General features: G+C 44.8%; 45 protein-coding genes and 1 pseudogene (2 of these 46 only partly in view). 12 read left to right on the forward strand and 34 right to left on the reverse strand.

The features are described 5' to 3' along the window. On the reverse strand, positions 1-836 hold the 5' portion of the coding sequence (locus BN3795_RS04100) for an FAD-dependent monooxygenase (RefSeq protein WP_068783469.1). It extends 793 nt beyond the left edge of the window; 836 of the gene's 1,629 nt are visible here — the first part of the coding sequence; it begins with the start codon at positions 834-836; the stop codon falls past the left edge of the window. Between the two features lie 442 nt (positions 837-1,278). Continuing rightward, positions 1,279-1,890 carry a TetR/AcrR family transcriptional regulator gene (locus BN3795_RS04105; RefSeq protein ID WP_068783470.1) on the reverse strand — a complete coding sequence of 204 codons (612 nt, stop codon included), beginning with the start codon at positions 1,888-1,890 and terminating at the stop codon, positions 1,279-1,281. Positions 1,891-2,041: 151 nt separating this feature from the next. Here BN3795_RS04105 and BN3795_RS04110 point away from each other — a divergent pair, with 151 nt between their 5' ends. Then, positions 2,042-3,334 carry an FAD-dependent oxidoreductase gene (locus BN3795_RS04110; protein ID WP_068783471.1) on the forward strand — a complete coding sequence of 431 codons (1,293 nt, stop codon included), beginning with the start codon at positions 2,042-2,044 and terminating at the stop codon, positions 3,332-3,334. Between the two features lie 71 nt (positions 3,335-3,405). Here the strand turns inward: BN3795_RS04110 and BN3795_RS04115 are convergent, their stop codons facing one another. Beyond that, complete coding sequence (locus tag BN3795_RS04115; RefSeq protein ID WP_232729849.1) at positions 3,406-4,362, reverse strand: AraC family transcriptional regulator; 957 nt, start codon at positions 4,360-4,362, stop codon at positions 3,406-3,408. Between the two features lie 285 nt (positions 4,363-4,647). On the opposite strand from BN3795_RS04115, the gene BN3795_RS04120 reads away from it, so the two are divergent. Continuing rightward, entirely contained in the window at positions 4,648-5,829 is a 1,182-nt protein-coding gene (locus tag BN3795_RS04120; protein ID WP_068783472.1) for an MFS transporter, read from the forward strand. On the opposite strand, the gene BN3795_RS04125 is transcribed toward BN3795_RS04120, so the two are convergent. After that, on the reverse strand, positions 5,818-6,696 hold the full coding sequence (locus tag BN3795_RS04125; protein ID WP_068783473.1) for a helix-turn-helix transcriptional regulator: 879 nt from the start codon (positions 6,694-6,696) through the stop codon (positions 5,818-5,820). The two genes, BN3795_RS04120 and BN3795_RS04125, sit on opposite strands and share 12 nt — an antisense overlap. Positions 6,697-6,842: 146 nt before the next feature. On the opposite strand from BN3795_RS04125, the gene BN3795_RS04130 reads away from it, so the two are divergent. Together BN3795_RS04130 and BN3795_RS04135 are read left to right on the forward strand one after the other, a co-directional pair. Beyond that, positions 6,843-7,412 carry an NADPH-dependent FMN reductase gene (locus tag BN3795_RS04130; RefSeq protein WP_068783474.1) on the forward strand — a complete coding sequence of 190 codons (570 nt, stop codon included), beginning with the start codon at positions 6,843-6,845 and terminating at the stop codon, positions 7,410-7,412. A 23-nt stretch (positions 7,413-7,435) separates the two neighbouring features. Beyond that, positions 7,436-7,741 (forward strand): Dabb family protein, encoded by a 306-nt coding sequence (locus BN3795_RS04135; protein WP_068783475.1) that lies wholly within the window; start codon positions 7,436-7,438, stop codon positions 7,739-7,741. An 87-nt stretch (positions 7,742-7,828) separates the two neighbouring features. On the opposite strand, the gene BN3795_RS04140 is transcribed toward BN3795_RS04135, so the two are convergent. The 9 genes and pseudogenes from BN3795_RS04140 to BN3795_RS04180 form a co-directional block, all read right to left on the reverse strand. Then, positions 7,829-8,752: an alpha/beta hydrolase gene (locus BN3795_RS04140; protein ID WP_068783476.1), complete on the reverse strand. Its 924-nt coding sequence runs from the start codon at positions 8,750-8,752 to the stop codon at positions 7,829-7,831. 32 nt (positions 8,753-8,784) lie between these two features. Beyond that, the gene (locus BN3795_RS04145; protein WP_068783477.1) at positions 8,785-10,008 is read right to left on the reverse strand and encodes a CynX/NimT family MFS transporter; all 1,224 of its coding nucleotides are present in this window, start codon (positions 10,006-10,008) and stop codon (positions 8,785-8,787) included. Between the two features lie 72 nt (positions 10,009-10,080). After that, positions 10,081-10,320 (reverse strand): NifU family protein, encoded by a 240-nt coding sequence (locus tag BN3795_RS04150; RefSeq protein ID WP_068783478.1) that lies wholly within the window; start codon positions 10,318-10,320, stop codon positions 10,081-10,083. A gap of 48 nt (positions 10,321-10,368) precedes the next feature. Continuing rightward, positions 10,369-10,584, reverse strand: a complete 216-nt coding sequence (locus tag BN3795_RS04155; protein WP_068783649.1) for a hypothetical protein — start codon at positions 10,582-10,584, stop codon at positions 10,369-10,371. Between the two features lie 57 nt (positions 10,585-10,641). Further along, entirely contained in the window at positions 10,642-12,039 is a 1,398-nt protein-coding gene (gene sufB / locus BN3795_RS04160) for a Fe-S cluster assembly protein SufB (protein WP_068783479.1), read from the reverse strand. A gap of 41 nt (positions 12,040-12,080) precedes the next feature. Further along, the gene (sufD, locus tag BN3795_RS04165; protein ID WP_068783480.1) at positions 12,081-13,388 is read right to left on the reverse strand and encodes a Fe-S cluster assembly protein SufD; all 1,308 of its coding nucleotides are present in this window, start codon (positions 13,386-13,388) and stop codon (positions 12,081-12,083) included. Positions 13,389-13,409: 21 nt separating this feature from the next. Beyond that, the gene (gene sufC, locus BN3795_RS04170; RefSeq protein WP_036620541.1) at positions 13,410-14,189 is read right to left on the reverse strand and encodes a Fe-S cluster assembly ATPase SufC; all 780 of its coding nucleotides are present in this window, start codon (positions 14,187-14,189) and stop codon (positions 13,410-13,412) included. Then, complete coding sequence (locus tag BN3795_RS04175; protein ID WP_068783481.1) at positions 14,170-14,691, reverse strand: MarR family transcriptional regulator; 522 nt, start codon at positions 14,689-14,691, stop codon at positions 14,170-14,172. Before BN3795_RS04175 ends, sufC begins: the two co-directional genes overlap by 20 nt. Before the next feature lie 309 nt (positions 14,692-15,000). Then, positions 15,001-15,360: pseudogene (locus tag BN3795_RS04180) on the reverse strand (MerR family transcriptional regulator); the annotation flags it as partial. A gap of 196 nt (positions 15,361-15,556) precedes the next feature. Here BN3795_RS04180 and BN3795_RS04185 point away from each other — a divergent pair. After that, positions 15,557-16,489 carry an alpha/beta hydrolase family protein gene (locus BN3795_RS04185; RefSeq protein ID WP_068783483.1) on the forward strand — a complete coding sequence of 311 codons (933 nt, stop codon included), beginning with the start codon at positions 15,557-15,559 and terminating at the stop codon, positions 16,487-16,489. Between the two features lie 83 nt (positions 16,490-16,572). On the opposite strand, the gene BN3795_RS04190 is transcribed toward BN3795_RS04185, so the two are convergent. Next, positions 16,573-17,049 (reverse strand): MarR family transcriptional regulator, encoded by a 477-nt coding sequence (locus tag BN3795_RS04190; RefSeq protein ID WP_068783484.1) that lies wholly within the window; start codon positions 17,047-17,049, stop codon positions 16,573-16,575. A gap of 236 nt (positions 17,050-17,285) precedes the next feature. Here BN3795_RS04190 and BN3795_RS04195 point away from each other — a divergent pair, with 236 nt between their 5' ends. From BN3795_RS04195 to BN3795_RS04205, 3 genes are all read left to right on the forward strand, one after another. Continuing rightward, positions 17,286-17,741 carry a RidA family protein gene (locus tag BN3795_RS04195; RefSeq protein WP_232729850.1) on the forward strand — a complete coding sequence of 152 codons (456 nt, stop codon included), beginning with the start codon at positions 17,286-17,288 and terminating at the stop codon, positions 17,739-17,741. A 24-nt stretch (positions 17,742-17,765) separates the two neighbouring features. Next, the gene (locus BN3795_RS04200; RefSeq protein ID WP_068783485.1) at positions 17,766-19,265 is read left to right on the forward strand and encodes a monooxygenase; all 1,500 of its coding nucleotides are present in this window, start codon (positions 17,766-17,768) and stop codon (positions 19,263-19,265) included. A 265-nt stretch (positions 19,266-19,530) separates the two neighbouring features. Next, entirely contained in the window at positions 19,531-20,076 is a 546-nt protein-coding gene (locus tag BN3795_RS04205) for a delta-aminolevulinic acid dehydratase (RefSeq protein WP_068783651.1), read from the forward strand. A gap of 314 nt (positions 20,077-20,390) precedes the next feature. Here the strand turns inward: BN3795_RS04205 and gtfA are convergent, their stop codons facing one another. From gtfA to BN3795_RS26235, 8 genes are all read right to left on the reverse strand, one after another. Beyond that, positions 20,391-21,860 (reverse strand): sucrose phosphorylase, encoded by a 1,470-nt coding sequence (gtfA, locus tag BN3795_RS04210; protein ID WP_068783486.1) that lies wholly within the window; start codon positions 21,858-21,860, stop codon positions 20,391-20,393. 14 nt (positions 21,861-21,874) lie between these two features. Beyond that, positions 21,875-22,831, reverse strand: coding sequence for a carbohydrate kinase family protein (locus BN3795_RS04215; protein WP_068783487.1), 957 nt, complete (start codon positions 22,829-22,831; stop codon positions 21,875-21,877). Next, the gene (locus BN3795_RS04220) at positions 22,832-24,532 is read right to left on the reverse strand and encodes a glycoside hydrolase family 13 protein (RefSeq protein ID WP_068783488.1); all 1,701 of its coding nucleotides are present in this window, start codon (positions 24,530-24,532) and stop codon (positions 22,832-22,834) included. A gap of 36 nt (positions 24,533-24,568) precedes the next feature. Next, positions 24,569-25,417, reverse strand: a complete 849-nt coding sequence (locus BN3795_RS04225) for a carbohydrate ABC transporter permease (protein ID WP_068783489.1) — start codon at positions 25,415-25,417, stop codon at positions 24,569-24,571. A 7-nt stretch (positions 25,418-25,424) separates the two neighbouring features. After that, positions 25,425-26,345 carry a carbohydrate ABC transporter permease gene (locus BN3795_RS04230; RefSeq protein ID WP_068783490.1) on the reverse strand — a complete coding sequence of 307 codons (921 nt, stop codon included), beginning with the start codon at positions 26,343-26,345 and terminating at the stop codon, positions 25,425-25,427. 82 nt (positions 26,346-26,427) lie between these two features. After that, positions 26,428-27,906: an ABC transporter substrate-binding protein gene (locus BN3795_RS04235; RefSeq protein ID WP_068783491.1), complete on the reverse strand. Its 1,479-nt coding sequence runs from the start codon at positions 27,904-27,906 to the stop codon at positions 26,428-26,430. A 233-nt stretch (positions 27,907-28,139) separates the two neighbouring features. Continuing rightward, a complete protein-coding gene (locus BN3795_RS04240; RefSeq protein ID WP_068783492.1) occupies positions 28,140-29,180 on the reverse strand; it encodes a LacI family DNA-binding transcriptional regulator in 1,041 nt (346 codons plus the stop codon). Between the two features lie 388 nt (positions 29,181-29,568). After that, positions 29,569-29,838, reverse strand: coding sequence for a carbohydrate-binding protein (locus BN3795_RS26235; RefSeq protein ID WP_408635003.1), 270 nt, complete (start codon positions 29,836-29,838; stop codon positions 29,569-29,571). 417 nt (positions 29,839-30,255) lie between these two features. On the opposite strand from BN3795_RS26235, the gene BN3795_RS04245 reads away from it, so the two are divergent. Further along, positions 30,256-31,176, forward strand: a complete 921-nt coding sequence (locus tag BN3795_RS04245; protein ID WP_068783493.1) for a hypothetical protein — start codon at positions 30,256-30,258, stop codon at positions 31,174-31,176. 1 nt (position 31,177) lies between these two features. Further along, positions 31,178-31,669, forward strand: a complete 492-nt coding sequence (locus BN3795_RS04250) for a hypothetical protein (protein ID WP_068783494.1) — start codon at positions 31,178-31,180, stop codon at positions 31,667-31,669. Between the two features lie 80 nt (positions 31,670-31,749). Here the strand turns inward: BN3795_RS04250 and BN3795_RS04255 are convergent, their stop codons facing one another. The 7 genes from BN3795_RS04255 to BN3795_RS04285 all read right to left on the reverse strand — a co-directional run bounded on the left by BN3795_RS04255 (position 31,750) and on the right by BN3795_RS04285 (position 41,721). Next, complete coding sequence (locus BN3795_RS04255) at positions 31,750-33,708, reverse strand: carbohydrate-binding protein (protein WP_110945004.1); 1,959 nt, start codon at positions 33,706-33,708, stop codon at positions 31,750-31,752. A gap of 81 nt (positions 33,709-33,789) precedes the next feature. Continuing rightward, positions 33,790-34,800, reverse strand: coding sequence for a glycoside hydrolase family 130 protein (locus tag BN3795_RS04260; protein ID WP_068783495.1), 1,011 nt, complete (start codon positions 34,798-34,800; stop codon positions 33,790-33,792). 56 nt (positions 34,801-34,856) lie between these two features. After that, on the reverse strand, positions 34,857-35,693 hold the full coding sequence (locus tag BN3795_RS04265; RefSeq protein WP_068783496.1) for a carbohydrate ABC transporter permease: 837 nt from the start codon (positions 35,691-35,693) through the stop codon (positions 34,857-34,859). 14 nt (positions 35,694-35,707) lie between these two features. Beyond that, the gene (locus BN3795_RS04270) at positions 35,708-36,610 is read right to left on the reverse strand and encodes a carbohydrate ABC transporter permease (RefSeq protein ID WP_068783497.1); all 903 of its coding nucleotides are present in this window, start codon (positions 36,608-36,610) and stop codon (positions 35,708-35,710) included. A 106-nt stretch (positions 36,611-36,716) separates the two neighbouring features. Then, entirely contained in the window at positions 36,717-38,105 is a 1,389-nt protein-coding gene (locus BN3795_RS04275; RefSeq protein WP_068783498.1) for an ABC transporter substrate-binding protein, read from the reverse strand. Positions 38,106-38,277: 172 nt separating this feature from the next. Further along, positions 38,278-39,909 carry a response regulator gene (locus tag BN3795_RS04280; RefSeq protein ID WP_068783499.1) on the reverse strand — a complete coding sequence of 544 codons (1,632 nt, stop codon included), beginning with the start codon at positions 39,907-39,909 and terminating at the stop codon, positions 38,278-38,280. Between the two features lie 3 nt (positions 39,910-39,912). Continuing rightward, positions 39,913-41,721: a cache domain-containing sensor histidine kinase gene (locus tag BN3795_RS04285; protein WP_068783500.1), complete on the reverse strand. Its 1,809-nt coding sequence runs from the start codon at positions 41,719-41,721 to the stop codon at positions 39,913-39,915. Positions 41,722-41,921: 200 nt separating this feature from the next. Between BN3795_RS04285 and BN3795_RS25450 the strand changes: the two genes are divergently transcribed. After that, a complete protein-coding gene (locus tag BN3795_RS25450) occupies positions 41,922-42,077 on the forward strand; it encodes a hypothetical protein (RefSeq protein ID WP_198524645.1) in 156 nt (51 codons plus the stop codon). A gap of 138 nt (positions 42,078-42,215) precedes the next feature. On the opposite strand, the gene BN3795_RS04290 is transcribed toward BN3795_RS25450, so the two are convergent. From BN3795_RS04290 to BN3795_RS04310, 5 genes are all read right to left on the reverse strand, one after another. Beyond that, positions 42,216-43,637: a family 1 glycosylhydrolase gene (locus tag BN3795_RS04290; protein ID WP_068783501.1), complete on the reverse strand. Its 1,422-nt coding sequence runs from the start codon at positions 43,635-43,637 to the stop codon at positions 42,216-42,218. 12 nt (positions 43,638-43,649) lie between these two features. After that, positions 43,650-43,955, reverse strand: coding sequence for a PTS lactose/cellobiose transporter subunit IIA (locus tag BN3795_RS04295; protein WP_068783502.1), 306 nt, complete (start codon positions 43,953-43,955; stop codon positions 43,650-43,652). After that, a complete protein-coding gene (locus tag BN3795_RS04300; protein ID WP_198524646.1) occupies positions 43,956-45,581 on the reverse strand; it encodes a PTS transporter subunit EIIC in 1,626 nt (541 codons plus the stop codon). A 109-nt stretch (positions 45,582-45,690) separates the two neighbouring features. Beyond that, positions 45,691-46,044 (reverse strand): PTS lactose/cellobiose transporter subunit IIA, encoded by a 354-nt coding sequence (locus BN3795_RS04305; protein WP_068783503.1) that lies wholly within the window; start codon positions 46,042-46,044, stop codon positions 45,691-45,693. Positions 46,045-46,102: 58 nt separating this feature from the next. Then, positions 46,103-46,420, reverse strand: a complete 318-nt coding sequence (locus BN3795_RS04310) for a PTS sugar transporter subunit IIB (RefSeq protein WP_068783504.1) — start codon at positions 46,418-46,420, stop codon at positions 46,103-46,105. Positions 46,421-46,589: 169 nt separating this feature from the next. On the opposite strand from BN3795_RS04310, the gene BN3795_RS04315 reads away from it, so the two are divergent. Further along, on the forward strand, positions 46,590-48,412 hold the 5' portion of the coding sequence (locus BN3795_RS04315) for a BglG family transcription antiterminator (RefSeq protein ID WP_068783505.1). It continues 106 nt past the right edge of the window; only the first 1,823 of its 1,929 coding nucleotides appear in the window; it begins with the start codon at positions 46,590-46,592; its stop codon lies beyond the right edge, outside the window.

Genomic DNA, 48,412 nt, shown 5'->3' on the forward strand with positions numbered 1-48,412 from the left:
GGAATTCCGATAGCTGCCCTAACTAATGCAATACATCGCTCTTCCGGGTAATCGTCAATCGTTTCTTCCTCCGGATCATAGATCACATCCAATCGGTATACATGAGGCCGCCTGTTTGTGCCGGGATACAAGACAAGACTTCCGCTTGCGTCTTCATTAGCGAAGAAACACATATGTGCATTCTGGTTCTTGAAGAGATCATGGATGTCCGCGTCGAAAATGACGCTGATCAGATGACAAAGTGTCCCCTCTCCATGCTGCCCGATTCCTAAAGTTGCACGGATACCACTTTTGCCTCCGTCGGCTCCAACCATATACTCGGATCGAATCTGGCGCATTTCGCCGTTGGTGCGATCCCGAATGGTGGCCAAAACGCCGTGCTCATCCGCTTCGAATCCGATCAATTCCGTGTTGTATCGAAGATCGGCACCTGCTTGTTCAGCCTTCGTCCGAAGCACAGGCTCAAGTAAATCTTGTGCAATGCCGTTTCCTTCAACAGGACTGGCATCCGTAAAATATGCGCTCATATCTTCCATCAGATTCTCGAATACTTCCCCGGCCAGACTCTCAACAAACATGATACCGAATTCCCTTGGGAAGGGGGGTTCTTCATGGCGTATCTCCTCTTCAACTCCGGCAGAGCGAAAGATTTCCATCGTGCGGGCAGTCAAGCTTGAGACGCGCGGATGGATGGCCGTGCCCGGATGGCGTTCGACGACGATTGACTTTATCCCTTGTTTAGCCAGAAACAGGGAAAGGGATAGACCTACGAGACTCCCCCCCACAATAAGCACAGTTACCGTTTCGTCAATCGTTGTGGAATTTAACGGATTCATTATGACCATGTCCTTTCGTTATTCAATTTCTCTTTCATTTAAACGGTCATCGATTGACTCATTTCTCTTGCGCAGCTCCTCCAATACTTGCTCGATGGCGAACGTTAATGACCTCGTCCTTCTCCCTTTCTTTAATTAACTGTTGCATACGATAAGGATGCATAGGCTCCTCAATAAGGAAACAAAGGATGGCTAAAGCGACAAGTGATTTTTGATATTGGTAATCATAGTAATAATATAACTAGTAATAATATGACGTGTCAACAAAAAATATCTTTTTGATTCATTTGTCATTCCTAATTGCTGTTCCATTGGGGAGCCTCCTTAGTTAAAATAAAATCCCCTCTCCTCCTAAGCAAGCTGACAGCAGCCAGCTCATACAGGACGAAAGGGGAGTTCTTGTACCCGTTAAGTTTAACCTCTTCATGCTCCAAATGAGAACTCATGGTTTCGAAAAATATAAAATAGCCGGCAGCACCACATGATCAACAATCTCTTCCAATTTCTGATGCGACACCCCTTCATATTCAAGCATAAACGTATAACGAATTTGCTCAAAAAGAATGAGTTTGGTCGCTTTAGGTGGGAGCTTTGTGATTTCTCCCCGTTGTACGGCCTGTTGAAGAACGTAATCCATAATCTTAATATTGGAAGCTGTGGCTTCGGCCAACATCTGGCTTGTCCGTTCTCGCTCCTGCTGGCTAATCATCTCGGAAAACAGCATTTTAAATAATCCAAACGGTCCATTGTCGGACTCCAAAATAAATTGCTGACCCACATAGACTAAATGATCACGGAGACTGCCCCTGTTGAAATCCAGACTCTTGAAGATCCCTTCCGATTGCTGCATCCGTTGTTGGACAGCTGCAAACACTAAATCAAACGGAGTATCCCAATAACGATAAACCACCGAACGACTGGTATTCGCCTCACGAGCAATACGCGCAAAATTAATCGCACTGTACCCTTCCGTCTCCAGCAGACGATACGTTGCTGCATAAATATCATTTTGTAATTGGTCGCCGCGGCGGCGGCTTTTATTTGATTCCGTCATCCCTTTTTCTCTCCTTGTATGCTCATTATACAGGAAACTGTATCTTAAATAAATAAGATCCATTCATGTATCTAAATTGACTCATTAAGATGCATTGATGTATCCTAATTATATAATAAGATACAGTCATGTATCCAAAGGAGAGATCATCATGAAGGTTATTGTTTTAGGAGGCTCGCACGGGGGGATTGAAGCGGTTGAAGCGTTACGGTTGATGTGTCCGAATGCGAACGTTCAATGGTATGACAAAGGGGACTTCTCCTCCACTTCGGCCAAGGATCTTGAAGCCATTCAACAACAAGGAGTATCCATCTTCAGCAACACTGAAATAACCAAAGTAGAACCTGGCAAACACCAAGTAGAAATAAAAGATCTTATGACAGGGGAAACGCGAAAGGAGGGTTATGACAAAATCATTTTAAGTCCGGGTGCAAAGCCGTTTATTCCTCTTGTCCCTGGACAGCATTTAACAAACATCGGTACGATGAGCAGTCGACAAGATCTATTCACTATGAGAAAACATGCTGCAGATCCAGGTATTAAACACGTTGTAATTGTTGGCGCAGGATACATTGGGACGGGAGCCGCTTCATTATTTGCCGAATCAGGGAAAAAGGTTACGTTAATGGACATCAACAATCGTCCTTTAAGCTCCTATTTAGATCAGGAATTTACGGATGTACTTGAAGAAGAAATGAAAGATCGGGAAGTGGAATTGGCACTAGGCAACTCGATCCTCGAATTTGTCGGTGATGAAAATGATCGAGTCGTCGAGGTTGTCACTACAAAAGGCACCTATTCAGCAGACCTGGTCATCTTGTCTGCCGGCAATCGTCCCAACACGGAATGGTTGCAAGGCGCAGTGGAATTATTGCCGGATGGCAGAATTAAAACAGATGAATACATGCGTACAAGTGATCCCGATATTTTCGCCATTGGGGATGCAACAACGGTTTGGTACAATCCCGGTAAAATGCGGATGAATGTTTCATTAGGAACCAACGCGCGTCGTCAAGCCCATTGCGCAGTAAAAAACTTGTACGAAGCCATTCATCCGCTTCCCGGTGTACAAGGCTCTTCAGGTGCGCATAATTTTGATTATTATTTCGCTACAACTGGTTTGAATGATAAAACGGCAAAAAAGCTGGGCATTGAAATCAAATCCGTCTACTTGGAACAAGGGGCTGCCCTGTTCTCTCCGGAGAAGACCGTTATGTTCAAACTGGTTTACGATCCAACCACTTTAGAGATTTTAGGGGGACAAATCATGTCTAAAGTCGATATAACTGCTCATATCAATACGGTCTCCCTTGCGATTCAAACCGGATGCACCTTAGAACAATTGGCCTATGCCGACTTCTTCTTTCAGCCCGAATTAAACACACCATGGAATGTAATAAATGCGGCAGGATTAAAAGCATTACAACAAGAGAAAGTACGGTAACAGACTTTCACTTCGCATCAACGAGGATGGCATTCGCATGTGAGGAGTGTCACCATCGATCAGAAAGTCGCCTAATAGTGCGCCTCCCCCGCCTGCAAAGCGTCGCGAAACCGCTGGATGTCCCTAATCGGGGGGGCGCCATACATACGCGCGTATTCTCGGTTGAAATAGGAGGGACTCTCGTAGCCAACCTGAAAAGCCGCTTCAGCCGCTTCCATCGTTGAGGATAGGAGAAGGCGGCGCGCTTCTTGCAGCCTAAGTTGCTTTTGGTACTGGATCGGGCTCATTGCCGTTACTTCTTTAAAATAATGATACAAGGACGATGCGCTCATTTCAGCCTCCTCGGCTAATTCGTCAACGCGCAAAGGCAATGCAAAATCTCGGTTTACCCTTTCGATCACCTTCGCAACCCGTTGTGCATGGCTGCCGATTAATGCGAATTGCTTGAGAGTATCGCCCTGCTCGTCCTGAAGTATCCGGTAAATGATTTCACGAACCGCATACTGCGCAAGTACCGGAATGTCGCGGGGCGAGTCCAACAAATGCACAAGGCGCATTACGGAATCGTGTAAAGAATCGCTCATCCGATTTATGACCAAACCGCGTCCATATTGGCGTTTTGAACTCTCGACTTGATCAGAGGCTTGGAGCACATCAAGGATTTGATCCATCGTAAATTGCAGCCGAAGGGAAAAATACGGCGCTTCGGAAGACGCCTCAACGACTTGCCCGGATATCGGCAACTTTACGGAAGCGGTCAGATAATGATCTGAATCGTACTGATAGATCTCTTGCCCCAACATGACAACCTTCGAGCCCTGCGCTACCACGCACAGAGATGGTTTATAAACCGAATGTACCGGTTCGGATATTTGGGACGCCCGAAAAAAGCACAAACCGGGAATCAACGTCTCATGCGTGCCATCTGTCATCGTAAAGCGCTCGATAACCTGTGCTAATTCTCCCCTCTGCATCGCGACCTTCCCCTCCATCTCTTCATAACCCTTTAACCCCATGTTCTTAGCCATCATATTATACCCTTTTGGAGGATTAGGCAATTGCATGAAATGATCCGGCTACCGCCTTACCTTCGAGTGGGAACATAATAATGATGCAGGAAGAGTAGCAATCAAGATCATTTATAACCCGATCTGGAAGGAGAGAGCAAGAATGAAGACAGACCAAGCACATCCCCATCCCTATGTCGAGAAGGGGTGCTCTACCACGCAGGTATGATCCTCTATCGAACGTGACCGAAGGAAAGAAAAGAAAACGAAGAACTGCATCAATTTCATTTGCGTAAGGAGTTTGGAATGGATAAACGAATATGGATTTTAGCAATTGCCTCATTTGTAGTAGGCACTGTCGAGCTCGTCATTGCCGGAATAATCGATATGATCGCACAAGATCTGAACGTTTCAGTAGGTACCGCAGGCCAACTGATTACGGTCTATTCATTAGTCTTTGCTTTTGGTTCCCCTATACTAATTTCCCTTACCGCTAAAGTAGAGCGCAGAAAATTATTGACTGCTGCAATGTTTGTCTTTTTCGTAGGAAACATGATTTCTATCGTTAGCCCTACCTTTGCGGTTCTTCTTGTTTCGCGGATTATACTTGCAGCAAGTTGCTCGATTGTGGTTGTTCTATCTGTTGTTATGGCTTCAAGTATAGTTGCGCCCGAATTAAGAGGTCGTGCAATCGGTATTATTTTTATGGGGATAAGCGCATCTCTTGTCATCGGTGTCCCTCTTGGCACATTCATTGGCGAAATGTGGGGATGGCGCTCAACATTTGCTTTGGTCGGGGCCCTTACCTTAATCGTGGCATGGGCAGTCAGACGCTATCTTCCACAGGTAGCTCCGCGGCCGGGAGTCCAGTTGCGAGAACAGCTTCGAACGCTAAAGGACTCCAAAATTTTATCCGCTCATTTAATCTCAATATTACAGATGACTGGCCAATTCACAATCTACACCTACATCACACCTTTTTTACATGAGATGATGGGGCTGTCAACGAACATGATCAGTTTTGTTCTGTTTGTATATGGATTAGCAGGTATAGCAGGAGGATGGATTGGAGGATGGTCCTCAGATAAACTTGGGAACAGCAAAACGATACTCATCACTCTCCTGTTGCATGCGCTCGCTATATTCTTGTTGCCTTATTCTACAGGTTCTATCTTTCTATTACTCATCGTAACCGTAGTCTGGTGTGCATGTAATATGGCTCCAAGTCCTGCCATTCAAAGCTATCTGGTACAAACAGCTCCGGAATCTTCGGATATCCAATTAAGCTTCAATACATCATCTTTACACATAGGAGTTGCAGCAGGTTCAATACTTGGGGGACTGATTGTCAACCATTATTCCGTCACAACGAATGCTTGGGTTGGCGGACTGATTGTTATTCTAGCCATCATTTCAGCCCTCTTCTCCTTAAATAAACAAAAAGCATCGACATTTCCATCACAGGTGAATGGTAAATTAAACTCTTGAAGAAGATTCGAGCTGCTCTGAATGCTGGCTCCGATAATCGATTAGCAGTTGCTGCATCTTATCCACCGTGCCATCCGGATGAGGAACATGAATGGAGACGGTCAAGTTAGAATCGTTCAAGGAATGAAACGAAACCAGATCAAAATTCAAGATCCCGAGATTCGGACAATGCAGCGTCTTAGGGGCATCCATCGCATCGAGAATCTCATGGGAATCCCAAAATTCTCGAAACTCCCTGCTAGCCTGTGAAAGCAACTCGAACTGTTTGGACCACCAGGGATCGTCGACGTGACGCGCATACCCGGCATGGAAACGAGCAACGATTCGTCTGGCATGCAGTTCCCATTGGTCTCCCTTTAGATAGCGAAAACGGGGAGAGGTAAACGTCATCCAAACCAGATTCCGCTCCCTCTCCGACATCACCGTGAGATTCCCATTTAATGCGCAGTAGGCTTCATTCCAGGCAATAATGTTCATGCGCGCATCCATGACATTCGCAGGGGAGAGGTTCTGGCTATCCAAGAAACGTTGAAGCTCCGGCGTTACCTTAGACGGTTGCTTCATACCGGTCAAGGGAAATTGCTTACGGGCAAGATGGAACAGATGCCTGCGTTCCGACTCATTTAAGCGAAGCACCTTCGCGATTCGATCAAGGACCTCGGCGGATACGTTGATATGACGTCCTTGCTCCAAATAGGTGTACCAATCCAGCCCCACGTCGGCCAGCAAAGCTACCTCGCTGCGGCGAAGTCCGGGGGTTCGTCTGCGTCCGGAATCCGGCACGCCTGCTTGTTCTGGGCTTATACGTTCACGGCGTGAACGCAAAAAACGGGATAATTCCTCATAACGGTCCAATCTGTTCGCCATAATCTATACATGCCTCCTATCTATACATGAACGTAGGATTCCCAATCCTACGATAACTAGATCTCTTCCTAGCCTCTTCGGGTCCTTATAGACTAGTTTATGACCTCCTTAGGAGGAATAGCAAGAATGGATATGAGGTGTTGAAAATGAAAGTAGCCGCCATAGTCGGAAGCATTCGCAAAGATTCATACAACCTGAAGCTAGCTCGTTATATTCAAAACCGTTATCAGCATCTTTTTCAGTTGGATGTGCTGAACATTCGGGATCTCCCCTTTTACGATCAGGATATCGAGTCTGTTCCGCCGCAGCCGGTGATCGATTTTAAGGCGAAAGTCGCCGCTGCCGACGCGGTGTTGTGGATCACTCCGGAATATAATTCGACCATTCCCGGCGTCATGGCGAACGCGATTGACTGGTTATCCCGCGTGGATCGAGTCATGATCGGGAAGCCCTCATGGATCGTCGGATCTTCCATGGGATTATTGGGATCGGTCAAAGCGCAGGGCCATCTTCGTGACATTCTGTTCGCATCCGGTATTTCCTCGCCGCTGTTGCCTGGAAATGAAGTGTACATTGGTCTTGTTCATGAGAAGTTTAACGAGAAGGGCGAGCTGACTGATGATCCTACTATTCAGTACCTTGATCTTGTAACCGACAATTTCGTGAAATGGATGAAGGAGCTCTCCCAATTGAAGCAGCTCCAAAGTCCAAATTAAACCGAAACCTAGGAGGGAGTAAGATGTTTGAGCATATCGTGCTATTGAAATTCAAACCCGATGTTTCGATTGAAGTAAAAGAAAGTGCTATAAAGCGCGCACATGACTTTAAAGGGAACATTCCGGGGATCGTGGAGCTTAGCGCCGGGATTAACGTTACGGAGGAAATAGAGCATATACAGGGGTTTACGCTCGGAATCAGAGTCACTTTCGAGAATCAACAGGCTTGCCGGGATTATATTCAGCACCCCCTGCATCAAGGATTATTGCAATCTATTGGCCCATTTGTGGAAGGAATTGTCGTTATGGATTACCCATTCGCTTCATGATCTTCCCTGACCCTGTATCATGTTGCCGCTCCGTTTCCCTGTCGGGAAACGAGCGGCTTTCTCTTGACCTTACAAAAGTGATTTACTTTAATTAAATTCCTTCTTAACAAAGTCTATAAGCTTGGACTTCAAGGCATCACCGTGCTCTCCCCTATGATACATATCTGTTCCGTGATAACCACTCTCATCCACAATCAGCTCTTTATCCGTTGCTCCAGATGCTTGATATAATTTGCGCACTTCTTGTTCAATGGAACCTCCATAATCGCCAGGTGAAAAAACAAATAGGGATGGTGCTTTAATCTTCTCCACGCTCGGAATGGCATCAAGGGGCCCACATTGTGCAGGAGAAGAAAGAATAATCAGCCCCTCAATAGGCAGCGCCTGACGAACGCCTGCAATGATTGCTGTACTACCGCCACATGATGCTCCGGCCAAAAACACTCTTTTTGCACCCCATCGTTCGAGTTCGCTTAAGGCAGCATCTGCATCACGATCTATATTCTGATTATCCTCCGGAAAATCCTCTGAGGCACCATGATTACGATATTCAGGAATAACTACCAGATACCCGCTGTCAGCCAGTTCAGTTCCCATGTCAAGAAAAGAGCAGATGTTATAGCCTTGCTCGTGTGCAAGCAGGACTCCTTTATCTCCGCTGCCAAGCACAAGTGCAGACAGATGCACCCCATCACTGGTTGTTAAAGTAGTTGCTTTATCGCGTAACTCCTCCGGAACACAGCTATTCACAAGATACCCGTTAGAAGACTTCACCGACTGATCCGGCCAGGCAGGATCATATTCAACCGGTTTGTTCGGGGGGATGTTCTTCACCTCGACAACTGGTGTTTCAGGTACAGCATTTTCTACAGATTTCGTATCTTGAGGTTGATGAGATAGGGATTGATTTTCATTTGAAGATATCGGCATTGGGGTGGTGCATCCTGTAATCGTGACTACGAAAAGGAGCAACCCAAATACCATTTTTGTTCCTTTAGAAAATACGTTCATTGATTGTTCTACACCTCCAACTATTACTGAAATTATAAGTGATGATGGAGCTCACCTACAAATCGATTTCGTGCTGAACCTATCCCAAACACAAATAGGAAGACAGAAGCACTCAGTAATATCAGGAGTGGCAGGGTCCAGTTCTCCGTTATGTCATGCAAAAAACCAATGAGGGCCGGCCCGCTAGCCGCAAAGAGATATCCGATCGATTGCGCCATGCCGGATAGTTCAGCAGCCTGATGAGCATTCTCAGTACGTAAGCCAAAGAACATCATGGCCAAACCAAAGGCGAATCCTCCGCCAACTCCGAGCATGATGACCCATAACAAAAGAATTGAAGAACTTCCGTAAAGCAGCCCGAGTATCCCCGTTATCAGCAAAGTCGCCGTGATGATCACTAACGATCGTTGGTTAGACATGCGACCAGCAATAACGGGCACAATAAAGGAAAATGGAAGAGGAGATAATTGCATGATCGAGAGATACCATCCAGATCGACTGGAGTCAATCCCCTGCCCATGTAAAATTTCAGGCAACCACGCGATAAGCACATAGAATATCATGGACTGAATGCCCATAAACATCGTTACTTGCCAAGCAAGAGAGGAACGCCAAACATTCACCTCTCTCTTCACCGTGTGCTCGCCGGAAACCGTTGTTGGCTTGGTTTGATTTCTTAACTGCGGTAACCAGCAGAGGATGGACACAACACAGAGGATTCCCCAAATTCCCAACGCACCTTGCCATTTCAAACCTGCTCCAACTGCTAAGGGCACACTGATTCCTGAAGCAATGGCTCCGCATAAGCTCATGGAAATCGAATATACACCTGTGATGGCGCCGATTTGATGGGGGAAATCACGTTTGATGATGCTGGGTAATAATACATTACAAACTGCAATTGCAGCTCCAAGTATGGCTGTCCCAAGATATAAGTCTGCGGCCCCTGATAAAGAACGTATGACAATGCCAACGATTAAGAATAGAAGGGCAATCAATATGAGGAGCTCAGCTCCCAATTTCCGTCCCAATTTAGGAACTAGAGGCGATAATAAGGCAAAAGCAAGTAAAGGTACCGTCGTAATTAAACCTGCCAGAGTATTTGAAATCTGAATGTCGTCCCGTATAAAGCTCACTAAAGAACCGACTGAGGTTAACGGTGCGCGTAAATTAGCTGCAATAACAATAATCCCCAGAACCATCAGCCAGGTCGTAGCGGCTTGATTTTTTCTAACTTTCTTGATTGGATTCGGCATTTTTCCTCCTGAATGTTATCTCTATGAAGAAGCGTTCTCTTTCGACGATACCTTCTTATCGTTCATTGAAATTTAGTAGACTTGTACAACCTCTTTAATATCATCAATTTCCTCAAGAATGGCGCGTTCAATAGCGGCCTTTAATGTGATCGTCGCACTTGGGCAACCGTGGCATGCTCCCAAAAATCTTAATTTGGCTACACCGTTCTCAACCTCGACCAATTCTGCGTCTCCCCCGTCACGCAATAAGAAAGGACGTAGCTTGAATAGCACTTCCGATACTTCGTCGAACAAAATCCCGTTATCCTCCATACATGCCAGCTCCTCTCATTGTTTTAAAAACAACATGAATTCATGCCTTTATCGTTCCGGTTGGTCGGATTGATCGTTTGCCTTTTTGGTAAGTGAGGCCTCTTGATCTGAAAGTTCCATTAAAATCTTATAAATGGGATCCGTAGGTATCATCACACCACAACTGGCACTCAGTCCTAGGAGCATATTCAGATAGAATTGAATTTTCTTTTTCTCGCGGGTAATTTGCTCTAATTCTGAGATGTCCGAGTTATTGTTCTTCATGAAAACACACCCCATGCCTCCTAATAAGTAAAACGCTTGATGGGTGAAAGGAATAAATCAACCGATGCTTCCTTCCATCTCAAATTGAATGAGCCGATTCATTTCAACGGCATATTCCATCGGCAATTCTTTGGTAAACGGCTCAATAAAGCCCATGACAATCATTTGTGTGGCCTCTTGCTCCGTAAGCCCGCGGCTCATTAAGTAAAAGAGTTGCTCCTCGGACACTTTGGATACGGTAGCCTCGTGCTCCAAAGTAATCTGATCGTTTTTAATTTCATTGTACGGAATGGTATCTGAGGTTGAGAGATTGTCCAGAATCAATGTATCGCACTTAATATTGGACTTGGACCCTGCGGAATCGCGGCTGAAGCTGGACAACCCCCGGTAGTTGACTTTGCCGCCCTGTTTGCTGATAGACTTGGATATGATCGTAGAGGTTGTCTCTGGAGCAAGGTGAATGACCTTCGCGCCGGCATCCTGATGCTGATCTTTACCAGCTACGGCAATAGACAGAATGGACCCCTTGGCTCCCCGTCCTTTCAAGATTACAGCCGGGTACTTCATCGTTACTTTGGAGCCGATGTTGCCGTCCACCCATTCCATTGTGGCGTTTTCCTCGGCCACAGCCCTTTGGGTTACCAAGTTGTAGATATTAGGCGCCCAATTCTGAATGGTCGTGTACCGAACACGGGAATCTTTCCGGCAAATAATTTCGATAACGCCGCTATGCAAAGAGCTGGAACTATAAACTGGTGCTGTACATCCTTCAACGTAATGGACGAAGCTCCCCTCTTCGGCAATAATTAAGGTCCGCTCGAATTGGCCCATATTTTCGGAATTGATACGGAAATACCCTTGTATCGGAACCTCACACTGAACGCCCTTCGGGATGTATACAAAGCTGCCGCCTGACCAAACCGCACTGTTAAGCGCCGCAAATTTATTGTCAGCGGGCGGGATAATCGTCCCAAAATATTGCTTGAACACTTCAGGATATTGCTTTAAGGCCGTATCCGTATCAAGGAAAATAACGCCCTGCTCCTCCAGTTCCTTCCGCATACTGTGATAGATAACTTCCGACTCGTATTGAGCGGATACGCCTGCCAGGAACTTTTGCTCCGCTTCAGGGATCCCCAGCTTATCAAAGGTGGCTTTGATCTCGGAAGGAACCTCCTCCCAGGTCTTCCCCTGTCTTTCAGAAGGACGAACGTAATATTGGATGTCGTCCAGATTTAGTCCGGTTAAATCCGCTCCCCACCCAGGCATCGGCATTTTGTAGAATTGTTTCAACGCTTTCAGCCGAAAATCGAGCATCCATTCCGGTTCTTCCTTGATTCGGGATATTTCCCGGACAATCTCTTCAGTCAGACCTTTTCCGGATTGAAAAATAGACTGGTGCCCGTCGCGAAACCCGTATTTATATTCGCCCATATCCGGCGCTTTTTTAGCCATTCGTAACACTCCTTTTAACTTTCCAGGACTTATTTGATGTGCTAGGATCTGCCGAGCTTGCTCTCCACCAAATCTTGCAGACGACCGCGAACTGCCTCCAGCGGAATTTCCGAAATGACCGGAGCAAGGAATCCGAAAATAACTAGATATTCAGCTTCGCTCCGTGATATCCCGCGCGACATCAGATAATAGATTTGTTCCGCATTGACCTGCCCCACGGATGCAGCATGGCCAGCGGTTACATCATCCTCATCGATCAGCAGGATCGGATTGGCATCGCCACGCGCTTTAGGACTTAACATCAGCACGCGTTCGGTTTGCTGACCATCGCAATGGGTTGCGCCTTTTTCAATCTTTGTAATTCCGTTGATAATGGCGGTAGCTTCCTCAAGCATGACGGCACGCGTAATCATCTGGCTCACCGAGCTTCTGCCAAAATGCTGGGCTTGCGTGGTGTAGCTCGATTTTTGAAGGCCCGTGCCAATCGCAATCACCTTCGTGTCGGATACCGACCCATTGCCTTGAAGCAAGGTCTGGGTATCGCTGGCGGTATTCCCCTTGTTCATTTCGCCGATAATCCATTCCACCGCGCCATCGGCAAGAACAACCGCCCGCCGCTCGGTGAAATCCGTTGTTGCTGCAGCAAGCTGATGAACCGAAGCGACTTGCACCTTAGAACCCGCTCCCGCAAAGACCTCAACCACACCGTTATGCAAGACCTTGACATCATCCCCGCTCGACAAACAATGATCCACATAAGTGACCTTGCTGTTGCTCCCCGCCACAATTAAGACGTGAGGAGCGAAACGCACCCCGCTGGTATCGTTAAGAAAGATCGCCTGAATCGGCGCTTCAACCTCGACACCGTCCGGGACATATAGGAAAACGCCGCCACTCCATAAGGCGCTGTGTGCAGCAGATAAACGATGCTCTTCCGGCTTCACGGCCTGATAGAGATAACGTTGAACCAATTCCTCATGCTCTTTTGCCGCAGTGTGCAGGTCCGTCAAAATAACTCCCCGGGCGGCTAAGCTCTCGGCCAATTCCGTATACACTACATCCGAATTGGCCTGAACGATCAGTCCGCCTTTCACTGGAGAAGCAGCCAAACCTTGAACAACCTCCGGCGCCTCTTCCAAACTTGACCACGGCTTCTCCGCTTTGTAATCTCCGGTTTCGTGGATATCCCATTTCTCCAGTTTCGTTTTCTCCACTTTTGGCAGCTCCAGCGTCCCTGCCAGCTTGAGTGCCTGAATCCGGCGTTCCAGCAGCCAATGAGGCTCACCTATAGCACCTGACCAAGCGCGTAAAGCGTTCGCGTTTATTAGATTGATGGCTTGTGTCCCCACTTTGCTTTTCCTCCTCCGCTTTTAAACTTCTTCTGCGACCGTCTCATCCGTGATCCCAAGCTCCTCTTTGACCCAATCGTACCCTTCAGCCTCCAGACGATGGGCAAGCTCCGGGCCGCCGGATTTGACAATCCGGCCTTGCATCATGACATGCACAAAATCCGGGGTGATATAATTCAACAGGCGTTGATAGTGGGTGATGATTAAAAAACCTCGATCCGGGCTGCGCATCTCATTAACACCATTCGCCACAATACGCAGGGCATCAATATCAAGCCCGGAATCCACTTCGTCCAGAATTACAAACTTGGGTTCAAGCAGCATCATTTGCAAAATTTCATTCCGCTTTTTTTCGCCGCCGGAGAATCCTTCATTCAAATACCGATGCGCAAATTCCGGATTCATCTCCAGCCCTTTCATTTTGCTCTCCATTTCACGGATAAAACGGATTAAGGAGATCTCATCGCCTTCTTCACGCCGTGCATTGATGGCGCTTCTGAGAAAGTCCGAGTTCGTTACGCCGGCAATTTCACTCGGGTATTGCATTGCGAGAAACAAGCCCGCCCGGGCACGCTCATCCACCTCCATCTCCAGAAGGTCTTCATTGTCCAATGTCACCTTGCCGTCCGTAACTTCGTATTTGGGATGGCCCATTAAGGCCGAAGCCAACGTGCTTTTCCCCGTCCCATTAGGCCCCATAATCGCATGAATCTCGCCGCCATGAATCTCCAGTGTGAGCCCTTTTAAAATCTCTTTCCCTTCAATCTTGGATCTTAAATCCTCAATCTTTAAGGTCGTCATTCTCCCTAACTTCCCTTCCGTAGAGTTGTTCGGCGCGCGCCAGCAAATCACTCATAAATTTTCCGATCGTCTGTAACTCCGTCTCAGAATAGGATTCGATAAATTGGTAGAACCCCTCTTTTTTCTCTTGATGCAGCTTTTTATGCAAATGATAAACACGTCTACCCTTATCCGTTAAGCTAAAATAAATCTCCTTCCGATTGTTGTTCAGTTGACTTCTCCTAATAAAGTCCGTTTCCAGCAGCTTTGAACAAATATTAGTAATGCTTGCTTTGGACAAATCCATTTTCTTCACAATTCCGGTATGGTTTATAGGTTCATAATCACCGATGCAATCGATCACGTGTACACTTGTAATATTGTTAGAAAGCATGTCGATCTGGTGCTCTTTGGCTTGTTGCCGAAACAGTTCAATTTCATGTTCCGTATACAACTCGTTCAGATGCAGCATTTTTATATACTGCTCGTAAAGATGACCTTTAAAATGATTTGGAAACTCCAAATTCGCAATCCCCCTTTCTTGTAGTTAACAGACCAAGTCAGTGACCGCACCAGACTGCGATCCTTTTTGTTCAGTACTGAACAAAAATAATCTTAGCACAGACGATAATGATAATCAATATCAATTGGCGAAACGAAAACAGCCTTAGCCCGGTGAAGCTCGAGCTGAGGCTGTTTAGACACTTTGTTTTATTCCCCTGTCTACTTGACAATATCCCTAATTACTCGTTGGCTTAATGTTCCCGGTACTTGTCATGCTGAAGCATGGCATCTCCGGGAGCAAGCCCGCATCGAGCTTTAATTATTGGGGCCTACCTTCTTTCAGCTTTATGTCAATAAAATCAACGATCTGCTGAAGCGAGGAAATTTGAATCCTAATATGTTCACGTTGACTTCTTAATTGATCCACCAGTTCAGGAAGATTAGCGGGATCCGAATCGACTGAGACAGCCAAAAATGGTCGCATCGCCTCGAGCGACATTCCCGTTTTTTTGAGGCAGGTTATTTGCTTGATCCTATAAATGTCCTCTTTACGATAAAAGCGATGCCTGTTTTCCTTCCGTTCTGCCTGAGGCAGCAGCATGATCTTTTCGTAATAGCGGATTGTATCCTCGGAAATACCGGTTTGCCCGGCGACTTGCTTGATCGTAAAAGTTTGTTCTTCCATCATGTCTCCTCCCTAAATTGCCGTTTTGAGCATTTTACATCTTGGAGCTGACTCAAAGTCAACCCTATTTCCATCACTTCTCCTTGGGCGATTTTTTTATTTTCGCGCCTTGACTTGGAATCGACTCCAACTTTTATTATGGGATCTGCGGGAGAAAACTCCCGACAACCATCTATCTTAAGAAGGGCAGGAACATATTATGGAACTAAAGATTACCGCACCCTCTCCAGTCGTCTCGGTAAAGCCGATCGTGCTTTCAGCCCCGGGCCGTGGCGAGAATCTGCAAGTGAGAGTCTCCGCGCCGACGACCGGTCGTAACTTACCAATCATTGTTTTCTCACACGGTTCTGGCTCATCGTTAGAGGGTTACGGCCCCTTGGTTGACTTCTGGGCCGCACACGGCTTCGTAGTCATTCAACCTACCCATCTCGACTCAAGGACATTGGGTCTCCCTCAGGACGATCCCCGCACCCCACGGATATGGCGTTTCCGAGTGGAAGACATGAAGCGTATCCTTGATCAGCTTGATTTCCTGGAATCTGCCGTTCCTGGCCTCAGCGGGCGCCTTGACCGAAGCCGCATCGCCGCAGCCGGACACTCCTTCGGCGGCCAAACGGCGGGCAACTTGTTAGGCTTGCGAGTCCTCAACCCCGAGACCAAGAAGGAAGAGGACCTGTCCGACTCGCGCATCAAAGCAGGCGTGCTATTCGCCACCGCTGGGCAAGGTGGGGACAGCCTGACACCGTTCGCGGCCGAGAAAATGCCGCATCTGAACGTAAGCTTCGAGCACATGACCAAGCCCACCCTCGTGGTCGTCGGGGATCAGGACGACACTCCTAACAAATATCAGCTAACCGTTCGCGGGCCGGATTGGATGACCGACCCTTACTTCCTCAGCCCGGGAGCAGAAAGCCTGCTCACCCTTTTTGGCGCAGAACACTCACTTGGAGGGATCGCTGGTTACGAGGTTACAGAAACAACAGATGAAAACCCAGAACGGGTTGCCCTGATCCAGAAGGTTACATGGGCTTACCTTCGACATATACTCGATATTGAGCAGACCAACTGGTCGGCAGTGAAACAGACTTTGTCCGAGACGACCCATCCAATGGGTCGAATTGAATCCAAATAAAGCTCTAGAAAGACAGCGAGCTCTCCCGCCGGCCCAATGCCTGTGAGGGAGCTCGCTCTCTTTTACTGGCTTCTTGAGGTACGTCAGCGATAGAAGTCAACCATATCTCCAAACAACCGTTTAATAAATTCGAGCTCGCTTTCGTTATATCGTTCCAAAAATTCGTACATTCTCTGCTTTTCCTTCGCATGAAGTTCATCATGAGCAGCAAATAGCTTTTTGCCGACAGGCGTTAGCCGAAAATACACTTCCTTTTTGTTGTCGTTGAGCTGGGCTTTTCGCACCCAACCTGCCTTTAGTAATTTATTTGCGATCTTGGAGGTATTTCCTTTACTTAAATTTATTCTCTCCGCAATGGAAGTGAGATTAATCGGCTCCTGCTCTCCGATGCACGCAATGGTGTGCAGTTCCGTCATATTCAAGCTGAATTCCGATTCAATATGTTTCCGAATATCCTCCAGGTATGCGGCAGTTATTCGGGTTTCATATTGCTCTTTTTGTTCAAGAAACTGAACGAAAAATTCATGAATGGCGGTTTTGTTCTTACTGGCGGTATCCATGATTATGCTGGCTCCTCCACTTGTTTTTTCTATTATATCATAGATTGTTCTCTGAGAAACAAACGAGCATGCACGTATTCCTATTGGGGTTGACAGGACAAAGAGCAACAAAGTAAACTAATATTGTTTCATATGAAACTAAATTATTCTATAATTTTCATCACACCTGTTTTTAACAGGCAGTAAAAAAGGTTCCAACGAAACAATAATTGATGAAGGAGGTTTACTGAAAATACTTGCCCAATTTTCAAGAGAAGATTTATAAATATGGAAATGGAGCCTACCTGCCTATGGAAATCGTGAATCCGAAGATATTGACGGACAAGGTTACATCTGTAATTTCTCATGTCGTGGTAACTACTGCCTCCAAACTGGCCTTCATCTCAGGTCAAGTTTCTGTAGATGAATCAGGAGCATTGGTCGGTCCAGGGGACTATTACGCGCAAGCGATTCAGGTGTTCACCAATCTTAAGTATGCATTGGAAGCCGTGCGAGCGGATCCCTTGTACATTGCAAAAATGAGTATTTTTGTCGTAAACCACAGCCCGGAATTGATTTCGATTATTTTTGACGCCGGATTTCAAGTGTTTGGCCCTAGCTGGCCGAAGACAGCAAGTACCTATATAGGCGTTCAAGCGCTAGCCGATCCTGGATGGCTTATCGAAATAGACGCTATCGTGATCTTCCCATAATGTTTAAGAAAAGAGGTTATTGATATGAATTATGAAGTCATTCTTATCGGAGGCGGACCTGTCGGCATGATGTTGGCTGGGGAATTGGCCTTAGCCGGTGTAAAGGTCTGTGTCGTTGAGCGATTAAAAGAGACAACCCCATATTCACGTGCGCTTACTGTACATCCACGAACCCTTGAAATATTAGATATGCGTGGAGTGAAATCACAACTAATCAGTCAAGGCCGCTTACTTTCGAGAGGACATTTCGCCGGACTAGAAACTCCTTTGGATTTCTCGGTACTGGATTCCTCTTCCAATCACACCCTCTTTTTACCGCAGAGTGAGACGGAGAAGGTTCTGGAGGAATGGGCGCTTAGCCTTGGCGCAGAGGTCTGGAGAGAGGTTGAGGCTCTATCTGTGCACCAGGATGAGGATGGGGTTGACGTTAAGATCGCCGGACCTCATGGAGAAACAACGTTAAGATCAGCTTATGTGGTAGGTACGGATGGCGCCAGAAGCTTGGTTCGCAAACATGCAAATATATCCTTTGAAGGTACAGATGCGACCTTCACGGCGATTCTGGGGGATGCCGTTCTATCTGATTTGGCTCCTATGAGTGTCATATCCCGGATTACAGAACAAGGCTTGGTCAGCATCATGCCGATCAATGATCATATCTATCGAGTCTTGATGATCGATATGGAGAGACGTAACATCTCTAAGGATGAGCCCGTTACATTGGAAGAATTCCGTTCATCGCTCATCCGTACGACCGGAAGCGACCTGGGATTGAACGAGGTGAAGTGGATGTCCCGTTTCGGAAATGCGACGCGGCAAGCGGGACGCTATCGGAATGGCCGCTTGTTCTTGGCGGGAGATTCGGCGCACATTCATTTTCCGGCGGGTGGACAGGGAATGAACGTCGGCTTACAAGAAGCGATGAACTTAGGTTGGAAGCTTGCAGGAGCAATCAAAGGCTGGGCTCCGGACTGGCTATTGGACAGTTATCATGCCGAACGTTTTCCATGGAATACGGCCTTGCTCCGGAATACCGAGGTCCAAACCCTGCTTCTGGACGTGACTCCTCCCATCATGGAACTGCGAAGCATGCTGGCTAATCTGATTCAAATACCGGAGGCTAATTATCAGATCGCTGCACAAATTTCCGCCCTGGATGTACATTATGCTCCCGACGCCAAAGCGCCTTCCCATCCTTTAAACGGGAAACGGTTCAAGGATCTCAGATTAAAGCTGAAAGACGGGCAATTGATTAACTCCTATCCGTTCCTGCACAAAGGTACTTTTCTTCTGTTGCATCTCCATTCTGATGAACAGCATAGCGGTCAATGGGAAACGTATAGCAACCTTCAAGTTGTACAAGCCTCATTGGCTGAGGCGGACGCGGATTGGAACGACGTCCACACGGCGCTGATTCGGCCGGATGGACATATTGCCTGGGCGATTCCTCTGTCCGATCCGAATCCAATGCAAACCATAAATGAAGGCATCACTCGCTGGTGTGGAAAAATTACGGATTATTAATTCTGTGCTGCATTCAAAAAAACGCAGTGTTCCCCATGAGTATGAAAATACCGCTCAAGCGTTATTCTACAACGCTTAAGCGGTATTTTCATTTCTGAGAAAACGCGGGCAGTTATGCTAAAGAATACCGTATTCTTTTTTGTTGGCCCGATTAATTGGGCAAAGTAGACAGGATGGTTCAATATCATCTATCATGAATATAAAATTGGTTTTGACAAATAAATGGCCTGAGAAAAGAGATAAATCCGAGAGAGGATTGAAGATGATGAGCAAGCCTCAGATTCAAGTTGCGTTAGTATGCGGACCAGACTGCGATATGGAAGTGCAGGCTATTCGTTCAACGCTGGAGTATTTTGGCGCAAGGGTGTTCACTTACTGGATTGGCCGGCCGTCTGACTTTATTTCGGTTCTGACAGGCGGAGATATTTATTCGAATACGGATTATATCATTCTTAGTTTTCATGGTACAGATGGGAAATTTGTCATGCCCGAATTAGGGGAGGACGTTTATGAGGCGGATGAGCCTCGCGGTAACTTCGGCCCGAATGAGATTCGGCGGTTTGCTTCCATGAAGGGTAAGGTCGTCATTGCTAACGGATGTACGCTTGGCATGCCAGAGACAGCAGAGGCTTTCTTAAATGCCGGTTGCGCGACTTACATCGCTCCAGATGATTTCCCGAATGGCAGTATGGGTCTAATGTTTGTTCTGCGTCTATTCTATGAAATTATTGAAAACAAGAAGGACGTGAAGGAAGCTTTTCACTTGACTCAGTCCATGGATAATGAAATGCGGATGTACCGATTCTTTTAAACGCCAACTAAATCAAATGAAATCTTACGTCTACGACACCTCTCAATAGGATATGGAGAACTGGAAATCCATTTTTATGAAAGAAAACGGGTAGCGACAAGCTTCAAGAGTTACTTGAAACAAGCGGCGGCGGTTATTTTTCAGGACGAGATGTCCATAACCGGTTAACTTCATCAATGGGTACGTAATGCGCAGTTAAGCTATACATGCATACCCACCGACATGAATGAGCTACCTGCCCCCCCCATAAATAACGCCGGCCTCCTGTTGGAGGCCGGCGTTTCAGTGTTCGTACCAAGAGTTCAACTTGCTTCTCAAACCATGTAGCTAGCTGATTTTCCACTCTTATCAGTATATTGGATCAACGATATTCTCGATTCCAGATCCACTTGCAGCTCGCAGCTAGAATTTCCTTTTATCCAGGACAGTCTGATTTCATGAGGACCGCTGTCCAGCACCTGGAAATGTCCATTAAAGGCTTCATGCTCGTTTCGGAATCGGATTAATTCCAGCAACCTTTGCACCACTCCCTGTTGCACAGCCTCCCCAATTTCATCCGTTGTGTAATTATGACGGTTAATTTCGCGTCCTTCTCCGGTTTCGGCTACACGTTCGTAATCATTTTCGCCCGCCAGTAAGCCTACATAATATACTTGGGGAATACCCGGGACAAAAAACTGAATAGCTCTGGCCGCCAAATAAGCATCGTCATCTCCGCCCAGTAACGAATAATAAGAGCCGCGGATTTGATGAACGTCAAAGCCATCTTTATCCTTGTGTTCATCAGACAAAATCAGGCTAAGATTGGCTCCTCGCTCCAGGCAGACATTAACCAGCTTCCGCGCTTCCTTCGTATCGATCAGTTCATCCAAATCCGGCTTGACCGGAATGCCGTCATGGCAGTCCAGCATGGTGAACTGCTTCTCAGGTCTTGTCCGCAGATAGTCCAGAAGCGCTTCCGTGTTGCGGTTCACGAGGGTATCCAGAATGCGATAAGGCAAAATGAAGTCGTAAATCCAGAAACCATGTTCTGCCAGCTTATACTGAATGGAGTAGTGTGAATGCACCTCTGGCAAAAGCTCAATATCCAGAGAATCCGCCAGCGCCTTGATCCAATCCAGAAATGCGTAGATCTCCGGTTCCACGAAAAAGCAGCTTGTGCCAAGCTTTTTAATAATGTAGCCAACGGCATCCAGCCGGACAATACTCACATTATGCTTCTTGAAATGGACAAAAAACTCCGTAAATAGTTGCTTGACCTTCTCCGAATGGATATCCAGGTCGACTTGCTCCGAAGGATCGGTTTTACCGAATGTAGTCCACACCCGCTCCTGCTTACCGTCCGCTTCAATGGTATAGGTGGAGAAGGGCTTGGGCCGGCGAAGAAACATCCGATCGATATCCTCCTGTACAGGTTCCCCATCCTCCCACAGCTTTTCGAGAGTAATAAACAGATCGGCATGGGGCGATTGACGACCCTGCTTCAGAAAATCCTGAAAATACAAGGACTGTCTGGAAATATGATTGACCATCAAATCAATCAGTACATCAAACTGCTCGCCAATGGCCTTTATGTCATCCCAGCTTCCGAAGTCAGGTTCAATTTCCAAATACGTAAGCGGTGCAAACCCCCGGTCTCCCGATGAAGGGAACGGCGGCAAGATATGGACGCCTCCTTTAAAAATATCGGAGAAATGCCGGGTAAGCGTGCTGTGCAGTTCCTTCAGATTTCCTCCCAAAGAATCAGGATACGTAATTAACTGAACCTTATTAATCACTCCCATATCTACTCCCCCCCTTACAATTCAAACATTTGTTGTACAACTTCCAAATTCGGCAAGTCTACTACTGCCCCAACATAGCGCAACTTATAAGCACTTACCGCAAAGCCGAGCTTCAACCCTTGCTTAACTGTGCATCCTTTAACTAAAGCTGTATAGAATCCCGACCAGAAAGCATCACCTGCACCAGTAGTATCAACCACTTCTGTTGCCATAGTATCAAATCGAATGGTTTCCACTCCGTTTGAGACAATAGCCCCATCCTTACCCAGGGTCATTACGACCAATTTGGCGCCTAGCTGTAAAAAATTCTCTAATTGTTCCTCGTAGGAAGCTTCACCAAATAATCGATTTGCATCATCTTCTGACGGTTTTACGATATCTGACTGACTAATCAAATGTTTTACGTAGGAAATTCCATCTTCATTATGCTGCCAAATCGCAGGATGATAGTTGGGGTCAAAGCATATTAAGCAATTATGCTGTCGGGCAGTTTGAATCACTTGCTCCAACGTTGTCCTAACAGGCATACTGGAAGCTGGCCAACATGAGAAATGTACAATCTTTGAATCTATAATCTTTTGTTCCAATATGTCACTATATTTCAAATGGTAATCTGCGCCCCGATAAAAAATCGGTATTGGTGTCGAGGTGCTTTTTGTGACAACTACCAAGCTCGTTGATTGTTCCACTTGCTGGATTAAATGAGTCCCTATTCCTGCTTCAATTAAATGATTTAACAGAAAATTGCCAAATCTATCTTTGCCAACTGCCGAGGCAATGGTTGATTGCGCGCCCAGCCTTTTGATATTCATAGCTATATTAGCCGGAGAACCGCCAAAAAAAGCGTGATAATCCTTTGACTCCTTCTCACTGTCGTAACCATCCGAAATCATATCAACTAACAATTCTCCAACGGTCAATACATCGTTAGCGACGTTTGAAAACTCTATTTTCTCATCAAAATGAATCATTCAATCTCCTCCGTTGGCAACGGAATCAGCAAAAAAGAGCACTACAGCCTCATGTGGTCTAAGCTTTATATGATTGCCCGTAGCAACATCCGGATAATTATGAATCCATACCTCTCGCTGACATTTTTGGAGTTCATCAGGTATAGCGAAATCTACGATCTGATCTGTAAAATTACACATCACTAATAATTTCTGGTTATCAAGCGTTCTTGTGTATACAAACAGTTCCTCACTTTCAGGCAACAGCAACTCATAACTGCCATACACAATAATTTCATGTTGCTTTCTAAGACGAATCAGTTTTTGATAGTAAGCAAAAATTGAATTCTTATCTGTTACTTGAGTAGCTGCATTGATCGATAGATAGTTAGGGTTTACTTCAATCCAAGGCTCCCCATTAGTGAAGCCCGCATTCTTAGAAGCATCCCACTGCATCGGAGTTCTTGCATTGTCCCGGCTCTTGTAATTCAAATAGCTCAGCATCTGTTCCTTATCAACCAAACCGCCTCCGACCAATTCCTCATAGGCATTGTGACTCTCAATATCCCGGTACTGTTCAATAGATGTGAATTTAATATTAGTCATACCTATCTCATCACCCTGGTAAATGTAAGGAGTGCCCTGCATCATATGCAAACAAGTTGCCAGCATTTTCGCAGATTCGGCCCAATACTCCTTGTCATTTCCAAAACGAGACAAGGCTCTAGGCTGGTCGTGATTATCCCAAAACAAGCTATTCCATGCCTTATTGTGCAATCCCACCTGCCATTTGCTGAGGACTGCCTTTAAATCCGTTAATTTCGGCGGCTGATCATTCCACTTGTTTTTTTCTCCAAAATCAAGATCCATATGTTCAAATTGAAAAATCATATTCAATTCATTTCGTTCAAATCCTGCATACTCTTTGGCGTGTTCTACAGTAACACCAGCCGTTTCCCCAACGGTCATTACATCATATTGGGAGAAAACTTCGCGATTTAGTTCACGTAGATATTCATGAACACGCGGACCATGGATTACATATGGCGATAAATCTCCATATTTCATTCCCTCCGTTATATGACCATCAGGCATTTCTTTAGTCTTCGATATCATGCTGATGACGTCTAAACGAAATCCGTCAATCCCCTTATCGCACCACCATTTCATTAAACGGATTACTTCCTTGCGAACATGCTCATTTTCCCAGTTCAAGTCCGGTTGTTTATCCGCAAATATGTGAAGATAATAGCTATCCGTTTCAGGCGAATAGTTCCAAGCAGACCCGCCAAACCAGGAGCCCCAATTGTTAGGCGCTCTGCCGTCTTTTCCTTCACGCCAAATATAAAAATCCCGATAAGGATTGTCCACTGATTTTTTACTTTCAACAAACCACGGATGCTCGTCCGAGGTATGATTAACCACTAGGTCCATAATGATCTTGATACCTCTGGAGTGCGCTCCCTCCAACAGTCGATCGAAGTCCTCCATCGTACCAAAGTCATTCATGATTTCATGATAATCGCTTATATCATAACCGTTATCGCAATTCGGGGATTTGTATACGGGACAAAGCCAAATAACATCAATACCAAGCAACTTAAGATAATCCAATTTTTCTGTAATGCCGTTCAAATCTCCAATACCATCATCATTGCTGTCTTTAAAGCTTCTTGGATAAATTTGATACACTACACTTTCTTTCCACCAGGTTTTCTCCATTTTCCTGCCTCCAACTTGTTCATTCATTGTCTATTTTTATCCCTTTACAGCTCCGTCAGATACACCTTTGATAATGTATTTTTGTAAAAATATAAACAGCACTATGATTGGAATAATTGAAATAAATACTGCCGGGAAAATCAAATCCCACGCCGAACCATATTGTCCGGACACCTGTTTTGCAAAATAAAGCTCTAATGTAAGGGTTTTATATGATTGATTTCCAATCACCAAAAACGGTAATAAATAATCGTTCCATATCCAAACTGAGTTCAGTATAATGACTGTAACTGTGGTTGTTTTTACCAATGGAAACACAACTCGGAAAAACAATTGGAAGATGCCTGCTCCATCAATAACCGCTGCTTCCTCAAGAGCCAGCGGAACGCTTTTTAAAAAACCATGGTATAAAAATACCGACATGCTTAGGCCAAATCCAACATACATAAGAATAAGACCAACCAAATTCTTCAATCCCATGTTTTCAAATAAGCTTAACAGAGGGTACATAACGGATTGGAAGGGGATCAACATTGAAGCTGAAAACATAAACAACAGTACTATAGAAGTAACTGATTTCGTTCGAACCATCAACCATGCGGTTAGTGAAGAGACCAATACCAATAGCAATATAGAAAGTACAGTGATTAGAGCTGTAACCCCCAGTGCTTGGAGTAAATGAATCTGTTCTGCAGCATGTTGGATGTACTGAAATGAAAATTCTGATGGAAACTGTAACGGATTGGCTACGATTTCAGATTGACTTTTGAAAGAATTGACAACCAGTAAGGCAAGCGGAGCCAAGGTGAGCAACATGACAAGAACCAATACGAAATATATGACTGATTGTTTAAGTGCTTTCGCTTTTTCAACTGTCTGATTCACAGCTCCACTACACCTCCACTTCACGTTTTTTAGTAATAGAAAGCTGGATGAGTGCAACAACTGCGATTAAAACAAAAAAGATAACCGCTTGCGCTTGTGCTAATCCATAATTCGGCGGTACTGTGTCTTGAGTAGTCTGCAATATCTGCAGAGATAGCAGTCGTGTACCAAAATTACCATCTGTTAAAGCTACGTTTTGATCTAAGAGTTTGAAGCAATTGGCTAAGGTAAGGAAAAACACAATCGTAATCGAGGGCATTAGCATCGGCAATGTAATTTTAAAGAAAGTGTTCGTACCATTCGAACCGTCAATCTTCGCGGCTTCATAAATATCAGAAGGAACATTATTCAAACCATTTATATAGATCAATAGCATATAACCGGCCATTTGCCAGGTAGCCAGTATAACAAGCGCAAATAATGCCTTGAGGTTATCCTGTGTCATATGAGTCAAAAAAGGAATAGAAATCAGTCCACCGCTACCAAAGAGGATTTGCGAAAAGACAATTTCAAAAACAAAACCCCAGATAAAACCTAGGGCAAGTCCACCAAGTAAATTGGGCAAAAAGTAAATGGCTCTAAATACTCCAGCAAATCGTTGAATCTTGGATAAAAGCAGCGCCAGTGATAATGAGACAATATTAATGACAATAACAGCAACTAGTGTGAATTTTAAAGTATATAAAAATGCATTTCTAAATTCACTGCTTTTAAACGCAAGAACATAGTTTTTCAACCCAACAAAAGCTTCCCAAAAACCATCAACTCGTTGTGGATTCCCACCAACGAGTTGAACAAAATAAGTCCCTCTCCATCCTGTAAAAGAATAAATAACCCCTGTCAGGAAAGGAATCATAATCACTAGTAGAAACAGTAAAACGGCCGGACAAGCCAATATTAAAAACCATCGCTTGTAGTATTTTTCCATTTCAAGTCACCTTTCTCAGCCCGATCTTCGTCCATGTAAATCGAACCTCATCCAGTCACAATAACTGGATGAGGTCATCTGTTTACTGTTTGGCGTTAATTAACTGTTTCCAGCCGTTAATGGCATTTTCAGCTATTTGAGTATAATCTGTCTCTTGCCAAGCGCCTTGATGATTCAAATAATTTTCCATTATATATTGACCAACATAAGTTCTTGCCCATGTTGCCGGTGCCCCTACATACGGGTTAGAAATCGTATTCGATACTTTTTTGTAATCTAGAATGGCATTGTTCAGGCTATTATCCAACTTCGTATCCTCGGATGCATTATAGGGAATAAAGAAAAATTTATTTTGAATATACTCTTGTCCGATTTCTGATGTATTCATCCAAAGTAAGAATTCCTCAGCCTTTTTTTGCTCTTCCTTGCTCACCGTAGCATTAATACTGTAGTACGAAGGTACGAATACAGAGATAGAGCTATTGAGCTTTTCAACGGATTTCCCCTCTGCCGTGACATCCGACTGTTCCAAAGGAAGTTTTACTGGAATAAAAGTGAGAGTATCAACAATTTGCGGATTGACTTTTTGTATATTGGCATACACCCAATTTCCCTGCTTCAAAAAAATGGCTTTACTATCTGCAAAAAGTTGCACTGCCTGATCGTAACCATTCACTGTCTTGTTAATAAATTCCCCACCACGTTCAATCGGACCTGTTTTCCCAGCAGCATGGGAGGTTTTAAAGTCCAGTGCCTGTGCATATTTTTCAAGAGGCCCCTTTAATGAATCCAGTTGCTGCTCAGTGGCGTTTCTTGCATCTACTGCGTTATTAAAAGCAGCAGCTAATGCTACGTTGACCATATGGTCGCCGTATGTCCATGTTTCTGAACCAGCAACAGCAAAAACGCCTGTTAATTGAGCAGCAAGTTCCGATTTTTCCGCTTTCAACGTGTACTTCGTACCATTTAGGGTAATTTCACTCGCCTTATCATTTTTGATGTAATTATCAAAAGCCAACACAGCCTTCTCAAATTCTGGATACGATGCAACCTTCAAATCTTCAATAACAGCATCCTTAACATCGTCCCCAAACAAATCCCCGATTAGTTCAGTATTCACAACGTAACCATACCCCTCTAAACCATAAGGTATGCCATAGTTGTTTTGATTGTCGGTGGTCAGTCTGATATCTTCAGGAATTTCAGATGCCAATTGCTTGAATTCAGGCGATTGCGCATTATTCAAATCTAGCAGGAATCCTCCCTGCTGCCATTCAGCCATGGTGTCCGTATAGGTAGTGAAAATGGTTGGCGGTGTTTTCAAATTCATTTCAGCCCGTAATTCTTCCGGATTATCTTCCAGAGTAAATGTTTTGACCTTAACACCGGTTTCCTCTTCGTACTTTTTAGCCAACTCAGCAAGAGCGTCTGCATTCTGACTTTTTCCATTGTAAATATAAATATCATAATCTTTCTCCGCAGTTTTACCACAAGCACTAATTACAAGGCACAGAGACAATAATGTAACAATAATACCTAGTCTTTTCTGAAGCGTTTTCATTTTACCGCCCCCACCACTTAATATTTTCGAGCCACAGAACTACACACCAAACTTCATTTCATAACACTAAAAATTAGGAAAATGTTTTCCTGATCAATCCAAAAAAAACAAAAATGACAGTAGTCTATAACATATCCCCTCTTTCTTATCGCGCCTTGTACTCAGGAAAGGGTTTTCCCAAAACGCTGAATAAATGATAACACATGGGTTTGCTTTTCGCAAGAATCTAAATTTTATTTATGCATGGAGTTTAGCCTAATCACACTATTCCGGCGAATGATTTTATGAGGAATATACTGAATGCTTGGGGGACTAGCTTTTTTAGCAATAAGCTTCATTATTGTTTTTGCCGCTTTTACCCCTTCATCAAAATATGAAATTCGTACAGTCGATAATTTAGGCGTAAAGTAGCTAGCCAAATCCATATCATCAAACCCCATTATGGAAATATCCTCTGGAACTTGTAGATTAGTTGTTTTCAGAAAAGTAATTGCTCCAATAGCCATTAGGTCACTGCTAATCATAACTGCTGTCGGAAGCTCTTCATTCTCCTCATAAATGGTTTGCATACATTTATAACCCGAATCAAATGAAAAATTTCCATATTGAATATAAGAATCCTGTTCTTTTAAATGATTTTCCCTTAAAGCACGAAGATACCCTTCCAATCGCTTTTGTCCTGATGAATAGTCATCTTTTGAACCTGAGATGAAAGCAATTTGTTTATGTCCATGTTCAATTAAAAATTGCATCGCGTCATATACGGCCCCCTCATTATCATGAATAACCGTATGGAGATTGCCTTCATTATTCACTGCTTCGCGTGTCACTAAAACAATGGGATAATCTTTATTTTTCATTTCGGATATAACCACAGAATTGACATTTACTCCTGCAAAAAGAACACCATCAATTTTTTTATCAGACAGTACCTCCAACAGTTCGATTTCTTTTTCCTGATTACCGCCTGATTCGCACACCACTAGAGTGTATCCCATTTTTTGGCAAATACTATTAATTCCTTTGGTTAAAGACCCAAATATCGTGTTTGAAATATCCGGAATGATGATCCCCAAAGTATGCGTTCTTTTTGAAACCAAGCCTCGTGCCAATGAATTAGGCTTAAAATTATACTTTTGAATCACTTCATTAACCCTATCCTTGAGTTGTGGACTCACAGCCTTTGAATTATTAATCACTCTTGAAACCGTAGATATTGAAACCTTTGCTTCACGTGCAATATCTTCAATGGTTGTTATGATTTTTCCTTGCATATTTCCTCCCTAAAAAGATAGGAAAATGTTTTCCTGTCTTGTCATACTAAATGAAATGGAAACACTGTTTCGACTTATACATTCTACCAATTCAAGTCAGTCTACGCAAGGTGTGTAAATTCAACAAAGCCCATGCACAATGTTCCTTGCTTCAAGAGGCCCGGGATGGAGAGGCTCCGGACTCCTTATCGCCATCTTCCAAGCCTTTCACATCGAACCCGATTTTGAAAACTTGAGCATCGAGTCTACATCGGTCAAAGCCCACCAATACAGTGCCGGTGCAAAAAAATCGCAGGTCGTAGAAAAAAACTTTAGCTGAATGAAGCGGCATATCATTTGATATACCTCTTTATCCATCTTATTGCAATTAAATCAAACCATTTCCATTCTATTTGAACTGGAACCAAGTTAAATTGGCGACTGTGGTTGAATCTGACTTAACAAAAGTAACATATACCGTATGGGTTCCTACAGCTGTCCCGGCATTAAGCGGGATATTCTTGACGGACCATTTCTGCCATCCGCCTGTACTTTCTGCGATCATATCTATCGAGTCTTGATGATTGCCACATGCAGACATTGTTATGGCGCGTGGACAGGTGAACAATGCCGTTTTGCTGAGAAAATACCAAACGATGGCCGTCAATTTTAGGTTCATATATATAGCGTGGATCACTGAACGGACTCGGAGCTGTTGCAAGCAACACCGGAGAAATAAACATAAAAACACCTCTTTATCATTCTAGCGCTTGGGTATGTAATATAGAGGAGGTAAGTGTTGGGTGAGTTATTATCTGCGACCATAAGCGAAATCCGGGAAGGAAATTAACTGGAATGCGGTCCTAAACGCCTGGTATAGAGTTATGTGGATATAATAACAAATAATGGGTTGTAAAATTATGTATTTTGCAGTATTCTGTAAAAGAACTCTACGAAATATTCTTTTATTCGTATCAAGCTAAAACTAACACTTAGTTTTAGCTTAAGGTGTCTATTGAAGCTGGCCAGCCTTCAATCCACATAAACTCCTATGAATAATTCCTCGAACAAAAATATAATTTAGAGGGAGAATATCATGAAAAAAATCTTATCTATAATGTTAGCTTGTTCGATCTTTGTATATGCTGGAATAAATGTTTCTTACGCATCTCCAGCAAGCGATCTAAATAAAAATAATCAGTTGCGTGAACAACAAATCTCTATGACTGATAACATTGTTATGAGTCAATCTAAGGTCCCATTACAGAAAGTCACTATTAATCCGTATGATAGTGAAGACGTAGAATTTAATATTAGTAAGTATAAATTGCAACCAGAGACGGCTAAGAACATTCGTGAATACGTTGAAAAATGCCAAAATGGTGAAATTTCTTCTGGAGGAATTGGTCTATATGTACCGGTTGAGACCTCAGGTCAATTAATCACTCCATTAGCTTCTAGCACAAGAACTTATGATGGTTACGGTAACAGAAAATACTATGAAGAAACAATAAATTACTATAATAATTCCGATTGGAAAACTATAAAAGAAACAACAAAAGATAAGTGGTCAGATTATTTAAAGACAACTTTAAATGTAAGTATACGAGCTATAATTGACGCCGTTGGGACTACTTATGCAGGAGGATATTGGACTGCTGCAAGTATCTTTACAGCAGGGATACCATCCAATGTTCCTGCAAACAGCACAACCAGATTTCAAGCATCTTTAGTTGAAAGTAAAGTTGTAAAAATGACCTATATATGGACGAATAATGGTATAAATGATGCCTGGTCTTTTGGATCTCACACTGAATATGATATATGGCATTTCCAAAATGTACTTAAAATACCTGGTTTCAATGACATCGCTGGTAAGGATTCGACCCTGACTACAAGTAAATCAAAAAATTATGACACACCGGACAAAGCGGCCTACTTAAGTTATGTTAACGGTGGAACTGTTGAAGTTTATTCTAATTTCACCTATGGAGGGGTAACTTTCAATTCAATTTAATATGAAAAGAAAAATTATCATAATACTAATTATTTTTGTTATTGGGCTATTAGGTTATGTCCCATACAGTGGGTTTATGTATGTTAATTCTTATTACAAACATGAACACATTAAGGCAGCAGATGTAGAATTAATTCATTATCAACCTGGTATAGGGTCAACTATTCAATCTATTAGAACAACGGATGAGCATGAAATAGCTGAAGTTATTGGTCTCTTAAATGACAGGACAGTTATTAAATTATTTCCTAACACAGGGCCTGTGAAAGCTAATGCGAAAGACATGTTTGAAATCCAAATTGAGTTTATTTCAGATCGTAATTTAACTCTAGAGTACAGAATTTTCTCCACAGGGCGTGTTCAAGTAAATAAAGGGTTTAATAATAAAGATTCCAACACTTTAGTTTTCGGAGGAAGTAAAACGAAATGGTTTAATGAAATAAACGCTTTGTATGAGGAAAAAAAGCAAAATCCACTATGGTTTAAATCTTAATAAACTTTAGCTGAATGAAGAGGCATATCATTTGATATACCTCTTCATTCTTATTTCAATTAAATCAAACCATTTCCATTCTATTTGAACTGGAACCAAGTTAAATTGGCGACTGTGGTTGAATCTGACTTAACAAAAGTAACATATACCGTATGGGTTCCTACAGCTGTCCCGGCATTAAGCGGGATATTCTTAACGGACCATTTCTGCCATCCGCCTGTGCTTTCTGCCGTCCAATAACCCAGCATAGTGCCTGTAGGACTGTCCAAGTGGAATTCGATCCTTCCGCCGGAATTAGCGGATGCAACCTTCAAATCAATACTTGTTTTAGCTGTACTGCCAAAGTCTACATTTTTAAATGCGATATAGTCGCCATTACTCCCTCCGCCAACATCCAGCCCGCCATCAGTGCTTGCCTCATAGTGTATAACACCTGAGCTAAGGTTATAGCCTTCCGCTTCAAATTTCAAGGTGTTGAATTTGGGAGCTGCAGCATAGCTGTTCGTATCTGTTATTTTCAATTCTGCCAATGTAGTTGCCGGAACTCCACCGACGCGAACATTGTTGATTGTAACTCCGGAGACAGTAGATGTGTCACTCCAACCCTTCATTATGGAAACTTCACCTAAAGCGCGTAAATTGATATTATTATAGACCACATTTTTGATCGGACCGGTTTTTGCAGAAAGATCAAACCATCTGGAGTGAACACCGGATCTTGGCCAGAAGCCTTCTACATCTATATTGTCAAATATGATGTTTTGTGCTGCCGGAGTCCCATAAAGATGACCTACCGCTAAAGCGCGCCAGCTTCTGTATACATAAGAGTTTTTAACAACGATGCCATCCTGAAGCTGTTTCACTCCATCTCCAACCTTGAATGCTCCACATCTGCTCCAAGCCAAAGCATCATCTACAACTACATTTGACTGGTTTTCAGGACTTCCCGGCCAGTTTGCAGCTATATCCGTAGTTGCTACATCCCAGGTCTTAAATGAGTAGGTGTCATCCTCCGATACGGCTACCGTGTGCTTTATGAGTACATTCTGGCTCTCTTGAATGTCTATTGCATCATTTTCATAATCAAGTTCATTGTTGTTGAAGTGCTTGGTATTCTGGAAGGTTACGTTATTAGATCTTGTAACGATTGTAGCCCAGCCACCGCTGTCTCTTAGGGTTATGCCGTCAACCGTGAAGTTGCTGCACTGCAAGGGTACAAGAATATTGTTCAAATAATTGTTTGTATTCCTCATATAATGGCCATTGCCGTCAATAGTTCCCCTGCCGTATATCTTAATATTGTTTGCATTGGTTTCGGTATAAATAAACCATGTTCCATCCTTTTTCAGAGAATTCTTATGGAAATGAGTCGTGTAATCGCTTGGATTTCCTGAACCCCTTATAACAGAACCACCCTCCAGATAAACCGAAACATTGCTTTTTAGAACAAGGTTTCCGCTCTTGTAAACTCCGGCTGGAACGTATACGATACCGCCACCTGCTGCGTTAGCCGCATTGATGGCGTTTTGAATTGCAGTCGTAGCCAAAGTAGCACCGGTACTGTCAGCGCCGTACCCGGTTTTAACATTGTATATCCCTGTACCGGATGAAGCCGGAACATTGGTTTCAAGAGCATCTGCCGCAATAACCAGATCTTTCAGGTTATTGATCTTAACGATAAGATAGGTTGGTGATGAAAGTGTAAAGGTAAGGGTATTTCCGCTCTTTGTTGCAGGGATTTCCAAAGCTTTGGGAGAAATATTATAGGTATGGATTGGCTCGCTTGCCGTAATTGTGATGGTAGTCGTACCTGAAAAAGAGAAATTGCAATAATTATAGTTTACAAATACCTCCGAAGTGTCGATGACCGGTATATGGGTAGAGTCTGCTGTTACCGTGTATTGACTGGTCGTGGTATAGATCGACGGTAACGGATAGCTTACAACTGTACCCGCCGCGCTTGCTGTCAAAGGAACGATTGCTAAAATACTGACGAGCATACAACCAATCAAACTTAATAACCTCAACTTTTTTAGCATAAATAAACACCTCTTTCACATTTTCATAAAATACTCTGTCATCAGTTACGCCACATTTCCACCCTCAGCCTGCTTCCAAACTTATCTCTGCTCCGGCTCCAGACAGAGCCTTAGCAGATCGTCCACATGGGCCGTTGCCAGACATTCCACCGTATCCGCAGAGCCGTAATAGATCTTGACCTCGCCGTCATCCTCCAGAATCATCCCTCCCGGAAAAATCACATGATTGCGGAAGCCCCCGTCAATCTCATAGTCTGCCTCCGGTGCCAGCAGCGGCTGCCTGCTTATGCCGATCACCTTGCGGGGGTCCTCCAGATCAAGCAGCATAATTCCAGCGGTATAGCGCTTCTTCCAGGTGTCCTCCCAACCGTGCTTGCCTCTGGCCGGGTCCACATCCACCGCGTGGAAAGTGGTCAGCCAGCCCTTATCCGTCCGGACCGGAGGTGCGGCCGGGCCGACCTTGTCATTGGCAAACGGCACCTGCTCAACGGCGAGCAGTAGGCTGGAGTTGCCCCAATGCGCAAGGTCCGGCGACTCGGAGATCCAGGCATCGAAGCGATCCCGGCCGCCGCGGCTGTATACCGTGAAGGGACGCTCCAGCCGGACATACTTGCCGCCGATCAATTCGGGAAACAGTACCATATTGCGCAGGTCCGGTGTAGACAGGCTGAGCACCTCGAAGTGCTCCAGATCATCGGTAACGGCAATTCCGCCGCGGATGCCATGGTGCGTATCCACGGCAAAACACATATAACAACGGTCGCCGATCACGGTCAAGCGCGGGTCGTAGGCGCGGATAATTTCCTCATCATGCATTTTGAACACTGGCTTCGGGCCGGCGGTCCAGCTCAGCCCATCGTCACTGTAAGCAATGCCGAGATCCGTGGTGTGGTGCGGCTCAAGCGTCTGATCGACCAGTGAGCCGTAATCATTACGGAAGATCATCACATACTTGCCGTTAAATTTCGTTACACCGGCATTGAATACCAGTGCGGTGGGGTAAGGAACCTTCGTTGCATCCAGCACCGGATTGCCCGGATACCGCCGGATGAACGGGGCGGATTGCAGAATCGCCGGAACGTGTTGAGCCATGGGATGTACCTCCTTGAATGTTAAATATGGAATATGGGTTGCGCAGGGCCGGACCGCTACCCTTTGAGGGAACCGGCCGTCATCTGCATGAAGGATTTGTTGGCGAACAGATAGGCCACGAGAATCGGCAGAATGGACAAGCAGGCGCCCGCCATCATATAGTGGGTCTGAGAAGCGGCCGAAATCCCGTATTTCAGGTTCGCCAGCCCGACGGTCAGCGTCTGCAGCTCCGGCTTCGTCATCGTGAACACGAGCGGCAGCAGATATTCATTCCACGCGCCGCGGAAGGTGAACAGGGCACCTACGCCAAGTCCGGGTCCGAGCAGCGGCAGAATGATCCGCCAGAAGGTCCGGCCGGGAGAGCTGCCGTCCATCAGCGCCGCCTCGTCCAGCTCGCGGGGAATCCCCTTCATGAAGCTGGAGAGAATGAAGAAGATCGAAGCATGGGCGGAGATCAGAATCAATATAACGCCCCACAAGCTGCTGTGCAGATGAAGCTTAACCATCAGATCGAACTGCGGACGCAGCACAACCGCCCCTACAGCCACGAACATGGTGAAGGATTGCAGTCCGATATACAATTTTTTGCCGGCAAAATCCATCCGGTCCACCACATAAGCCGCCATGGATGAAACCAGCAGCGTGCCGACCACTGTCGCCAGGGAGACAATCAGGCTGTTCAGGGTATACCTGGAGAAATTGGCCTGCTCCCAGGCTTCGGCATAGTTCGAGAAGTGCCAACTCTTCGGCAGGAAGGTCGCTCCCGCAGTAAGCTCAGCATTCGTCTTGAAGGAGCCCAGGATGGTGATCACGACCGGAATCAGGGTGATAAAAGCAACAGCCAGCAAAAAAGTCCACAGGATGATTTTGCCCGGTATGGTTCTTAGTCTCATAATAGCCTCTCTCCTCAATCGGTCTGATTCATGCGTCTAGATGCGTAGAAATAAATGAGTGAGATCATCCCTACAATGACCGCAGACACAAAGGCAACCGCACTGCCGTATCCGAACTCCTGGACCTGAACCGCCGCGCTGCCCCCGCCGACAGGGAAAAATAATTTGTACAAATACAGGAACATGACCTCCGTCTTGCCTACAGGACCGCCTTCAGTCAGTACCATGATGCTCTCGTAACCCTTCAGGGCTGTAATGATCGCCAGCATAATAACCATCTGCATGACTGGCCCGAGCATCGGCAGGGTGACATAGCGGAACTGCTGAATTTTCCCTGCCCCGTCCAGGGAAGACGCCTCATACACATCCTCCGGAATATTCTGCAGACCGGCGAGGAAGAGCAGCATATAATTGCCGACCGCCCCCCAGGCCGCAACCAGAATGACGGTGAGCATGGCATATTTCGGCCCCAGCCAGTCCACACCGGAATCGGAGAGGCCCAGGCGGATCAGGAACTGGTTGAGAATCCCGTTATATGAGTTGAAAATCGTAAAGAAGACTACGGCCATTACAGCGGTACTGATGACGGTCGGCATGAAGAAAATCCCCCGCAGCAGTTGTCTGCCCCGCAGCCCCCGGTTCAATATGACTGCCAGCAGCAGGGCCAGCGGAATGGTGATCAGCAGCTTGCCGCCAGCATAGACAAAGGTATTCACCACCGAATCCCAGAACTGGGTGTCCTTCAGAATGCGGCTGAAATTGGCCAGACCGATAAACCGCGCCGTTCCGAACCCTTTGTAATCATAGAACATATAGCGGAACGCCCAGGCAATCGGGTAAATCCCGAGAACCAACGTGAGCAAGGCACTTGGAAAGATAAAACTGTATGAAAACAAGGCATGTTTCGTTTTGTTCATCTGGTTTCTTCCGGCTCCTTTCCTTTACGACCAGAGCAGAGGGATGAGGGAGTTGCTCCCTCATCCCCCGCTATCCCGGCCTATATCCCTATCCCTAACCTTCTGTCTACTTGGCGAACATGCCGCCCAGAGCGGCGGGATCAAAGCTGGCATCCGGCTCGGCCTTCACGCCGTCATTCGTAATCACACTGTCCAGTGCGGCATTATAGCGTTTGTTCAGATCAGCGATAACCGCCTTCAGGTCGCCGCCGTTCAGCATATATTTGAAGAAGGCGTCATCCGATTTCATTCCTTCCGGTGCTACAGACGGATAGACCGGCCACACTCCATCGTACTTGTTCGGCAGGAAGCCTTCGATGCCGTTCACATCCGGTGTCTTGGCTGCTGCGCTGATGGACGGAACCATGGAGATGCCGAAGCCTTTTTCCTGATAATCCGTCAGCACCTGATCGCCGTACATGAACTCCATGAACTTCCAGGCTGCTTCTTTATGCTCTGATTTCGAGCTCAGCGCCAGCCATTGGCCACCGAGGAAGCCGGAAGCCCCCTTCACGGTGCCGTCGATGGTAGGAACCGGAGCGGCCGCCCAGTCAATCTTGGCCGGGAACTGATTCTTGTAAACGCCAGGCTCTGAGGAGTAGGACATATACATTCCGATCTTGCCTTCCGCAAACTGCGCCCGCAGCGGATCAATATCCAGCGATTCTACACCCGGCAGCATGCTGCCGTCGTCCCTGATCTGCTTAAAGGCATTGATGATCGGTTCGAAGCCGCTGAAGTCGTATCGGGCTGTCTTGAAATCATACCCGAAGCCGCCATAGCCGCTCATCTCCGCAACCACCCGTGCCGAACGTCCGAACGCACTGCCGGGGCTCTTGAAATTAAGGGCGAAGCCGTAAGCGCCGTCCGCTTTGCCGGCTTCTGTCAATTTCTTGGCGGTATCCACCAGCTCCTGCAGGGTAGTCGGCGGATGTTCAATGCCCGCTTTGGCGAACAGATCCTTGTTGTACACCAGACGCATGGTCGTTCCATAGTTCGGCAGACTGTAACGCTTGCCGTCGAATTCATTCAGATCCGGCATGGCCGGGAATTTCGCCTTCAGCTCATCGTTCAGGAACTCGTCAATCGGAGCGAGAAAGCCTTTTTTGTAGAAGGTCTGGATGGTATTCTCCTTCACCCGGATCACATCCGGTGCATCGGAGGTCTGGAAGGACAGATCGAGCGCGGTATCGAAGTCGTCGCCCTTGACGACCAGCTCCACCTCAATCCCGTCGGGATTAGTAGCGTTGAACTCGGCTACCTTCTCCTTCACGAAATCCGCATCGTGGCGGTCGCCTGTCCAGTAGCTGATTTTCGTTTTTTCCCCCGAACCGCCAGTCGCCCCTTCTCCCTTGCCTTCAGCCGCATTGCCCCCGCCACTGCTACCGCTGCCGCAGGCCGCCAAGCCAAGTGCCAGGACCAGGCTCAGAGATGTCATTAACATACGCTTCATCATTGGTAGTGCCCCCTTATATATCCCTGCTGTATTCGCTTACAACCTGATTATAGTTCGATAGGTGCATCCAGATAAGGCGGGTAAGCCCACATTAAGGGCAGATTTCTGCAGGAGTTGGATACAGAGAAGGGAGGCAATTTCCGCCCTGCGGAAATCCCTCCCCTGCGGATTCCTATTCTTTTCCAAGATAATCCAATTTGAACTCGGACGGGGTCATGCCGGTATATTTCTTGAACACCTCGCTGAAATAGCGCCTGTGCTCATACCCGAGATCCTGGGCGATCTCCTGAACCTGCCGGCCGCTGATCAGCATCGCCTTGGCCTTCTCCATCTTCTCATGCATCACATACTGCTGAAACGAAATTCCCTGCGCCTTCTTGAACAGATTGGAGAAATACCCCTGGCTAAGGTTAATCTGCTTCGCCATCTGCTCCAGCGACAGCCCCGTGTCCAGATGACTATGGATATATTCGACGGCCTGACGGATAATCCGCGTGGACTCCAGAGAACGGGCTTGCTCCACCAGCGCACAGGCCTCCCGGCAGAGCCAGGACAGCAGGTCCCGTATATCGTGAAGGGAAGGATGCACCTGGTTCTTCATGGCAGCAATTCTGAGTTCCAGCGGCTCCACCTGCCCATAAGGGAACTGCTCCAGCAGGACCCGGCAGATCCTGGAGCTCAGCTCATAGCCGACACTTTCAACATAACGCGGCTCAGGCAGAAGCCCGCTGTCCAGCAACTGCGCGAACAGCTGGTCCAGCACCTGCAGGCTTTTGGCGGAATTGCCGGAACGCAGGGCGAACAGCAGCTCCTGCTCGGCAGCGACGGAATAGCTGTGGAGCGAGAGAGGTTTATTCTCGATATTGCTGTATTGATATACCCCGTTGCCCCCGGTGTAGAAATGATACCCCAGCGCGTTAAGCGCCTGCCTGTACGCCGTGCCCAGTCCCTGAATCTCCGCCGTGCCCAGTCCCACGCCAATAGAGAGGGTATGACGCGAGAAGCGGCTTACATTCGTGCAGCAGGCCTCCGTAATCAGCGCGGCGGTCTCCGGGTCCGAGCCGTTCATGATGCAGACGTACCGGTCTGTCGCCTCCCGGATAATCACGCCGCGGGTCCAGGCGGAAATCGTCTCTTCGAGAATATTGTGCAGGCTGAACCTTAGCAGCTCGACCTCCTGCACAGGCTGGCCGCCCAGCTTCTCCGCGAAATGATCGATCTCGGCGACAAACACGAAGAAATCATGCTGGTCCAGCGGGATATCAAGATAGGCCCAGCGGGAACGGGCATCCGCTTCTGTCGTCTGATGGTGCAGCAGGAAGGTGAGATATTCCTGGCGGAGGATAGGGAGACTTTCCCTGATTCTCGCCTCCATGACAGCAAGTCTGGCGGTCTCCTGACGCTCCTCCCGGCACAGCTCCCTGGCTTTCAGCACGGCATTCACAATCTCCTCCAGGGAAAAGGGCTTCTTCACGAAATCAAGCGCCCCCAGCCGGATGGCTTCCTGGGCATAGGAGAACTCCGAGTAAGCGCTGAGGATAATAATCTTGCAGTCCGGCAGCATCTCCAGTATCGCCCGGGTCATCTGCAAGCCATCCATTCTTGGCATCCGGATATCCGTCAGCACAATGTCCGGCCGGGTCTCGCGGATGATCTGCAGGCCCGCTTCGCCGTTAAGCGCCGTACCTGTGACCTCAATACCGTGCTCCTGCCACGGCGGCTTGCGCGAGACCATCTCCACCACACTTTTGATATCGTCGATTACACATAATTTGAAGCTTTCCGGCTCCAGCTTTTGGTCCATCCTTCAACTCTCCTCCTCTGCGGGAATCCACAGATCCGTCCGCGATCCCTTACCTGGTTCGCCGCCAACGTCCATACGGGCTTCGTCCCCGTAATACAGGGCCAGCCGGTGCCTGATGTTGAACAGGGCATAACCTTTCCTCGACTGCGGAGCCCGGACCAGCCCCTGCTTGACCCGTTCAACATCAAGCCCCCGTCCGTTGTCGGTAATGCAAATATGCAGGAGCCCCTGCTCCCGGGTGACCGTGATGTCTATCCTGCCTCCTATGGTCCGGTCGCTGAATCCATGCTTAATGCTGTTCTCCACCACCGGCTGCAGAATAATCTTCGGCAGCAGACAGGACAGCAGGGCCTCGTCCTCTACCGTCACCGTGTATTCAAACAGTCCTTCATAGCATTTCTGCTGAATGGCGAAATACTGCCGCATGTGGGACAGCTCATCCGCCAGGGGAATCAGATCCTTGCCGCCGCTGAGCCCAATCTGGAACATCTGCGACAACGACAGGATCATCTCATTCACATCGTCATTTTCGCCCATGACCGATTTGCAATAAATGGTATTCAACGTATTGTACAGAAAGTGCGGCTCCATCTGCGCCGTAAGGGCACGGATCTCTGCATGGCGCTTGTCCTTCTCCTTCGCCTTCACATCTGCGATCAGCGTATTAATCTCCGACATCATCCGATTGAACTGAAAGCCGACCTGAGCAATCTCGTCCTCATAACGGCTCTCATACACCACACTGAGCTGGTTCTCTTCAACTCTGCGCATCAGCCGCCGCAGCTTGAAGAGAGGCTTTAACAGTACAGATGTTAGCTTATTGGAAATCAACCAGGTCGCCAGCAGGAAAACAACGATGACATAGAGGGTGATGCGCTGCACCCGCTGCAGCTTACTCAGCAGCTGGTCCCGCGACTGCATGCCGGAGATGATCCAGTCGGGGGATACCGCTGAGCTTGCATAATTCACCAGATACTCCTTGCCGCTATAGCTGTAGTAATGATCCTGCGGATTGGCCGCTTTCCCGGCTTCGGCAAGCACTGGCTTCCAAGGGAATATGCCCCGGAACGGCCAGCGGGACTCCACCACCGCTTCTCCTTCCCCGTTCACCAGATAATAATTTCTCCCTGCTTGTTCACCGCCTTTATTCAGCAGCTCATCTATCCGGCTCTCCCTGATATTGACCACAATAAATACATTACTGATCGGCGTGTAAGGGTATTCATAGATTCCCCGGACTACGAAGGAGACCACCCGCTGGCCGCCTGTGAACAACCGGTCATAATGTCCTTTGGCCCAGTAGCCGCCCGGCTGCTCCTTACTCAGATCATATAATTCCGAGCCGTAGAACGAGTTGTCCTGCACCCGGATCTGCGTTGTGGGATAGAAATCGCCAATCGGGGTAACGATCAGCACATTCTCAATAATCGGTTGATTGAACATTGCCTGCGAGAGGACATACTGCAGATCGGACAGATGTACATAATAATTCGACACATCATGGCTGAACACATCGAGCATCATCTTGCGGTACGCATCGCTCAGCATCAGGGACTGCACAGAGAGCGCTACATCATTTAGACGGGAATCCAGCAGTTGGGCAGTTTTGCTTACGGTCTCCCGGCTGCCAGCGTAAGCATTGTCTTCGATCTCCTGTGCGGCAATCCAATACGAGAAGCTGCCCATTGCAGTGATGGACAGCGTGATCAGCACGATGAACGAGAACAGAATCCTCTGTTTTATGGATATCCGGTAATACCTGCCGGCGATCTGCCGCCGGAGCTGCCGGCCACAGGCTGTGAATGTATTCATATTTCCCCCTTCTTGAGCATGTATCTCCCTACGATTGTCAGTTCTTGTCACTTGTACCATACGGCTGCTCCGGCCCGGCGTCAAGACGGGGCATGATTATTTAGCGGATTCCGTCCCTTATTATCAATAGGCAGGGGGCCCTCCGCATAACAGGGTGCGAATTCACTAATCAAGGCTCAGGTTGACGGGAAGCTGCGCGATTGAGTAATTATGCTTGTGACGGTCAGGGAGCGTTGAACGAAGTCCTGCCCCAACTGAATACTGGCAGCAACGCAGTGTTCACTTATTATGGCGGCGGGGAATCTGCCATGCCTGAAAAGATTAAAGGTAAAGGCATACTCTTCGTTGTTATCTAAAACTTTTAAGGGAAATTTCTTTTCCTTCATACAAAAAACAATGCAGCATGTCATACGACTGCGGCATTGTTTTTTTAAATTTTAGCTATTTTTTGAAAATTCTTTGCTTCAAAGAGGATTAAGACAAGTAATAACAACTTAGATATTGACTCCATCAGTGGCAATTACTCTTTGATACCACTCAAAAGAATCTTTTTTAATTCTCTGTCCTGTTCCTTTCAATTCATTATCATAATCCACATATACAAAGCCGTATCGCTTGCTCATTTCACCTGTTGAAGCACTAATCAAATCTATTGGCCCCCAGGCTAAATACCCTAGACAATCCACTCCATCAATATTAACCGCATCTTTTACAGCTTGAATATGCTTTCTTAAGTAATCAATTCTATAATTATCATGAATTTTCCCATCTTCTAAAGTGTCAACTGCTCCTAGTCCACTTTCAACAATAAACACAGGTTTCTGATATCTTTCATATAACAAATTCATGGCTATCCTTAATCCTGTAGGATCAATTGCCCAGCCCCAATCGGTGTACTTCAAGTGTGGATTCTCATTTTCTTTAACAATAGTTGTTTGTTCCTCATCATTTTCAGTATTTTTCGAAGCAACCGAAGTAGTGTAATAACTAAATCCAATAAAATCTACTATTCCTTCTTTTAAAATTTCTAAGTCTTGATTTTGAATATCTACTTTAATTTTATTAGAAATCCAGTATTTTTCAATATAAGATGGATAATATCCCCTTGCCTGAACATCAAAACAAAAATACTTCTCTTTATTTTTTTGAAGAGTTAACAATTGATCTTCCGGATCTGAAGTAAATCCGTAATAGAAATTGAAAGCACTCATAGTTCCAAACTTAAAGTTAGCATTGATCTTTCTACCTAAGCTGATAACTTTTGCGCTTGCTACAAATTGATGATGTAATGCATTGTATACTGTTTCTTCCCGATTTTCATCTTTATTAAAAACCAACCCTGCTGACATAAACGGTAAAAGTTCATAATTATAAACCAAGATATTTCCTATTTCATTAAAGGTTTGCCAATATTTCACCTTGTCTTTGTATCTTTCAAGAACCGTGGTGCCAAACTTGACAAAATACTCAATCAATTTCCTGCTTCTCCAACCTCCAAATTCACTTACCAAATAATAAGGCATATCATTATGATTAATCGTAATTACTGGTTCAATATTATATTTTAACAATTCATCTAAGACCCTATCATAAAATTCAAGCCCTTTTTCATTTGGTGTATCCTCTATTCCTTTTGGAAAAATCCTCCCCCAAGAAATTGATAATCGCAAACTTTTGAATCCCATTTCAGAAAGCAATTGAATATCCTCTTTATACGTGTGGTAGAAATCAATTGCCTTGTGACTTGGATATATTTTTTTTTGATCAAATTCAGGCTTAACCCATCGCTTTCCATTTTCAGCGATAGTCAGTACGTCTGTAACACTGATACCTTTCCCATCTTCTTGCCATGCTCCTTCACATTGGTGAGCAGCAATAGCTCCTCCCCATAAAAAATCGACTAATTTATCACTCATATTATCGACTCCCTATTTTAATAATTTTGTCAAATTGTTTGTAATCTCGTATTCAGATTTTATTGCCATTAAAGTATCCATCGCATGAGCAAAAAGTATAGAGTATTCATTTTTCTCAGTCTCAATAGTTGTCTGAATTACTTTTGTTTGAATAACATACGCTTTGTTCAGTTTACCGTTGGCTTCATCCATCGTTAAATCAAATGCATTCTCATCATCATCTTTAAGAAATTGAACCGCTTTTCTAATTAATTCTCTAGCATCTCCTGCATGAAGTAATATTTCCATTGCATTTTCGTTTATTAAATCTAAATCCATTTAGTTTTCCTCCTCTAAAATTAATTGTTTATCGTACGCTTTGAAGAAAGGATAGTAAATCAATCCTGCTACAATCAAATTAATTATCACTAAAATAATAGCTTTCCAATCATTTGTAGCTAAATAAGCAAATAGCCCAATTGGCATGTACCAAACTTGAAAAGTATGAATGGGAATCGCCACAAAATCCAAAGAAAAAGCGAAATATGTGATTGTGGGCAACACTATTGAAACAATCCACATCGGAACCATAAGCAGTGGATTAAAAGCTACAGGAGTACCGAAAATAACAGGTTCATTTATATTAAAGAGACTCGGAATTATTGTAATCTTGCCCATAGTACGAAGTTGTTTACTTTTAGCAAACATCAACATTAATACTAGAACCAGAGTACATCCGACACCCCCCAAATAGATAAATCCATGGAAAAACTCCATTGTATTCAAGTTGCTTGCATTCCCGCCAGACGATACTATAGAAATATTATCTGCTATTCCTTCCATCCAAATCGCCCAAACTATAGGGAATACTGCCCAACTACTGATACCAAAAGAGTATAAAAATGCTACAGAAAATGCTACAATTAATATACCAGGTAAAGTTTGTGCAATAGAAAATAGAGGTGTAAATATTTTTTGAATAACCTCAAAAATATCAAAGTTAGCTGAATAAATTACTGTTCCAAGGGCAAATATAATAACTACCGGCACCAAGGTATCGGTCCAATTTACTACGACATCTGGCATAGTGGTATCTTTTTTAAAAAAGGAAAATTTAGAAAATAAAAGCATGATGGCAGAAACTCCACAACCAATTAATAATGATAAAAGCATCCCGCCTGCTCCTAATTTCTCTACTGACACTTGTAACAAAGTTCCGTCTTCTGAATACGATGGTAACGCCAACATCAGAAACATTGATAAGCTCGTTAATATCGCTGCTGTTTGCAATTTAGGAAGTTTATAAATTTCAAAAACTTTCTGAGGAATTAAATATGCTAAATACAATCCTAACAAGCCAAAAGAAAATTTATTTATTAAACTTAAATCGGGTATCCAACTTAAATAGTTTCTCGCTATATCTACAATTGATACAAAGGACCCTACCATAATGAACGGCATGGCGGATAAAATAGCATTCTGAATGGCTTTGAAAAATTTATTATTTGTCACCTTATTCATCTTAGGAACAAAGCTAGCCATCATCCATCTCATAAATGGATTTTCCTCTGATGCTTGCTCTTCTTTACCATCAGATACCTCATTGCTACTAATTTCTTCTTTATTTTCTGTTTCGTTACTTGAATGGTCTATCTTTTGTCCATCTAGTTCTTCTAGAGTAAGTTTTAATAATGCTTCTCCATCCAACTTACCATAAATTTCCTCAGGAATAATTTCAACAGGAATTTTATTTCCAATTACCATCTCTTGAATACTGGCAAGTTTATATTTCAAGTGGGGTCCTACTAAAACCATATCATATGAATTAATGTGATCTTTCAACTCTGCTTCACTTACAGCTTTTATCTCCATCTCAATTGAATGGGATTTAGCCGCTTTTCTCATTCGTTGTGCCATAAACCCACTTGAAGCTCCAGAACCACAAGTAAGTAATACTTTTTTCAATTTTATCACCCTTTTTTATTTACAATTAAAGGATAAACCTAAAATTGCAAGTGATGTCGGAAGGTTTTTGTAAGTCCAATTTAAGTTGTATTGGATTATACTCGTTAAATTAATCTTGATTGTTCTCAAGTTTCAACAAGCGTTCATGAATGACAGCAAAGATTTTAATCAGTCGGTTGGCAATGTTTAACTCGCTTTTGACAGTCATCATCGTATCTTGGGCGTGGGCGAATAGAAGGGAAGTCTCCTGCTTTGCACCACCTGCTTCTGCTTGTATGAGATTGGTTTGCGCCTTGTGTGAGAAGACGATCTCTTTTTTAGCTTCCTGTAATTTAAGCTTCGCCTTTTCAAAATCTGCAGTTTCAATCAGTTCCAAAGCTTCCGTAAGAAAAGCACGGCTATTGCCTGCATGTAAAATCATTGTCATGGCAATAGTTTCTAAAGTATCTTCTTGTTCCAACATAAAGTTACACTCCTATTTTAGATTTCGGTTATCAAAGATTTTATTCACACAGCCTAAATCACTTGGTTTCAAGTAACTTCAACACCAAATCAAGACCTTTGTCGCCATCAAGCCGTCCGTAAATGGCTTGATCAATGATAGCTACCTGAATTCCATAATTGGCTACTCTTTCTTGAAGTTCCTTTTCCATATATTTTAAATGGGGACCTACCAGAACCACAGCCGTACCCTCTAGGTGCTGCTCTAATTCCGAGTCGCTTCTCGCTTTAACCTGAATATCGAGATCTCTTTTCTTGGCTGCCTTTCGGATACTGTTCGCCATAAAGCCGCTAGACGCTCCAGAACCACAAATTAACAATACATTTATAGTTGCCATGATTATTGCCTCCTGTAAGGTGATGTTTTTGCCCCCCTATCATTACATTTACAGTTTGTGCATTCAAGCCAAGTTATTTTCCTAGCCTCAGGAAAATGATAAGGCGTGAGCTAAACGCTTACATACGATATAATAATTACAGTTCTTATAATATTTAAGGAGGAACCACATGAGAATTGAAGTCCAGGATAAATTCCTCCGTTACCTTAGTCAAAATAACCGCTGGATTCACGCGAAGGAGCTTGCTAAAGAATTCAATGTGACGCCGAGAACGATACGTAATTACGTATCGTTTATTAATAACAAGCGTGCTCCACATGTTGTGATTGAAAGTTCTGATAACGGATACAGGATAAATATGAACACTCTAAAAATCCAGAAGACAGCGGCTTCAGATACTTTTTTTGACACGCCTACAGGGCGGATTAATTATATTCTGTACACACTTCTCACCAAGGGGAACATTCGGTTTGAACAGGTGATGGAGAAGTATTATGTTAGTGATTCAACAGTTGAGAATGATCTCAACACTATCCGCAAAATCATAAAACCCTTTAACCTGAACCTAAAGAGAGTGGGTCAGATCATCAGTATCATCGGGATTGAATTGGACAAGCGAAAGCTGATGCGCCATTTGATTTACAATGAATCAGACGGTACTTTCATCCATTCGGAATTCATTCAGACCTATTTTCCCGAATATGATGTAAGCCATATCAAGCAAAAGGTACAGGCTCTTTTGGACCAGCACGGATTTTCTGTGAACGGATTTACTATCAATGGTATTATTCTGCACTTGCTAGTCATTTTGCAGCGGGTAACCAACAACTATGAAATGAATGGCAGTCTTCCGCCAGTCGAAGTGACCGAAACTGAAGATTACCAGAAGACATTCAAGATTGCTACGGAAATTGAGAAGCTGTTCAAGGTTTCACTGAATCCGTCGGAGAAATACTATTTGACCCTATTGCTGATCAGCAAAACGGAAACAATTAATTATTATTCGCTTACCCTAGATAATCTCGGCCATTTTATTGATCACCGAGAAATTGATCTGGTTAAGAAGATTGTTAATCAAGTATCTGTTTACTTCTCCATTGATCTGAACAGCCAGGATTTTATCGTTAATTTCACGATTCACCTGAAAAATTTAATGAAGAGAATCAAACACAACCGATACACCCCCAACCCGATGAATACTATGGTAAAAGCATCGTACCCATTCATTTATGAAATCGCTGTTTTTATTTCTAATGAGTTATTCAAAGAAGAGAATTTAAAATTAAACGAAAACGAGATTACCTTTATTGCCTTTCATGTGGGAGCTTTTTTTGAGAGAAGAAAACTGCAGGATAAGCGTAAATACACAGCCGTGCTGATCTGTCCCAAATATTATGATATGCATCTGCAAGCTATCCAGTTTATGGAGAAGCATTTTGCAGAAGATATTCAATTGATTGATATTTTCACGGATATGGATGCCATTCCAGAACAGCTTGAAGCTCAGCTTGTTATTTCTACCATCGAGTTGCCGCTTACTTCTCTTGCAAGGAAATATATTTTGATTCATCCGTTCCCAAAAAATGAGGATATCTCTAAAATAAGAAAGATCATTATGGAGTTGGATAAGCATAACGGGTATTTGCAGCTTAAGCAATATTTGCAGCGGTTTTTTAAGCCTTCCTTATTTCACCGCAACTATTATGCTGAGAATGAAATTACAATGATTACTCGTTTGTGCAGCGATCTTATTACCTTTGACTATGTCCCACAGGACTATACGAAAGCTGTGATTGAGCGGGAATTGATGTCATCAACGGCTTTTAACAATCATGTGGCCATCCCCCACTCCATTCATAAGAATGCACACGAAACTTCAATATCTGTGGTCATCAATGACAAACCTATGAAGTGGGGCAATTATGAGGTCCATATCATAGTACTACTCGCCATTTGTGAAGAAGATAAAGAGTCTTTTCAGGATATCTTCGA

The sequence above is a fragment of the Paenibacillus phocaeensis genome (assembly GCF_900021165.1).
Lineage (GTDB): Bacteria > Bacillota > Bacilli > Paenibacillales > Paenibacillaceae > Fontibacillus > Fontibacillus phocaensis.

Bases quoted from the DNA above. Each gene is read 5' to 3' on its own strand.
- BN3795_RS04105 (WP_068783470.1), bottom strand. From the start codon at position 1,890: ATGACGGAATCAAATAAAAGCCGCCGCCGCGGCGACCAATTACAAAAT.
- BN3795_RS04110 (WP_068783471.1), top strand. From the start codon at position 2,042: ATGAAGGTTATTGTTTTAGGAGGCTCGCACGGGGGGATTGAAGCGGTT.
- BN3795_RS04115 (WP_232729849.1), bottom strand. From the start codon at position 4,362: ATGGCTAAGAACATGGGGTTAAAGGGTTATGAAGAGATGGAGGGGAAG.
- BN3795_RS04120 (WP_068783472.1), top strand. From the start codon at position 4,648: ATGGATAAACGAATATGGATTTTAGCAATTGCCTCATTTGTAGTAGGC.
- BN3795_RS04125 (WP_068783473.1), bottom strand. From the start codon at position 6,696: ATGGCGAACAGATTGGACCGTTATGAGGAATTATCCCGTTTTTTGCGT.
- BN3795_RS04130 (WP_068783474.1), top strand. From the start codon at position 6,843: ATGAAAGTAGCCGCCATAGTCGGAAGCATTCGCAAAGATTCATACAAC.
- BN3795_RS04135 (WP_068783475.1), top strand. From the start codon at position 7,436: ATGTTTGAGCATATCGTGCTATTGAAATTCAAACCCGATGTTTCGATT.
- BN3795_RS04140 (WP_068783476.1), bottom strand. From the start codon at position 8,752: ATGAACGTATTTTCTAAAGGAACAAAAATGGTATTTGGGTTGCTCCTT.
- BN3795_RS04145 (WP_068783477.1), bottom strand. From the start codon at position 10,008: ATGCCGAATCCAATCAAGAAAGTTAGAAAAAATCAAGCCGCTACGACC.
- BN3795_RS04150 (WP_068783478.1), bottom strand. From the start codon at position 10,320: ATGGAGGATAACGGGATTTTGTTCGACGAAGTATCGGAAGTGCTATTC.
- BN3795_RS04155 (WP_068783649.1), bottom strand. From the start codon at position 10,584: ATGAAGAACAATAACTCGGACATCTCAGAATTAGAGCAAATTACCCGC.
- sufB (WP_068783479.1), bottom strand. From the start codon at position 12,039: ATGGCTAAAAAAGCGCCGGATATGGGCGAATATAAATACGGGTTTCGC.
- sufC (WP_036620541.1), bottom strand. From the start codon at position 14,189: ATGACGACCTTAAAGATTGAGGATTTAAGATCCAAGATTGAAGGGAAA.
- BN3795_RS04185 (WP_068783483.1), top strand. From the start codon at position 15,557: ATGGAACTAAAGATTACCGCACCCTCTCCAGTCGTCTCGGTAAAGCCG.
- BN3795_RS04190 (WP_068783484.1), bottom strand. From the start codon at position 17,049: ATGGATACCGCCAGTAAGAACAAAACCGCCATTCATGAATTTTTCGTT.
- BN3795_RS04200 (WP_068783485.1), top strand. From the start codon at position 17,766: ATGAATTATGAAGTCATTCTTATCGGAGGCGGACCTGTCGGCATGATG.
- BN3795_RS04205 (WP_068783651.1), top strand. From the start codon at position 19,531: ATGAGCAAGCCTCAGATTCAAGTTGCGTTAGTATGCGGACCAGACTGC.
- gtfA (WP_068783486.1), bottom strand. From the start codon at position 21,860: ATGGGAGTGATTAATAAGGTTCAGTTAATTACGTATCCTGATTCTTTG.
- BN3795_RS04215 (WP_068783487.1), bottom strand. From the start codon at position 22,831: ATGATTCATTTTGATGAGAAAATAGAGTTTTCAAACGTCGCTAACGAT.
- BN3795_RS04220 (WP_068783488.1), bottom strand. From the start codon at position 24,532: ATGGAGAAAACCTGGTGGAAAGAAAGTGTAGTGTATCAAATTTATCCA.
- BN3795_RS04230 (WP_068783490.1), bottom strand. From the start codon at position 26,345: ATGGAAAAATACTACAAGCGATGGTTTTTAATATTGGCTTGTCCGGCC.
- BN3795_RS04235 (WP_068783491.1), bottom strand. From the start codon at position 27,906: ATGAAAACGCTTCAGAAAAGACTAGGTATTATTGTTACATTATTGTCT.
- BN3795_RS04240 (WP_068783492.1), bottom strand. From the start codon at position 29,180: ATGCAAGGAAAAATCATAACAACCATTGAAGATATTGCACGTGAAGCA.
- BN3795_RS26235 (WP_408635003.1), bottom strand. From the start codon at position 29,838: ATGAACCTAAAATTGACGGCCATCGTTTGGTATTTTCTCAGCAAAACG.
- BN3795_RS04245 (WP_068783493.1), top strand. From the start codon at position 30,256: ATGAAAAAAATCTTATCTATAATGTTAGCTTGTTCGATCTTTGTATAT.
- BN3795_RS04250 (WP_068783494.1), top strand. From the start codon at position 31,178: ATGAAAAGAAAAATTATCATAATACTAATTATTTTTGTTATTGGGCTA.
- BN3795_RS04255 (WP_110945004.1), bottom strand. From the start codon at position 33,708: ATGCTAAAAAAGTTGAGGTTATTAAGTTTGATTGGTTGTATGCTCGTC.
- BN3795_RS04260 (WP_068783495.1), bottom strand. From the start codon at position 34,800: ATGGCTCAACACGTTCCGGCGATTCTGCAATCCGCCCCGTTCATCCGG.
- BN3795_RS04265 (WP_068783496.1), bottom strand. From the start codon at position 35,693: ATGAGACTAAGAACCATACCGGGCAAAATCATCCTGTGGACTTTTTTG.
- BN3795_RS04270 (WP_068783497.1), bottom strand. From the start codon at position 36,610: ATGAACAAAACGAAACATGCCTTGTTTTCATACAGTTTTATCTTTCCA.
- BN3795_RS04275 (WP_068783498.1), bottom strand. From the start codon at position 38,105: ATGATGAAGCGTATGTTAATGACATCTCTGAGCCTGGTCCTGGCACTT.
- BN3795_RS04280 (WP_068783499.1), bottom strand. From the start codon at position 39,909: ATGGACCAAAAGCTGGAGCCGGAAAGCTTCAAATTATGTGTAATCGAC.
- BN3795_RS04285 (WP_068783500.1), bottom strand. From the start codon at position 41,721: ATGAATACATTCACAGCCTGTGGCCGGCAGCTCCGGCGGCAGATCGCC.
- BN3795_RS04290 (WP_068783501.1), bottom strand. From the start codon at position 43,637: ATGAGTGATAAATTAGTCGATTTTTTATGGGGAGGAGCTATTGCTGCT.
- BN3795_RS04295 (WP_068783502.1), bottom strand. From the start codon at position 43,955: ATGGATTTAGATTTAATAAACGAAAATGCAATGGAAATATTACTTCAT.
- BN3795_RS04305 (WP_068783503.1), bottom strand. From the start codon at position 46,044: ATGTTGGAACAAGAAGATACTTTAGAAACTATTGCCATGACAATGATT.
- BN3795_RS04310 (WP_068783504.1), bottom strand. From the start codon at position 46,420: ATGGCAACTATAAATGTATTGTTAATTTGTGGTTCTGGAGCGTCTAGC.